This window comes from Streptomyces sp. NPDC057010 (genome assembly GCF_042673805.1).
Taxonomy (GTDB): domain Bacteria; phylum Actinomycetota; class Actinomycetes; order Streptomycetales; family Streptomycetaceae; genus Streptomyces.
Genome location: NZ_JBHUSC010000017.1, coordinates 62222 through 118603, shown reverse-complemented (window position 1 = coordinate 118603; position 56382 = coordinate 62222). Strand labels below are relative to the sequence as shown.

Below are 56382 nucleotides of genomic sequence, written 5' to 3'. Positions count from 1 at the left end.
CGCGCCGGGGGGTGCGGCGCGTGCATCCTCGGCGTTGTTGCCTCGCGGGGGGCCCGCCGGGGGGGGGGGGCGCCGGTGTAAGTGGTGGGGGGGCCCCCCCCCCCCCCACCACCCTGGAACCGGGCCGGACGGATCAGGCGATCGAGAAGGTCACGACCGACTGGTAGGTGTCGGCGAACATGAACGGCGGGAGCTGGATCATCCCCGCGCCGCCGACGGCGAACTCACCACCGGTCAGGTCCTCCCCGCCGGCCGCCTGGGAGGCGACCTTCATCGGGGTGGCCGTGATCGCACCGGGCGCACCGGCGGTGCAGGTGCTCGGGCTGTCCGGGTTGGTCACGGTGCAGGACGGCTGGATGCCGAGCTGCGCCTTGGCCATCTGGTGGCCGGTGGCCTGGTTCAGGAACGGCGTACGGGTCGCCGTCACGTCCCAGCCCAGCGTGCCGCCGCGGAAGTCCTGGACGGTGGCCGCGTTGAACACGCCGAACACCGACTGGGCCTTGCCGTTGATGGTGACCGCGCCGAAGCTGACGGCCGGCTGGCCGTCCTTCGGGCCGAGGGCCAGCGGGCCGGGCAGCACCTCGACGTCGACCGGGTTCGCGACGCCGGGCTGGTCCTCGATGAAGACGAAGCCCTTGCCGGCCCCGGTCGATCCGTTGATCTTGATCTCGTCGGCCTTCTTGTTGACCGTGATGTTGCAGGTGGCCACGCCCGCGGCGTCCGCGGAGCCGGTGCCGGTTTCACCGGTCGCCGCACCCGCGAGCAGGGCGGAACAGGTGACCGGACCGGCCGGGAAGTTGGTGCCGGTGGCGACGACGGGGGTGCCCGCCTTGCCGCTGTTGGGCGTCAGCTTCGTGGTGACCGGGTCCTTGGGCAGGGCCTCGACGGCGACCGAGCCGACGGAGCCGCTGGGGCGCGGGTCCGGCGTACAGGTCGTGGTGTAGATCGTGCCGCCCAGGTCGGCGTCCGTGATGACCTGGTCGATCGTGATCTGGACCGTGGTCCCCTCGGTGCCGTCGGGGATGGTGATGGTCCCGCTGAACGCCGGCGGATCCGACTTCTTGTTCGCTTCCTGGTGGCTCGGCACGGCCGGGCTGGTCACGGTCTGCGCGACGCCGCCGACGAACAGCTTGGCCTTGATCGTGTTGACGGTGTCGATCGTGAACATCGGGATGACCGGGGTCTCGCCCGGGTCGATCGTGATCGGCACGCTCTGGCCGGCCTTGGCGCCGTCCGGGAGGGTGATCGTGTAGTCCTGATTGCCGTTGGCGCCCGGCTGCGGCGCCGGGGCGACGCACTTCATGAAGACCGGGGTGGTCTTGGTCGCGGCCTGCGCCGTCCCCGCCAGACCCACGACGCCACCGGTCAGGGCCAGGGACAACGCGCCCGCCCCGGCCAGAACTCTTCGTCGGAACGTTGTACTCACTGGGTCGCGACTCCTTCGTCAGACGAACCCCTCCCCCCACCCGCTGTGTGGGGAGGTCGAGCCGGTGCGGTGGCCGACATTGACGCGTCGCCGTGATGAGAAGTCAATGACTTGTTTTCGCCCGAAGCACACAGAAATTGATGGGCCATCAGGGGGAGTCTGATGACTGCCTGACGGCCCATCGGATACCGACTGGTCGGTGGCCGGGTTCAGTCGCCGGCGGGCAGGTTCAGCAGGAGGTTGGGCGTGCCGGCCGGGAGCGCGGTGATGCGGCCGGTCACGGAGCCCCGCACCAGCGCCTCGGCCACCTGGGCCGGGGTCTTCACCGTGCCGCCCGCCAGGAGCAGCGCGGCGGCGCCCGCCACGTGCGGGGAGGCCATGGAGGTGCCGGAGGACCGGGCGAGGGCGGTACGGGAGCCCCTCCACGCCGAGACGACGCCGACGCCCGGAGCCGAAAGGTCCACACAGCGGCCGTGGTTGGAGAACTTCGCCAGGCGGTCCGCGGCGTCGGTCGCGCCGACCGTGACGGCCTGGGGGACGACGGCCGGGGACACCGTGCAGGCGTCCTTGCCGTCGTTGCCGGCGGCCACGGTGACGGTGATCCCGGCGGCGACGGCCCGGGCCACCGCCGCTTCGAGGGCGCGGCTGCGGCTGCCGCCCATGCTCATGTTCGCCACGGCGGGGGTGCCGGGGGCCTTGGCGGCGTCCTTCACCATCCAGTCGAGACCGCCGACCATGTCCGACAGGCTGCCGTCGCCGGCGCAGTCGGCCACCTTCACGGCGACGAGGGAGACCCCCTTCGCGACGCCGTACGTCTCCCCGCCGACGGTCGCCGCGACGTGCGTGCCGTGGCCGTTGCAGTCGCCGGAGGTCTCCAGCCACACGGCGTTGTAGCCGGTGCGGGCGCGGCCGCCGAACTCCCGGTGGCGGAGGTTGATCCCGGTGTCCAGGACGTAGACGGTGACCCCCTGGGCCTTGGTGGCGTACGTGTACGAGCCGTCGAGCGGGAGCTCGCGCTGGTCGATCCGGTCCAGCGGCCAGGGCGCCTGCGGCTGCGTGTCGGAGATGCGGAACGGAGCGTCCGGCTCCACGGAGGCCACCCGGGGATCGGCGGCGAGGACGGCGGCGCGGGCGGCGGTGGTACGGACGGCGAACCCGTTCAGGGCGGCGTCGTAGACGGCCCGGACCTCGTCCCCGGCATCCGCCGCCTCGGAGGCCAGGGCGCGGGTCGGGGCTCGGGAGCCGGTGTCCTTGAGCACGACGACGTAGGGGGCGGTGGGGGATTCGGCGTCGGGGAGCGGAGGCAGGGCGACGGCCGTGGCGAGGAGGGCGGCGGCGGGGAGCAGCGCGGTCAATGCGGTCATGCGCCCGATGCTCGGCGACCGCCGCCACCCCCGCGCGGAGGGTGCGCCGACTGGCCCCACGACACGCCGCCGCAGGGGGCCACCTCCGGCGGCTACGGGGCGATCGGCCAGCCCCGCATGGCGAAGAGGCCCTCGTCCCGCGCGCCGGCGGAAGCGTACGTGGCCAGCGCCGCCTCGTTGTCGGCGTCGACCCCGACCCACATGCCGTAGCAGCCCCGCGCCTCCGCCTCGCCGGCCAGCGCCAGGGCCAGCGCGCGGCCGATCCCGCGCCGGCGGTACCCCTCGTCCACCGAGAGCTCGTACAGGCACATCTCGGTGCCCTTGTCGGGGTGGCTCATCTCGACGCCGGTGGCCATCCCGGCCGGCACGCCGTCGACGTAGGCGATGAGCATCAAGTGGCCCGGGGCGGCCAGGAAACGGGCGGACCAGTCCTCGCGGACGGGCCCGTCGAAGAGGCTCTCGGCGGCTGCGATCTCGGCCGCGGTACGGGCCCGGCGGATGTCCATGGCGGCCACGATAATGCCGGGATGACGGATCGTGAGGCGGATTTCGGCGTGGCGTGGCGGGCGGCACCCGAGGCGGTGCGCCGCTCCCTGAACCTCGCCTACCGGGCACTGGCCGCGGGCGGCCTGGCCGTCGGGGCGGTGCTCACGGACGCGGCGGGCACGGTGCTGTGCGAGGGGCGCAACGAGGCGTACGAGGAGGGCCCGGCGGCACCCGGCGGCGGCCCCCTGCGCGGTACACCGCTGGCCCACGCCGAGATGAACGCCCTCGGCGCGGCCCGGACCGGCTGGGACCTCGGCTCCGCGGTGCTGTGGAGCACGCAGGAGCCGTGCGACATGTGCGCGGCCGCGGCGCGGTTCACGCGGGTGGGGGAGGTGCGGTACCTGGCGCCGGACCCCTGGGCGCTCGCGGAGGGCTCCGCCGGCGCGTCGGGGGCACGGCCGGCCGGCGGGGCGGTGTGGCTGCTGGCGGCCAACGCGATGTTCCTGCGCAGCGTTGCGGTGGCCACGCCCGGCCCCGGCGAGCCGGCGATCCTGACGCACCACCGTGCCGTCGAACCGGAGACGGCCGCCCTGCACGACTCCCTCCCGCCGGGCCTCCCGGCGGCCGCGTCGGCCACCGAGTGGCTGTCCGCCCTCTGGCCGGCCCTGATCCCCCTGGCCGAGGCCCGCGCCCGCCGCCTGCCGACGCCGCGGACGGGCTGAGCGGCGGGCCCGGGGTCCCGATCAGGACCGCAGGGCGAGGGCCGCCGCGTAGCCGGCGGGGGCGGGGAGGTCCGTCAGGGTCCAGCCCGGGACGGGGGGCGGGGTGGGGGCGGAGCCGACGTACGGTTCGGCCAGGCCGTTGGCGAGGCCCGTGCCGGCGGCCTTGAGGCAGGCCTCCTTGCGGGCCCAGACGCGGGCGAGGGCGGTCCGGCGGTCCGGCGCGGGCAGGGCGCCGAGTTCGGCCGTCTCCGCCGGGTGCAGGAGCGGCAGCACGTCGGCCACCGCCGTCGCGCCCGGCAGCTCCTCCACGTCGACGCCCACGGGCACTGCGGCGAAGGCCAGGTAGGCCAGGGTCCCGCTGTGCGAGAGGGAGAAGTGGACGCCGCCGCCCGCCACGGCCGGGCGGCCGTGCGGGCCGCCGCAGCACGGGCAGTCCTCCCGGACCAGGTCGACCTCCCGCGGGGCCAGACCCAGGTAGCCGCCGAGCAGCACGCGCAGCCCGAGGTGCGAGGCGAGGTACCGCTGCCGGTCGGCGGGCCGCAACAGGTTCCCGGCCCGCTCGCGTTCGGCCCCGTCCAGCACGGCCCCGGCCGCCCCCACGGGGAGGCCGCCGACCACCTCCAGCGTGGTGTCCAGGGACCACACCGCCACGGCCCCCGGCCCGGGGATCGCGCCGGTCCGCGGTGCGCCGCCGCCGAGCTCGTTCACGTACTCGATCACCTGATCGAGAGTAGCCGCAGCGGTACTGGCTATCCTCGTGCCCTCGACGACGAGGGGGAGCGAACGTGCGAAGTGCCGCCGTCACCGCGGAAGGTGACCGGATCCGATGGGTGGAACTGCCGGGCGAGGAGCCGGCCCGCGTGTACGTGCACGGGCTCGGGGCCACCGCCCCCGCGTACTTCGCGGCGAGCGCGGTCCATCCGCTGCTGGCGGGCCGGCGTTCGCTGCTGGTCGACCTGCTGGGCCACGGACACAGCGACCGGCCCGAGGCGTTCGGCTACACCCTTGAGGAGCACGCCGACACGCTGGCCGCCGCCCTCACCGCGGCCGGCGTCGAGGGCGCCGAGCTGATCGCGCACAGCATGGGCGGCGCGGTGGCCATCGTGCTCGCCGACCGGCACCCCGACCTGGTGTCCCGGCTGGTGCTCGTCGACGCCAATCTGGATCCGCAGCCCCGCTCCCCCGGCACGGCCGGAAGCAGCGGCATCGCCTCCTACACGGAGGAGGAGTTCCTGGCCGGCGGCTGGGCGGAGGTACGCGACCGGGTCGGCGCGCACTGGTGGGCCACGATGCGGCTGGCGGACCGGACCGCCCTGTACCGCAGCGCCGTTCACCTCGCGGCGGGGACCACGCCCACGATGCGGGAGCTGCTGCTGGAGCTGAAGATCCCGCGCAGCTTCCTGCTGCCCGAGGCGGACGGCCCGCTCCCCGAAGCCGGGGCCCTGGAGGCGGCCGGCGTGGCCGTGGTGGCCATCCCCGACTGCGGACACAACATCATGCTCGACAACCCGGACGCCTTCGCCCGGGCCACCGCGACCGCCCTGACCCACGAATGACCGCCGCCGCCCCCGCGGTTGACCGCCCCGCCCGCCGTCAGCCGTGCGCGACCGGGGTGCCGTTCTGCGGCTTCGAGCCGGGGGACGGGGTGCCGTCCGTCCAGGCGTAGACCTGCTTGCCGCGCACCACGACCTGGTACTGGTGGAAGTCCCGGCACTCGGCCCGCTCTTCGGCACGCAGGTCGCGGTGCGGCCACCACTTGGCCCCCAGGTCGGGGCCGACGACCTGCTTCGGCGTGCCCGCAGTGCACTGCGGGCCGTCGAGCGGGGTCGCCCCCAGCGTGAACCGGATCAGCTTGGACTCGCCGGTGGTGCGCACCCGTATTCGGACATCGGTGGCGTCCTTCGGTATCCAGGACGGCAGGACGAAGGCCCGGTGGGCCCGGTCCGCGCGCGTGGGCGCATCGGCGGCGGTCGCGAAGCGCTGCCCCTTCTCCTTGAACACCTGGTCGTTGACCAGGTCGGTCACCGGGTTGGGCGGAAGGTTGGGAAGGGCGAAGGCCGCGGTGGCGAGGACACCCACGCTGGCGGCGACGATGACGAACGGGCGGCGGCGATTCATGCCCCCAAGTCTCGGCTGCGGCACCCTCATCGCGCGTCCCTCCCCAGTACGAATCCGAACTCTGCCGCAGGTAGCATCCGGCCTCATACCTGAGGGCCAGCTGTGCCCGGGTCGAACGAGCCGCAGTCCGTCAGGGCCCAGTGACCCGGCGGCGCCCGGGGGAGTTGGTGAGGGGGGATCCGCCCGCGCGGATCCCCCCTCACCCGTCCCGCCTCCCGGTCCCGAGGAACGCCATGCACCGCCGTGCCGCCCGTCGCGCCACCCGCCGTGACGACCGCAGTGACACCCGCCGCGCCACCCGCCGTCTCGTACCCGCCCTCGCCTCGGCGGCCGCGGCCGCGGTGCTCGCCCTCGCTCCGGCCGCCGCCGCCTCCGCGGCCCCCGCGGTGCCGGCCGACAAACCCCAGGTCCTGAGCCGCTGGACGCAGGGCGACGCCGTCAGCTACCAGGCCTGGGCCGCCGCGCGGGACCACCGGGACGCCTGGGCGGCGTACGGCTTCGACTGGTCGACGGACTACTGCACTTCCTCCCCGGACAACCCCTTCGGCTTCCCCTTCCGGATGGCCTGCGCACGCCACGACTTCGGCTACCGCAACCACCGCGCGGCCGGGCTCTTCGCGGCCGCGAAACCCCGCCTGGACGAGGCCTTCCACGCCGACCTGCGCAGGGTCTGCGCCCGGTACTCGGGCGCGCGGAAGTCCTCCTGCGACAGCACGGCGTGGACGTACTACCAGGCCGCCCGCCTCTTCGGGATCTCCTAGCGCCGACCGGCGCATGCCGGACTACGGCGACGACAGGTGGCGGGCGAACCAGTCGCGGGCGAGGGCGGAGACCTCGTCCAGCGTCCCCGGCTCCTCGAAGAGGTGGGTGGCGCCCGGGACGACCTGAAGCCGGTTCTCGCAGTGGCGCAGCTCCAGCTGCGCCTGCCGGTTGAGGTCGAGCACCATGGTGTCGCGGCCCCCCACGATGAGCAGGGTGGGCGCCCGTACGCCGACGAGCCGCGGGGCGGCGAGGTCGGGCCGGCCGCCCCGGGAGACGATCGCACCGATGTGGGAGTCCGTGTCCGCGGCCGCCCACAGCGCGGCCGCGGCCCCGGTGCTGGCCCCGAAGTAGCCGATCGGGAGGGACTCGCGGCTCCGCAGCCAGCGCGTGGCGTCCGCCAGCCGCCGCGCGAGGACCTCGATGGCGAACACGTTCTCCCGGTGGCCCTCCTCGGCCGGGGTGAGCAGGTCGAAGAGCAGGGTGCCCAGGCCCGCCCGGTTCAGGTCGGCCGCCACCGCGCGGTTGCGCGGACTGTGCCGGCTGCTGCCGGAGCCGTGCGCGAACATCACCACCGCCCGGGCGCCCTCGGGCAGGGCGAGGTCCCCGGCGAGCGCGACCCCGTCCGCATCGATCTCGACCTCCACCTCGGCCTCCGTCGCGGAGTCGGAGGCGGCCACGGATCCGGCGGCGGCCCGCGCCAGCAGATCGACGACCTCCTCGTCCGGGGTCTGGGAAAAGTCCTGGTACCACTCGCCGACGGCCGAGAAGGCGCGCGGCGTGGACAGGCAGACCACCTCGTCGGCCTCGGTGCGCAGCCAGGCCACCGCGTCCGGCGGCGCCACGGGCACGGCCAGCACCACCCGGGCCGCGCCCATCGCCCGGACCACCTCGCACGCGGCGGCGGCGGTGGCCCCCGTCGCGATCCCGTCGTCGACCACGATCACCGTCCGCCCGGCCGGATCCACCCGGGGGCGCCCCTCGCGGAACGTGCGGGCCTGCCGGGCGAGCACCGCCTCCTCGGCGCGCTCGACCGCCGCCAGAGCCTCCTCCCCGACCCCGCTGCGGCGGGCGATGTCCTCGCTGATCACCCGTACGCCGCCCTCGCCGATGGCGCCGAACCCCAGCTCACGGTGGTAGGGCACGCCCAGCTTGCGTACGACGATCACATCGAGCGGAGCCGCGAGCGCCTGCGCCACCTCGAAGGCCACCGGGATCCCCCCGCGCGGCAGCCCCAGGACGACGGGGTTCTCCCCCTTCAGACGGCGCAGCGCCTCGGCGAGACGCCGGCCCGCGTCAGCGCGATGGGTGAACTGCACGAGGGTTCACCCCCAGACGAATGGGGATACGAAAAGACCACACACGCACCTACTTCCACGCAACTCCATCAGTGGTCCCCCCGCAACCCGGGACCCCTGGCTCCGCGGCCCCTGCCCGCCGGCCGGGCGCTGTGCGAAGGTGGACGGGTGACGACGCTGGAGGACCTCGCCCGGCTGCGCCGGGCCCGTGACCGGATGGACCGCGAGTACGCGCAGCCGCTCGACGTGCCGGCGCTGGCGCGTACGGCCCTCATGTCGGCGGGGCACTTCTCCCGCAGCTTCCGCGCCGCCTACGGCGAGACCCCGTACAGCTACCTCATGACGCGCCGGATCGAGCGGGCCAAGGCGCTGCTGCGGCGCGGCGACCTCACGGTGACGGAGGTCTGCTTCGAGGTCGGCTGTACCTCGCTGGGCTCGTTCAGCTCGCGGTTCACCGAGCTCGTCGGCGAGAGCCCGAGCGCCTACCGGGCCCGCAACCACGACGCGAGCGCCGCGATCCCGCCCTGCGTCGCCAAGATCCACACGCGACCGGTCAGGAACGGAGAAGCGAAGGCCGAACCCCGCGCCTAGCGTGGAGCGCATGGACATCAAGCTCTCCCAGTGCTTCATCGCCGTCGACGACCACGACAAGGCGCTCACCTTCTACCGGGACGCACTCGGTCTGGAGGTGCGCAACGACGTCGGCTACGAGGGGATGCGGTGGGTCACCGTCGGCGCGCCCTCGCAGCCGGACGTGAACATCGTCCTCGAACCGCCCCTCGCGGACCCGAACGCCTCGGCCGCCGACAGGGAGGCCATGGCCGAACTCCTGGCGAAGGGCCTCCTGCGCGCCGTCATCTTCGGCACCGACGACTGCGACGCCACCTTCGAGCGCATCCGCGCCGCGGGCGGCGAGGTCCTCCAGGAGCCGGTCGACCAGACCTACGGCGTCCGCGACTGCGCCTTCCGCGACCCCGCCGGCAACATGATCCGCTTCACCCAGCCCCGCAAGTAGCCGGGCGCCGGACGGCACCTGCTCCTGCTCCTACTCCTGGCGGATGACGGCGAGTACGGCGGCGAGCTCGTCGGCCTTCAGCAGGACGTCGCGGGCCTTCGAGCCCTCGCTGGGCCCCACGATCCCCCGTGACTCCATGAGGTCCATGAGCCGGCCGGCCTTGTCGAAGCTCACGCGCAGTTTGCGCTGGAGCATCGAGGTGGAGCCGAACTGGGTGGCGACCACGAGTTCCACCGCCTGACACAGCAGGTCCCGCTCGTCGCGGGTGTCCTCGTCGATCCACCTCTTCCGCTCCGGGCCGACGACGTCGTCCCGGAAGACGGGGGCCATCTGGTCCTTGCAGTGCTGGACGATCCCGGCGATCTCGTCCTCGGTGACGAAGGCGCCCTGGAGGCGGACGGGCTTGTTCGCGCCCATCGGCAGGAACAGCCCGTCGCCCTTGCCGATGAGCTTCTCGGCGCCCGGCTGGTCGAGGATGACCCGGCTGTCGGCGAGCGAGGAGGTGGCGAATGCGAGCCGCGAGGGCACGTTCGCCTTGATCAGGCCGGTGACCACGTCCACCGAGGGCCGCTGGGTGGCGAGCACGAGGTGGATGCCGGCCGCGCGGGCCAGCTGGGTGATGCGGACGATGGAGTCCTCGACGTCGCGCGGGGCCACCATCATCAGGTCGGCCAGCTCGTCGACGATCACCAGCAGGTACGGGTACGGGCTGAGCTCGCGCTCGCTGCCCGGCGGCAGTTTGATCCTGCCGTCGCGGATCGCCTGGTTGAAGTCGTCGATGTGCCGGTAGCCGAAGGCGGCCAGGTCGTCGTAGCGCAGGTCCATCTCGCGCACGACCCAGTGGAGGGCCTCGGCGGCCCGCTTGGGGTTGGTGATGATCGGCGTGATCAGGTGCGGGATGCCCTCGTACGCCGTCAGCTCCACCCGCTTGGGGTCCACCAGGACCATCCGCACGTCCTCCGGAGTGGCCCGGACCATGATCGAGGTGATCAGGCAGTTGATGCAGGAGGACTTGCCGGAACCGGTGGCCCCTGCGACCAGCACGTGCGGCATCTTGGCGAGGTTGGCCATGACGTAGCCGCCCTCGACGTCCTTGCCGAGCGCGACCAGCATCGGATGGTCGTCCTCGGCCGCGTCCGCCAGCCGGAGGACGTCGCCGAGGTTGACCATCTCGCGGTCGGTGTTCGGGATCTCGATGTCGACCGCCGACTTGCCCGGGATCGGACTGATGATCCGCACGTCGGGCGAGGCCACGGCGTAGGCGATGTTCTTGGTCAGCGCGGTGATCCGCTCGACCTTGACCGCGGCGCCCAGGGTGACCTCGTAGCGGGTGACCGTCGGACCCCGGGTGAAACCGGTGACGTCCGCGTCGACCTTGAACTCGGTGAACACGTTGCGCAGCGAGGCCACGACCGCGTCGTTCGCGGCGCTGCGCGTCTTGCCCGGCCCGCCCTTCTCCAGCAGGTCCAGCGAAGGCAGGGAGTACGTGATGTCCCCGCGCAGCTGAAGCTGCGGTACGGGCAGCCTCGGAGGCCGTTCCGGGCGAGGCGGGGCGGTGGCCGGCAGGGGATGGGTCGCCACCGCCGTCGGGAGACCCGGAGGGTTCGCCGGCGGCCGGAACGGATCGGCAGAAGGAGGCTGAGCCACGGGCGCGGCCGACCACTTGTCCCGCAGGCGTCGGACGAGCCTGCGCGTGGCAGGGCCGCCGAAAAGGCCCGGACGCGCCTGGTTGACGGAACGCAAGAGGTCGCGGACCTCATCGGCGCTCTGCGGGCGAGCCCCTTGCTCCTTCTCCAGGAGAGCCAGCACCAGGTCGTCCCAACCGGCAGGCAACTGCGGGTCGAGGTGACTCGGGGGTACCGGCCGTTCGGTGACGTGCTTGACGAGCATCGAGATCCGGCCGGCAGCGCTGAAGGGCGGCCGACCCGTGATCAGGGCGTAGAGGACGCAGCCCAGCGAGTACAGGTCACTGCGGTGGTCGAGAGCCGAGGCCTGGGCCTGTTCGGGCGACATGTAGGCGGGCGTGCCGAGCACCGTGCCCGTCTCGGTCAGTGTCGTGTGGGGGGCTGCGCCGTCCAGGAAGGAGGCGATCCCGAAGTCGAGGACCTTGACGAAGCCGTTCTGGGTGATCATGACGTTCGCCGGCTTGATGTCGCGGTGCACGACGGCCGCGGCATGCGCTGCGGCCAGGGCGGCGCAGATCTGGTCGGCCCAGTCTCTGATGACGTCCAGCGGGGGCCTGCCCTGCTGGATGACGCGGTCCAGTGGCTGACCGCGCAGGAGTTCCATGACGATGTACGGAACCCGCGCCCCGTCGATCTCGACATCGCCGATGTCGTGGATCGTCACGATGTGACGGCTGTCGAGGCGGGCCACGACCTTCGCCTCGCGCTCGAACCGGGCTCTGGCCATGGGATCCAGGCCGCCCCCGGCGGCAGTCAACGTCTTGACCGCGACTTCTCGGCCCAGCCGGTCGTCATGGGCGCGCCAGACCTCGCCCATGCCACCCGCACCCACGACTTCGAGCAGGCGGTAGCGTCCACCGACGTGGCTCCCCTGCCTCATGCCCTTCCCCCCTGCAGCCGCTGGACTGCATGCGCCCCGCTGTGCGCATCACATGTGGGGGCACTGCTCAGAGGGATCCTACGGTCGCACCCGCCGGCGCAAGTCCAAAGGCCGCGGCCCGGTTTACCGGGCTTACGCCACCGCTACGGCGACCGCGCTAGTGTGCCGCTGACCTGTACGAAAGCCCTCCGCGGAGGGAGGGCTCGGGGTGGTGGAGAAAGAGTGCCCCCGGCAGGACTCGAACCTGCGGCCAAGTGCTTAGAAGGCACCTGCTCTATCCACTGAGCTACGGGGGCCGGAAGGTGGCCGTGGTGGCCTGGAGCCCCTTGGTGGGGGTGGGACTGCGGTCCGTGCCGGGTCAAGGATAGGGCTCCGGTTGCCTTGTCCCGGTTGCTTCACTCGCGTGCCACGATGTGGAGGTTCGGTGAAGCGGTCCCGATAATCGCAGGCAGGTGCGATTCTCGCATCGCTTTTGCGCCGCGGCGCCCTGGGTGTTGTGCACTCGTTATGCCTGCGCCCCACTAGTCCGCTCTGTCCACGATGTTCCTCCGGAGTCGCGGTCGGCGCGCAGAGGGCGTATAAGCTTCAAAAATGGTCCTAAATTGGGCATTCTTCGCATGTGGTGACCTTGGATGTTCGGCCTCAGCTGCTCGATGCCCTGTCCGCCCTGCGCGACCGGGTCGCGTCCGTGCGTCTGCCGCTGCCCCTGCCCGGCGCTCCGCGCGCCCGCCAGACCAGAGCCGAGCTGCTCGCGCAGCTCGACGACTACCTCGTACCCCGGCTGAAGGCGCCCGAGGCGCCGATGCTCGCCGTCGTCGGCGGGTCCACCGGAGCCGGCAAGTCCACCCTCGTCAACTCACTCGTGGGGCGGCAGGTCAGCGAAGCCGGGGTGCTGCGTCCCACGACGCGCACCCCCGTGCTTGTCTGCCATCCGGATGATCATCACTGGTTCGCCGGAATGCGGGTGCTGCCCGACCTGATGCGGGTCTGGGTGCCGCCCGGGGAGGAAGAGGACGTTTCCGAGGCCGCGTCCTCCCGGTCCCGCTCCGGGCCCGGGGCCGCGACCCGCGGCCGCTCCCGGACCGGAGACCGGAGCCCCGGGAAGAGCCCCGTGACCCGCGAGATGCGGATCGAGACCGTCTCCACCCTGCCCCGCGGACTCGCCATCCTCGACGCCCCCGACATCGACTCCCTCGTGGTCGAGAACCGCACCCTCGCCGCCCAGCTCATCTGCGCCGCCGACGTCTGGGTCATGGTCACCACCGCCTCGCGGTACGCCGACGCCGTCCCCTGGCACCTCCTGCGCACCGCCAAGCAGTACAAGGCCACCCTCGTCACCGTCCTCGACCGCGTCCCGCACCAGGTGCTCGCCGAGGTCTCGCGCCAGTACGGGGCCCTGCTCACCCGGGCCGGGCTGGGCGACGTACCGCGCTTCACCGTCCCGGAACTCCCCGAATCGGCGGGCGGCGGCGGGCTGCTCCCGGCCAGCGCCGTCGCGCCGCTCTCCGCCTGGCTCGCCCACCACGCCCAGGACCCCGCCGCCCGCCAGTACGCCGTCGGGCGGACCGCGCTCGGCGCGCTGGACTCCCTCGGGCGCCGGATGCCCGAACTCGCCTCCGCCGTCGCCGCCCAGCACGCCGCCGCCGTACGGCTGACCTCGGCCGTCGAGGACGCGTACAAGAGGGAGGGCAGGCGGGTCCGCAACCGCCTCGACCAAGGCGCCGTCCTGGCCGGCGACGCCCTGACCCGGTGGCGCGGCTACCCCCTCGACACGACCGCCGACGAACTCCTCGACTCCCTCGCCGAGTCGCTCGCCGCGCTCCTCCAGTGCGCCGTCGCCGCCGCCGACGAGCGGATCGCCGCGTCCTGGCGCCGCGAGCCCGCCGCCGGAGCCGTTCCCCTGCCCGCGCCCGACCGGGAGGCGGGCGAGCGCATCGGCATGGCCGTACGGCGCTGGCGGCGCGTACTGGAGGAACTCGCCGAGGAGGAGGTCGCCCGGTCCGACCGCCAGCCCGCACCCGACCCCGACGGGGTCGCGGCCCTGCTGGTGGCCGCCCTCCTCGGCGGCAAGCGGGCCCGGCTCGCAGGCGAGAAGCTCGCCGAACGGATCGGCGCCCAGGCCGCCCTGCGCCTGCGCGACCGGGGCGCGGAGCTGGTCGGCGACCACCTGGACCAGGTGCTGCGCGCCGAACGCGACCGCAGGCTCGCCCCGCTGGAAGCCCTCGAAGTGACCCCGGAACCACAGGCCGAGCTGATTGCCGCGCTGTCCGTACTGCAGAAGGAGAGGTGACGCGATGAACGCCCTGACCGACCGCGCCGACGACCGCTGGGACGACGGGCTCATCGCGCGCTCACGCCCCTCGCTGGACGACAAGGACGAAGAGGAGGGCGACGAGGGCGACGAGGCGCTCGTACGGGCCGTCTCCGGCGCGGGCGACGACGGCGGCAAGGCGACCGCACCCCCGCTCAGCCCCGAAGGACAGGCCCTGAGACTGCGCCTCGACGCACTGCGCCAGCTGGTCGGGCTGTCCCGGACCCGCCTCGACGGCAAGACCCTCGCCGAAGCGGGCCGGGTCCTGGACGAGGCGGCGGCGCGGCGCGGACTGTCACCGCAGCACACGGTCGTCGCGATCGCCGGAGCCACCGGAAGCGGCAAGTCCACGCTCTTCAATTCACTCGCGGGAGTGCAGATTTCAGAGACGGGCCTGCGCCGCCCGACCACCGCCGCGCCCATCGCGTGCAGCTGGTCGGACGGGGCGGCCGGACTGCTCGACCGCCTGGAGATCCCGGGGCGGCTGCGCCGCCGGCCCCGCGAGACCTCCGAGGCGGAGGCGCTGCGCGGGATGGTCCTCGTCGACCTGCCCGACCTGGACTCGGCGGTCGGCGCGCACCGCGACCACGTGGACCGCGTACTGGCGCTGGTCGACGCGGTGGTGTGGGTGGTGGACCCGGAGAAGTACGCCGACGCCGTCCTGCACGAGCGGTACCTGCGGCCGCTGGCCGGACACGCGGAGGTGACCTTCGTCGTGCTGAACCAGGTGGACCGGCTGCCCGGGGAGTCCGCCGACCTCGTACTGGACGACCTGCGGCGGCTGCTGGACGACGACGGCATCGCGCTCGGCGAGCACGGCGAGCCGGGGGCCACCGTGCTCGGGCTGTCCGCGCTCACCGGGGAGGGCGTCGGGGAACTGCGCGAGCTGCTCGCACAGTTCACCCAGGAGAAGGGCGCCGCGACCCGGCGGATCTCCGCCGATGTCGACCGGGCCGCCGTGCGCCTGCGGCCGCTGTACGTGGCGGACGGGCACGCCGGGCCGGAGATCGGGGAGGCGGCGCGCGCCGAGTTCGAGGACCGGCTCGCCGAGGCCGTCGGCGCGTATGCGGCCGGACTCGCCGCCGAGCGGGCGTGGCGGCGCAACGCCGGAAAGGCCTGCGGGACGCCGTGGCTGCGGCTGTGGCGGTGGTACGAGAGCCGCCGCGCCCCGCGCACCCTGGCGGGACTGGCCGCGCTGGCGGTGATCGGCGGCCGGGGCACGGCGCTCGCCGAGCCGCCGGCCGAGGAGGAGGTGACCGCGCGCCAGCGGGTGGAGCAGGCCGTACGGGCCGTCGCCGACGAGGCGGTCACCGGCCTGCCCGAACCCTGGGCGCAGGCGGTACGGGAGACCGCGGTGCGCGGGGCCGAACAGCTCCCGGAGGCGCTGGACGAGCTGGCGGTGACCCTCGGGGCGGCGGTCGCGGTGCCCAGCGTCAAACCGCCGCGGCCCGCGTGGTGGCCGGCGGCGGTGCTGGGGCAGGCGGCCATGACGCTGCTCCAGATCTTCGGAGGGCTGTGGCTGGTCGGGCAGATCGTCGGGGTCCTGGAGCCCAAGCTGCTGCCGCCGGTGCTGCTGATGGTCGCGGGCATCGTCGGCGGGCCGCTGGTGGAGTGGGCCTGCTCGATCGCGGCCCGGGGCCCGGCGCGCAGGTACGGGCAGGACGCGGAGCGCAAACTGCGGCAGGCGGCGGCCGGCTGCGGGCGGGCCCGCGTGCTGGAGCCGGTGGCGGCGGAGCTGCTGCGCTACCGGGAGGTGCGCGAACAGTACGCGGCGGTGGCCGCGGCGGGGTCCGCGGTGGGGTCCGCAGGGGGGAGCAAGTTGTCCACAACCCGTCGGTAATCCACAGGCCGGAGCGGGATCAGGGCGGCCGGACCCAGCATGGTGCGTACCTCGTGCGGATGGTCCGTACGGGTGCGATCGGTGGGGGAGGCGACCGGGATGAACGACACCCTGGTGACGCTGGTGGGGTACGTGGCGACGCAGATCGACTACAAGGAGACGGTGAACGGGCCGTCGGCGAGGTTCCGGTTCGCCGTGACACCGCGGTACTTCGATCGGCGCAAGGAGCTCTGGACCGACGGGGCCACCAGCTTCTACACGGTGTGGGCGCGGCGCACCCTCGCGGTGAACCTCGCCGGCTCCGTATCGGTGGGCGAACCCCTCGTGGTGCACGGGCGGTTGCGGGTGCGGGAGGACCCGCCCGATGGGGAGGGCAACCGGTGGTTCTCGGCGGACATCGAAGCGATCGCCGTCGGACACGACCTGAATCGGGGGACGGCGGCGTTCCGGCGGGTCGTCAAGACGGATACGCCGCTGATGGTCACTCAGAAGGCGGCGGTGGTCTGAGTGTTCGAGGCGGTTAGGATTCCCCGGTACTCACGGGCACCTGGGTCTTTGGCCCGAAGGGGAAGACTGTGTCGATTGCCGTTCCCGCATCCTCCGCTCCTGATCCCGCTCCTGCCGCTCCTGGTTCCGCTCCTGGTTCCGCTTCTCGCTCCGCCGTGCGCCGCCCGCTGGCGGTGGCGGCCCTGCTGGCCGCGGCCCTCGCCGCCGCGCCCGGCGCACGGGCCGCCACCGGCTCCGATCCTGCGGTGCCCCGGCCCCCGGAGGGCGCGAGCGCCGTCCTGGACGGGCTGAAGACCTACGGGCAGGCGGTCCTCCACTCCGGGGACGGTTCGGTCCGGCAGATCCCGGCCGGGCTCTACGAGATGCGGGTCGACGGCGGTGGCATGCTCCAGACGTACGGGGTCGGCATCGCGGGCAACGCGCAGCCCCAGGCCCGCTACACGGAGAGCGGGTGGAACGGCAGCCCGCTCGCCGGCAACGGGCAGGCCGGCCGGATCCGCTGGATCCTGGAGCACTCCTACCCGCAGCTCAACGATCTGGCCGGGCTCGCCAAGGTGGCCGGGGCCGGGGCGCTCACCGCGGAGAGCGCGGCGGCCGGGACCCAGGTGGCGATCTGGCGGCTGGCGGACGGGGTGCGGGTCGAGGCCGCGGACCCGGCCGCCGAGAAGCTGGCCGACTACCTCCAGCGGGAGGCCGGGCAGCTGCCGGAGCCGCCGGCCTCCCTGGGGCTGGACCCGGGCGGCGTGACGGGGGCCGTGGGTACCCGGCTCGGCCCCGTCACCGTGCGGACCGGGGCGCCGAGCGTCTCGGTGATCCCGGACGCGGCGGCCGTCGCCATGGGGGTGCGGGTGGTGGACGCCGAGGGGCGGCCGCTGGAGACCGCCGTGAACGGCAGCCGGCTGTACTTCGAGGTGCCCGCGGGCACCCCCGACGGGACGGCCTCGGTCACCGTGCAGGGCGCGACCAAGGTGCCGGTCGGGCGGGTCTTCACCAGCGGGGTGCCGGCCCAGGCCCAGATCGTGGCCGGCTCCAGCGAGTCCGCGGCCGCCGCCACGGCGACGGCCGTCTGGCCGCAGCCGCCGCAGGTCCCGGCGGGCACGGTCGCGGAGACCGCCCCGGGTGCGGGGGCCGTCCCCCTGGGCGCCCAGGCCGCCTCCCTGTCCGAGGCCTCCCCGGACGAGGAGCGGCTGGCTACCAGCGGCAGCTCGGCCGCCACCCCCGTCATCGCCTCGCTGGCGGTGGGCCTGGTGGTCCTGGGCGGCCTGGTGGTCCTCCTCCTGCGCAAGCGCCCGCTGGACGAGGAGGACCAGGGCCCGGGGCGAACCTGATCCGCCATTCCCCCCTGCTGCGACCCGGTGAACCTTTCGGGTCACGGCGCTAGGACCGCCGCTGCGGGGGTAGGGGCAGGCAATGGCTGATCAGGAACATCAGGAACTGACCTGGCGGGGCGCGGTCGTCCGGTGGGACCGCGCATTGTTCGACCTGGTGGCACGGCGGCACTGGCCCGGGGCCGACCGGGTGCTGCCCCGGCTCGGGCGCGCCGCGAACCACGGGGTGCTGTGGGGCGGGACAGCCGCGGCGCTCGCCGTCTTCGGGTCGGCGCGGGCCCGCAAGGCCGCCGTGCGCGGGGTCGCCTCGTTGGCGCTGGCCTCCGCGACCATCAACACCGTCGGGAAGTGGTCCGTACGCCGCCCGCGGCCCCTGCTGGACGGGGTGCCCGCGGTGCGGCAGCTGGCGATGCAGCCGCAGACCACCTCCTTCCCCTCCGGGCACTCGGCGTCGGCCTTCGCCTTCACCGCCGGGCTGGCGCTGGAGTCCCCGGCCTGGGGCGCCGTCGTGGCCCCGGTGGCCGCGTCCGTCGCCTTCTCCCGCGTGTACACCGGGGTGCACTACCCCTCCGACGTGGTCGCGGGCGCGGCGCTGGGCGTGGCCGCCGGTCTCGTCGTACGGCGGCTCGCGCGGGACGCGCAGGAGGCCCGGGTCGTGCCCGGCGACGAGCGGGCCGCCGCCGGGGCGCCCGCGCTGCCCGACGGGGCCGGGCTCACCGTGGTGGTCAACACGGGCTCCGGGACGGCAGCTGCCGTGGGGCTCGACGTACTGCGCACCCGGCTCCCCAAGGCCGAGGTGATCGAGTGCGAGGGGCCGCAGCTGGCCGCCGCCCTGGAAGAGGCCGCCTCCCGGGCCACCGTCCTCGGGGTCTGCGGCGGCGACGGCACGGTGAACGCCGCCGCCGCCACCGCCCTGCGCGCCGGGCTGCCGCTGGCGGTGTTCCCCGGCGGCACCTTCAACCACTTCGCCATGGACCTCGGCCTGACCGGAGCCGAGGACACCTGCCGGGCCCTGGCCGCCGGACACGCCGTCCACATCGGCGTCGGCCGCTTCGCCCCCGGCCCGCAGGACCAGCCCGGCGGATCCGGCCGGCCCGGCTACTTCCTGAACAACTTCAGCATCGGCGCCTACCCGGAGCTGTTGGGCCACCGGCTGCGCTGGGCCCCGCGCATCGGCTCCGGCCCCGCCGCGCTGCTGGCGGCCTGGCGGGTGCTGCGCGCCCAGCGGCCCGTGAGGCTGCGGCTGGCCGGCCGCCCCCGCAGCGTGTGGCTCCTCTTCGCGGGCAACGGGACCTACCACGGCACCGGCCCCGCCCCCCGCCGCCGCGACAGCCTGGGCGAGGGCCTGCTCGACCTCCGGCTCGTCCACGGCGGCGGCCGCCCCGGGCCCCGCCTGCTCGCCGCCGCCTTCGCGGGCCCGCTGAGCCGCTCCCCGGTCCACGTGGCCACCCGGCTGCGCAGCCTGCGCATCGGCGACATCCCGCCGGGCACCCCGCTCGCCTACGACGGCGAGTACGCCGAGGCCCCGCCGGCCCTGGTCCTGGACGAGCTGCCCGACGCCCTGACCGTCTACCGCCCCCGGCCGTGACCGCTCCGCCGACCGGCTACGGACGTGCGTCCGGGCTAGAGGTGGGGGGCTGGCTGGCCGGACCTCGTACGGCATCGACCAGCGCCTGTCCGCGATCGTCGACCAGCTTCGTGAACAGCTGCTGGGAGTACCCGAAGACGATGGCCCAGGCGATGATCTGGGCCGTGGAGTCGAGGGCGCTCAGACCCGGGACGAAGCCGCCGCGCATCAGAAGGAGTCCGAGCGGCGCCGTCAGCGCCCCCGTGGGCAGCTTCAGCAGCGCGAGGACGACCGGCACGTTGTAGGGCAGCGCCGTACCCCTGATCCGTCTCAGGGCGGCGGCCGAGGCGATGGCGGCGGACACGGCACCGACGGCCTCGACGACGAGGTAGTCCCAGCGTTGCGTGGTGCCCGTGATCTGGGTGATGGTCGGGACGTTCTTGACGTCGATGCTGTTCGTCGGGCAGACCACCTTGTACATGCCGGCGTTCTCGGGGGTGAAGCAGAGCGGCACCAGTTCCTTCCAGGTGAGCGTGGCGGCAGCGACACCGGCCGCGGCGAGGAACAGCCCCACCGTCACCAGTGCGACGATCCGCACGAAGCTGCGGACCCGCAGGGTCTCCTTGCGCAGAAGGCGCCGGGCGAGGCTGACCGTCTCGGCGAGGAAGGCGCGCTCGCTGGGATCGATCGCACGGGCGTCCGGCTGCTGGAGGCCGTGAGCGATCTTCGCGACCCGGATGCGCCGCGGATCGCTGACGTCGAAGTGCTCGTCGACGAGGGCCACCATCTGGGGCATGAACGCCTTGATGTCATCGGGCGGAGCCATCCAGACCAGCAGGTTCAAGGCGGCATCGACATGCGACTGGGCGACCCCAAGATGCGCCGCACGGCGCATGACGGGGTGCCACGTGTGCGCGAGGGTCCTCTTGGCCTCGTTCAGTTCCGAGCGGGCCTTGCTCGCGTAGGCCTGCGCCACCTCGCTCTGCCCGGGATCGCTCAACGCGCGCATCTCCGCCGCCTCCAGGGTCGGCTCGAGTTCGGCGATCCTCGCCAGGAGGCTTTCCTTCTGCTCCCAGGGGCCCATTTCTCCGCGAGATGCCCAGAACGGCAGCTTCTTGCGCAGCCCGCCGGATTTCCGGGTCGGCCCGTGCCGTTGAACCGGTTCCTCTTCGTGCGCCATGTGCCCCCGCTCCGTCCTCGATCACGTGTCGGGGTGGGATGCATCGGCCCGGGCGCGGCGGAACCTTACGGCGACTCCCCCAGTCGGCTCATGACGTTCACCGCAGAAACGATCGGCCACCCCCGCCCCGCCACCCCCGCCCCGCCTCCCCCGACCGGCGGTCACCGACGCTGACCGGAGCGTGAGGCCCGGCTCCGGCCGCACCCCAGCTCAGGGGGCCCTGACCTACCCATTCGCCCGCGGGGATGGACGTACGGCAAGATGGGGTGTATCTGCCCACCATCGATCTGCCGGACGGTTTCTCTTGGCTGAGTTCATCTACACCATGCGCAAGACGCGCAAGGCGCACGGCGACAAGGTGATTCTCGATGACGTCTTCCTGAACTTCCTGCCCGGCGCGAAGATCGGTGTGGTCGGCCCCAACGGCGCCGGTAAGTCCACCGTTCTGAAGATCATGGCGGGTCTGGAGCAGCCGTCCAACGGCGACGCCTTCCTGACGCCCGGCTACACCGTCGGCATCCTCATGCAGGAGCCCAAGCTCGACGAGTCCAAGACCGTCCTGGAGAACGTCGAGGACGGCGTCGGCCCGATCAAGCAGAAGCTCAACCGGTTCAACGCGATCGCCGAGGAAATGGCGACGAACTACACCGACGAGCTGATGGAGGAGATGGGCAAGCTCCAGGACGACCTGGACCATGCCAACGCGTGGGACCTCGACGCCCAGCTGGAGCAGGCCATGGACGCCCTGGGCTGCCCGCCCGGCGACTGGCCCGTCACCAACCTCTCCGGTGGTGAGAAGCGCCGCGTGGCCCTCTGCAAGCTGCTGCTGGAGGCCCCCGACCTGCTGCTCCTCGACGAGCCCACCAACCACCTCGACGCCGAGTCCGTGAACTGGCTGGAGCAGCACCTGGCCCAGTACAAGGGCGCCGTCGTGGCCGTCACCCACGACCGCTACTTCCTCGACAACGTCGCCGAGTGGATCCTCGAGCTCGACCGCGGCCGCGCGCACCCGTACGAGGGCAACTACTCCACCTACCTGGAGAAGAAGGCCGAGCGCCTCAAGGTCGAGGGCAAGAAGGACGAGAAGCGCGCCAAGCGCCTCAAGGAAGAGCTGGAGTGGGTCCGCTCCAACGCCAAGGGCCGCCAGGCCAAGTCCAAGGCCCGCCTCGCCCGCTACGAGGAGATGGCGGCCGAGGCCGACAAGATGCGCAAGCTCGACTTCGAGGAGATCCAGATCCCGCCGGGCCCGCGTCTGGGCTCGATCGTGGTCGAGGTCAACAACCTCTCGAAGGCGTTCGGCGACAAGGTCCTCATCGACGACCTGTCCTTCACGCTGCCGCGCAACGGCATCGTCGGCATCATCGGCCCGAACGGTGCCGGCAAGACCACGCTCTTCAAGATGATCCAGGGCCTGGAGGCCCCGGACTCCGGCGAGATCAAGGTCGGCGAGACCGTCAAGATCTCGTACGTGGACCAGGGCCGCGCCAACATCGACCCCAAGAAGACCCTCTGGGCGGTCGTGTCGGACGAGCTGGACTACATCAACGTCGGCCAGGTCGAGATGCCGTCCCGCGCGTACGTCAGCGCCTTCGGCTTCAAGGGCCCGGACCAGCAGAAGCCGGCCGGGGTGCTCTCCGGCGGTGAGCGCAACCGCCTGAACCTCGCGCTCACCCTCAAGCAGGGCGGCAACCTGCTGCTCCTCGACGAGCCCACCAACGACCTCGACGTCGAGACCCTGGGTTCGCTCGAGAACGCGCTGCTGGAGTTCCCGGGTGCGGCCGTGGTCGTCTCCCACGACCGCTGGTTCCTGGACCGGGTCGCCACGCACATCCTCGCCTACGAGGGCGAGTCGAAGTGGTTCTGGTTCGAGGGCAACTTCGAGTCCTACGAGAAGAACAAGATCGAGCGGCTCGGCCCGGACGCGACCCGTCCGCACCGCGCCACCTACAAGAAGCTCACCCGAGGCTGAGGTCGCGGTCATGGCCAGACACCACTACCGGTGCCCCCTGCGCTGGTCGGACATGGACTCCTTCGGTCACGTGAACAACGTGGTCTTCCTCCGTTACCTGGAGGAGGCGAGGATCGACTTCATGTTCCGGCTGGCGCCGGGGGAGGGCAGCGAGTCCTTCACGGGCGGGTCCGTCGTGGCCCGCCACGAGATCGACTACAAGCTGCCCCTCGTGCACCGTCACGAGCCGGTGCTCATCGAGTCCTGGGTGACCCGGATAGGCGCCGCGTCCCTGACCATCGGCTACGAGGTCAAGGACGAGGCGACCGGGGACGCGCCCGAGAAGGTCTACGTGCGCGCCTCGACCGTGGTCGTGCCCTACAACCTCGCCGAGGGGCGGCCCCGCCGCATCACGGCCGAGGAGAAGCACTTCCTCGAGAAGTACCTCGACGAGCCCGAGGTGTCCGAAAGGCGCCTCGCGGCATGAACGAGCAGCTGCACTTCGCCGACTCCGGGGAGGCGGCCGACCTCGCCGCCTTCCTGGGCCGGCTGGTGCACTACGACCGCGCCGCCGCGGTCCGCCTCCAGGCGGGCGGCGGCGCGCTCGCCGTCTTCGGACGGCCGCCCTCCTTCGAGGTGCTGGCCATCCGCACGGTGCGGCTCGCCGCACCCGTCGCGGCCCCGCTGGACCTGACGGTCTCCGCCGGCGAACTGCTGGAATCGGTGGACGAGGCCGCGGCCTCGGCCGCCGTGCCCGGCGCGGTCACCGGCCCGCCGTGGACCGGAGTGCTCCCGCCCCGCGGCGGCTGGCAGCAGCTGTCCGGGCTGCCCGGCCCCGAGGCGATCCGCGCGGCCGTCGCCGGAGCCGTCGCCGAGTTCCGGGCCCGCGACGAGGCCCTGCCGCCGCAGCACCGGACCCGCTCCGAGCGCGACCGCATCGGCCGCGAGATCTGGTCCCGGACGCTGGGCGAAACCGAGCTCCCGCTGCGCGCGGTGCACGCCGCGCAGTCCCTGGGCTTCCTGCGTCCCGTACGGTCCACCGTGCCGGCCGCCGCCACCGCCGCGCCCGCGGGCCCCGAGCAGGTGGCCCTGCTGGCCTCCGGGAGCTGGCTGCGCCTGCGCACCCCGTACGGCTCCGTCGCCACCCGCCGCCCCGGCCGGAACGGCGGCCTGGGCGCCCTCCAGGTCCGTCCGGTCTGACCGCTCCGGCCGCTCGTACTGTCGCACTGTCGTACCCGTGGGGCAGTCTGTGCCCATGGGGAGAAGACCACGGGTCCGTACCGGTACGGCCGGCGGCTGCCTGTTCAACGGGTGCGTGACCGTGGCCATCGCCGCCTTCGTACTCATCGCGGGCGTCATGGTCTACCTGGGCACCCAGCCGGGGCGGGACGAGGACGAGGCCCGCGCGAACCTGCGCGGGAACGTCGAGGCGAAGCGGGAGGGGCTGGCCCGCGCGGCCGCCGACGGCGATCTCCCGGACTCCGAGATCGCCCGCGTCTTCCCGGCCGCCAAACCGGCCCGCGGCCTGATCGCCGTCGACCGGCGGGAGCGGGGCGTCACCGTCGTCGCGAGCCTGCTCGGGCTGGGGCCGACGCGCAGCTTCATCAACGTCCACCAGCGGAGCGTGGCGGGCTGCTACGCCTTCGACGTGCCCCCGCCCGGCCCCGGAACCCCGCGGATCACCGCGCGAGAACTCCCCGACGCGGACTGCGCCCGCGCCCCCCTCACCCCGTGACGGCGCTCAGCCCGCGGTGTTGATCATCGAGGCGGCCGCGTAGGTCAGGTACTTCCAGAGCTGCGCCTCGTGCTCCGGCGCCAGGCCCAGCTCGTCCAGGGCCACCCGCATGTGCTTCAGCCAGGCGTCGTGGGCCGCCGCGTCCACCTGGAAGGGGGCGTGCCGCATCCGCAGGCGCGGATGGCCGCGGTGCTGGCTGTAGGTGGTCGGGCCGCCCCAGTACTGCATCAGGAACAGCGTGAACCGCTCCTCCGCCGGGCCCAGGTCCTCCTCCGGGTACATCGGGCGCAGCAGCGGGTCCTCCGCGACCCCCTGGTAGAAGCGCCGGACGAGGCGGCGGAAGGTCTCCTCGCCGCCCACCTGCTCGTAAAAGGTCTGCTCCTGAAGCGTGCCCCGCGGAATCTCATTCACCCGACCATCGTCTCAGACGCCCGGGCGGAGGACCGGGGTCCTAGGACCATCCGACAGGCCGCCGAGAGGGCTGCGCGAGGTGTGCGCGAGGCCCGTGCCAGGCCGTGCGGGAGACCGTGCCGGACCAACCGCGGTCGCATGCGCGGGCCGCCCGCAGGACAGTGGAGGCATGGGCGCACACACGGCACGCAGCGTGCACACGGCACGCACCGGCGCGCGGGACCTGCGGGGGACCGCGCACGCCGCCCAGGTGCGGGAGCTGACGGCGGCCGGGGTGCTGGAGGACCCGGCCTGGCGGGCGGCGTTCACCGCCGTGCCCCGGCACGTCTTCGTCCCCTACTTCTGGACCGGCCGCGGCGCCGGCCACGAACGGCTCTGGGACGAGGACCCCGACCCCGAACGGCGCGCCCGCTGGCTGCGCGGGGTCTACGCCGACACCCCCCTCGCGACCCGGCTGCGCGACGGCCGGCTGGTCTCCTCCAGCAGCCAGCCCTCCCTGATGGCGAAGATGCTGGTGGCGCTCGACGTGCGCGACGGCGACAACGTGCTGGAGATCGGCGCGGGCACCGGCTACAACGCCGCCCTGCTCTGCCACCGGCTCGGCGACGGCCTCGTCACCACCGTCGACCTCGACGAGGAGATCACCGAGTCCGCGCGCACGCACCTGGCCCGGCTGGGCTACCACCCCGAGGTGGTCACGGGCGACGGGGCGCGGGGCTGCCCCGCCCGCGCGCCCTTCGACCGGATCATGGTGACCTGCACGCTGCCGCTGGTCCCGCACGCCTGGCTCGGCCAGTGCCGGCCGGGCGCGCGGATCCTGGCCCCGCTGTCGACCGGGCTGATCGCGCTGACGGTCCGGGACCCCGACTTCGCGGAGGGCCGCTTCCTGCACACCCCGGCCTACTTCGTCCCGCTGCGCGGAGCCACGGCGGCGCCGCCGCAGGAACCGGCCGGCCTGCCGCCCGGGCTCCCGTACGAGCTGGTGGAGAACGAGCGCTTCCAGTTCATGCTCGTACTGACCGAGGGCGCGCTGCACCCCCGCGAGGCGCTGGACCTGTGGCGGCGCGAGGACCGGCCGGCCCGCGAGCGCTTCGGGGTCACCGTCAGCGGCGAGGGCCAGTGGTCGTGGCTGGACGACCCCCAGGGCCCCTACGTATGGCCCCTGGGGGAGGCGGACCGGCCGCGGTTCAGCCGCGGCGGATGGTGATGGTGGTCCAGGCGCCGACGTGGACCCGGTCGCCGTCGCCCAGCGGCACGGGCACGTAGGGCTGGATCGGCTCCTCGCCGCCGTTGATGGTCGTGCCGTTGGTGGAGTTCTGGTCCACCACCGCCCAGCTGAGGTCGGGCTGCTGGACGAGGACCGCGTGCTGGTGGGAGACGCCCGGGTCCTCCGGGGGCACCGACAGGTCGATGTCGGGGGACTCGCCGGTGGAGGCGCGGCGCCGGCCGATGGTGATCTGCCCGCCCGAGAGCGGAAGATGCTGCTCCGGGGAATACGCGGGCAGGTTGAGCCCGGCCGCCTCGGGGCCGCTGCGCTGCATCATCGCCATGAAGTACGAGCGGTCGGGGCCGATCGTCGCGGTCCAGGTCGCGGTGCCGGTCGCGGCGGGCTGGGGCGCGAAGGTCTGCTGCTGCTGGTACTGCTGTTGCTGCGGCTGGTTCTGCTGCGGGTACTCCTGCTGGTACTCCTGCCGCTGCGGCGGCGGGGGCTGCTGCTGGTACCGCGGCTGCGGGGGCTGCTGCCGGTACCCCTGCTGGGGCTCGTGCGCCGGAGGCGGCAGCAGCCAGTCGTCCTCGAGCTGCAGCGGCTCGGCGGACCGGTTGACCCGGGAGGGCCGCGAGCCCTGGTACTCGAAGTGGTCCTGCTGGTACGCCGGAGGCGTCTGCAACGGCGGCGGAGGCGGCGGCATGGTACCGGTCGCCTGCGGGGCCGGGCCCGCGTCCGGAGCGAGCGGGGGCGCATAGGAAGTCGCCGTACGCGTCAGGAAGTTGTACCGGCACTCCTCGCAGAACGGGGCCATGGCCTCGCGGGGGGTGCGGCACTGCGGGCAGAGCTCGGCCGCGGCGGTCGGCTCACCGCCGGTCGGGGGGTAGCCGTAGCCGTAGGAGGGCGCCGCGGGGGCGCCTTCCGGGGCCATGCGGTGGCCGCAGACCTCGCACCAGTCGGCGGCGGCGGACTGGTGCCCGTTCGGGCAGGTCGGCATGGCGGCGCTTCCCCCTTCATCTCCCTGCGTCATCACGTCAGGTCTTCTCAGGTCTTCTTCACTCGGACGGTCTGTGTCGAACGCGTTTCGAGAGTCATCTCGTCGGCATCGGCGACCTTCGCTTTCAGCCGCACAGTACCCGCCACCGCGTCCACCACATCCACCACCTTCGCCAGCAGTCTGGCAGTGTCGGCGTTCCCCGAGGCACTCGCCAGTTGTACGGCGCGTCCGAGTTTGGCCGTGGCGCCGCCGACATCGCCCAGTTTGCGCGCTTCCAGGCCCTGCTGGATAGCCTGCGCCAGCTCCGCCTGTCCCGTGTAGTGGGCGACCTGCGGGTTGATGGCGGTGGACGCGGCCAGGTCGTCCGTCCACACCGCGCGCACCAGGCCCTGCGCGAGGACGGCGGCCGGCTCGCCCGCCGCGCCCGGCAGGACGAGCGAGGCGCGGGCGGCGAGCATCTCCTGGCCGAGCGCCGCGCCCGGCACGCGGACGCACACGTGGTACTCGCGGGACTCATCGCCCCAGGAACCGGTCGGGTAGTCCCCGGCGCGCGGGCCCGCCTCGGTACGGCGGTCGGTCAGGTCCTGAACGGTGGGCGCGACCTGCTTGACGTACTGGATCTCCACGTCCACCGGGGTCCACAGGCGCAGCGCGACGTCCGCGACCTCCTTGCCCATGACGTTCTCCATCATGCGCGTGAAGTCCTCGGTGAGGTGCGCCGGGTCGGCCACGATGTCGGCGGAGCCGAGCAGCGCGCTCGCGATGCCGGTGACCTCCTTGACCTCCCAGTCCGTGCCCACCCCGCGGGCGTCGCACGTGAAGCGGCCGGCGCAGGCGTCGAGGGTGGCGCGCAGCACGGCCGGCTCCTCGTGCTCGTTGCGGCCGTCGGTGAGCAGGATGCCGTGCCGGATGGCGGCGGAGGACTGGCGCAGCAGCCCGTCGGTCAGGCGCAGCCAGGTGCCGATGGCGGTGCCGCCGCCCGAGCTGAGGCCGCGCAGGGCCTCCTTGGCCTGGGCGCGGGTGACCGGGTCGGCGACGGCGAGCCGGCCCTGGCCCGGGTAGACCTCCCTGGCCACGTGCGTACCGGCGACCACAGCGAAGGCGGTGCCGTCGCGCAGGGTGTCGATCGCCGCGGCCGTGGCCTCGCGGGCGCCTCGCATCTTGTCCGGCGGGTACTCCATCGAACCGGAGCAGTCGACCATGATCACGACGGCCGCCGAGCCCTGGACGGCCGTGGCCCGGGTGGCGGTGGCGCCACCGCTGGAGGTGACCGTGACGATGGCGTGGACGTCCCGCCCGCCCTGGGGGAGGAACTCGTTCTGGTACACCTCCACGCTGAAGCGCGGGGCGCTCGGCTTGGCGAAGTTCGCCATCGGTGGGACTCCTCGGGTCCTAGAGGGCTTGGTCGCGGCGGGCGGGTCAGGCCCGGTGCGGGGCGTCCGCCTACGCCTCCGTTTCCGGTTCCGGCGGGGCTTCGGCATCCGGGTGCGCGGTGAACGGCACCACGGCCACCGTGACGTTGTCGTGCCCGCCGCCGTCGAGGGCGTGGCCCACCAGGACCTGGGCGCTGTGCAGGGGGCGGGCGGCGGCGTCGGCGGGCAGCACCTGGGCCATCTCCCGGGCGGACTCCGCGTAGTTCCACAGGCCGTCGGTGCAGACCACGACCACCCCGGGGTGGTCCGGCTTGAAGACGGCGGTGTGCGGTTCGAGGTCGTAGGCGTCGGCCCCGAGCCAGCCGGTGATGGCGTGGGCGCGGACGTCGGCGTAGGCCTCGGCCTCGCCCATCAGGCCGGCCGCGACCATCTGGGCGGCCCAGGAGTCGTCCTCCGTGAGGCGGCGCGGCAGGGCGGCGCGGTCGTCCGGGACCCAGTAGGCGCGGCTGTCGCCCACCCAGCCGATGGTCAGCAGGCCGCCGCTGACGACGGCGCCGACCAGGGTGCAGGCGGGGGCGTTCTGGGCGCCCGGGACCTCCGGGGCCAGCGCGTTGACCGCGGCGGCCGCCGCCAGGATCGCCTCGTGCATGGCCTCCTGGGGGTGGGCGCCGCGGGGCAGCGCGTCGAGCAGGGCCTCGTTGGCGGCGCCGGCCGCGGCGGCCGAGGCCTCGTCGGGGCGGCTCGCGGAGGAGACGCCGTCGCAGACGATGGCGACGGTGGCGGCGGAACCGTCGGGGAGCGCGGTGGCCGCGACCGCGAACGAGTCCTCGTTGCGGTGGTGGCGCAGCCCGCGGTCGCTGACCGCGGCGACGCTGCCGAGCTCCTCTTCGAGGTGGTCCCGCTCCCGGGGCTGGGCGTGCCCGCAGTGCTCGCAGTACCCGTCGGTGTCGACGTGCCCGGCCCGGCAGGCCACGCAGGTCTTCCCGCCGCCGCTCCCCTGCGGGGCCTCGGCGGGGGCCTCGGGGGCCTCCTCGGGCGGGGTGCCGCCGTCGGCCGCGCCCCACGGGGTCCCTTCGGGGGGAGTCGCCGTACCGCCGGGGAGGTCGTACCGGGCCGACGGGCCGGCCGCCGCGCCGTACGGGGCGCTGTCCGGCAGGTCGTAGCGGGCCGCCGGGCCCGACGCCGGGTCCTGGGGGGCGGTGCCGTACGGGGAGCCGCCCTGGCCCCACGGGGTGCCCTCGGGGGGCGTGCCGGTGCTGCCGGCCAGGTCGTGGCGGGCCTCGGGCTCCTCCGCGGCGGCCTGCGGGGCGCTCCCGTAGGGGCTCTCGTACGGGGGTTCGTGCCCGGGGCCGGGTGCCGCCGGGGGCGCGGCCCAGCCGGCCGGGTCGTCGACGAGGGTCGGCGCGGCCGCGGCCACGCTGCCCCACCCGGGGGCGGGCTCGGGTGCGGGCTCCGGCGCGCCGTAGGGCCCGCGGCGGGCGGGGGTCCCGTAGCCGCCGGCGGGGGCTTCCGCATCGGCCTCCGCTTCCTGCCCGGCGGCCGCGCCGCGCGGCGGGGCCGTGGGGAGCGGGATCGTCGGGTTGTCCACGGCCGCAGCCGGGGGCGGGGCGGTGACGGCGTAGCCGCAGACGCCGCAGAAACGGTCACCCTCCTCCAGCGGTTCCGCGCAGCTGGGGCAGCCCGACAGCCGATGCATCGACATCACTCACACCCACGTCCGGGGACGGAAACGGTTTGCCCGCTCCACCAGTTCGATCCTCTCCTCGCCCCGCTGCGCCAGCCGTGCGAGCACGCGGTACGAGCGCTCCAGTCCGAAGCGCAGGCCCCGCTCGTCCAGTTGACTGCCGAGCAGCGAGGTCCGGCCGGGGTCGGAACCCCGGCTACCCGACAGTACCCAGTCGAGGGCCGAGCCCAGAACTTCCGTGGCGAGCCGCTCGTGGCGCTCCGGATCCAGGCCCGACCGCCGCAGCGCCTCCACCTGGTCGGCGGCGGCCGCCAGATCGGCCAGCAGCGGCTCCTGCGGGGACCGGTCGCGCAGACGTGCCCGTACGGCTGCCACCCGCGCGGCGGTGTAGTGGATCGACGCTTCCGGTACGGACTCCAGCGTGCGTACGGCGTCGCCCCGTTCGCCCGCGGCCAGCTGGACCCGGGCCAGCCCGAACGCGGCGCTCACGAAGCCGGGGTCGGTGGCCCAGACGAGACGGTAGTACTCGGCGGCGTTGTCCAGCTGGCCCAGGACCTCCGCGCACAGCCCGAGGGCCAGCTTGGGCGCGGGTTCGCCCGGGAAGGCGTCGTAGATCGCGTCGAAGGACAGGGCCGCTATCTCGTTGTCGCCGGTGGCCAGCGAGGCGATCCCGCGGGCCCACACCACCCGCCAGTCGTCCGGATGCCGTTCCTCCAGTTCCGTCAGGGTGCGGCCGGCCGCGGGCAGTTCGCCCAGCTCCAGCCGGGCCCGCAGCTCGCGCAGCCGCAGCTCGGCGGATTCGGCCGGCGCCGAGCCGAGGGCGCCCAGGAGGTCGCCGGGTGCGGTGGCCAGCAGGCCGGCCAGGAACCCGGCATTGGGGTCCGCCGGGTCCACCAGCGGTACGGGCAGGGCCAGGGCGGTGTCCCGCGCGTCGAGCGTGGCCGCTGCCGCGGGGGCCGGCGCGGATGCGGGGGCGGGGCCCGCCGCCCGGGCGGGAGCCGCGACCGAGGCCTGCCGCTGCGCGGGCACCGGAGCCCCCGCCACATGCGTGGCGGTGGTCCCGATTCCCGGCAGGGCCGCCCCGCCAACGGGCGTCCCGCCCGGCGGGGTTCCGGGCGCGCCGGCGCGCCCGCCCGGCCACGCGGCGGAGCCGGACGCGGGACCGCCCACGGGCACGGGCGTACCGCCGGCGGGAGTCCCCGGCGCCCCCGTGGACCCGCCGGGCCACGACGTCGAGCCGGACGCGGGACCGGCCACGGGGGTGCCGCCCGGCGGCGTGGCGCCCGCCGGTGCCGCGAGCACGGCCGGCGGGGGACCGCCGGGCCGGACTGCAGGGCCGCCGGCGGGGGCGCCCCGGCCGCGCCGGGCGAACCGTCCCCCCAGCAGGGAGGCGACCGGGCCCCGCCCGGAGGCGACGTCCCGTTCGCCCAGGCGCGATACCGCCGTCCCCGCCGGGTCGGCGAACAGCCGGTTGTCCGGGACGCGCAGTTCCGGGCCGAAGAGGGTGGACAGCTGCGGCCGAGGCCGGCCCGTCTGGAGGGCGACCACCTCGCGCAGCACGCCCGTCAGCTGGTCGGCCATCTCCTGCGCGGACGCGAACCGCCGCCCCGGATCGGGATCCGTCGCCCGTACGAGCAGCCGGTAGAAGGACTCGTACCGCCCGAACACCTCGATGTGCTCGGGGTCCGGCAGAGAGTCCACGAACACGTTCGTGTAGCCCTGGAAGTCGAAGGTGAGTACCGCCAGCGTGCGCGCCACCGTGTACAGGTCGGAGGCCACCGAAGGCCCCAGCTCCGCGACCTCCGGCGCCTGGTAGCCGACCGTGCCGTAGATGGCCGACTCCTCGTCGTCCATCCGGCGCACCGCGCCCATGTCGATCAGCTTCAGCTGGTCCTGCTGCTGGATCGCGTTGTCGACCTTGAAGTCGCAGTACAGGAGGTTCCTGCTGTGCAGGTGGCCGAGCGCCTCCAGCGCCTCGATCCCGTACGCGCACGCCTGCTCCACCGGCAGCGGATCACGCCGGCCGTCCGGCCGCCGCCGCTCGTTGGCGATCTCCTTCAGCGACTTGCCGCCCACGTACTCCATGACGATGTACCCGTCCAGCGAACCGGTCCGCTGGTCCAGGTGCTCCACGAAGTTGTAGATCCGCACGATGTTGGAGTGCTCGATCTCCGCGAGGAACCGCCGCTCCGAGATCGCGGCCTCCATGGCGTCCTGGTCCCCGGTGTCCAGCAGGCCCTTGAGGACCACCCACCGGTTCGAGACCGCGCGGTCCACCGCCAGGTACACCCAGCCGAGCCCGCCGTGCGCGAGGCAGCCCGCCACCTCGTACTGGCCGTGCACCACATCGCCCGGGTTCAGCTTGGGCACGAAGGAGTACGGGTGCCCGCACTTGGTGCAGAACCCTTCCGTCCGGCCGGGGCGCTCGCCCCGGGCCCGGCCCACCGGGGCGCCGCAGTCCGAGCGCGAGCAGAACCGCTTGCGCTCCGGCACCTCCGGGTTCTCCAGGACCGCCGCCGAAGGATCCGGACGAGGCACCTCCGGTACGGTGACCAGCCCTGCCCCGAGCCGCCCGCGCCCGGAACCCGAGGCCGCCGAGCCCGAACTGCGCACCGACACCGACCGGGTGGACGCCGTACCCGACAGCGAGCGCGAAAGCCGGCCCGACACGGAGCGCCGGGACGAGGAGGAGCGCGAGGAGCGCGCCGAGGCCGAGGACCGGGCCGAACCGTGCGAACCCTGCGAGCCCGTGGACCCCCTGGATCCGCCGGAGCCCAGCGAGCCGCCGCGCGCCGCGCTGGTCATCCCCGTCGGCGGCGACACCAGCTCCTCGGCACCCGCCGAGACCGCGCCGACCGGCGCCAGCCCGCAGGTGTCGCAGTACAGCTCGCCGCCGCCCATGTCCTCGTAGGTCCCCGGGCAGCCGGGGCGAACGCACGCGGTTCCGATCAGGCTCATGCGTCCTCCTTCCCAGGCGTTCCCGCGCCCGTGTCCGTGCTGCTTCCCGTGCCCTGCACCGCCTCCGCCGCCGCCTGCTGGTAGCGCAGCACGGCCTGCTCCGCGGCCCGCAGGTCGCAGGGGGCGCTCCACAGCATCCGCCGGGCCGCGTCGTACCGCTCGATCAGCAGCGGGTCCTCCGCCAGCCCGTGCCTGGCCACCTTCGCCTTGTACGCGTCCAGCCGCCCCCGCAGCTCTGCCCTGACCGCCAGCGGGGCCGTCACCGCGGTCAACGATTCGCGGGCCCTGCGCAGTTCCTCCTCGGCCCGCTCCTCCAGCGACTCCAGCAGCGGGGAGAGCCGGTGCCAGCGGGACTGGCGCCGGTGCTCGGCCGCCGCCGCCAGCTGCTCCTGCAGGACCGTCGGCGGGCCGCTCACCGCGGGCACCTCCGACGCGGCGATCTTCGCCAGCACCTCGCCGCGCGCCGTCCGCGCCTCCGCCAAGGTCCGGTCGGCCCGCGACAGGACGTCCCGCAGGGCGATCAGCCGCTGCTCGGCATCCTGCCGCACGTCCAGTACGGCCTCCACCTCCCGCCGTACGTCCTCCAGCGCGAGCGCGGCCCGGTCGTAGCGCCCGGTGTCCGGACGGCCCCCGCCCGGCGCCGAACTCCCGGCCGCCGCCAGCCAGAACGCCAGCGGGTCGGAGATCACCTGCGCCCGCAGCTCCGCCAGCTCGGCGGTGATGGCCTCCAGGTCGTCGCCCGAGGGGTGCTCACCCGGCCGCACCCCCACCGAACGGGCCAGCGAGCGGGTTCGGTGCAGCTCGGCGGCGAGCAGGTCGATCCGGGCCGGCAGCGCCGACCACACCGCGTCGGCGGCGACCACCACGTCCAGCGAGCTCGCGTACAGCGCGTTCATCCGGGCCACCAGCTCGGCCAGCGAGAGCCGTTCGGCCAGCGCCGCGCCCTCCACGGCCGCCCCGGCGATCAGCACACCGGGCCCCCGCAGCCGCTCGGTCAGCTCGACCAGGTCCTCGCGGCTGGGCCAGCGGCGCCGCTCCCGGACCTCCCGGGCGGCTGCCAGGGCACCGCTGTAGGCGTCGAAGTACCGCCACAGCCGGGTGATGTCGGCATCGGCCGCCGCCCACCGCTCCTTGGTGACACCGGTCAGCCCGGCGCCCTCCAGCAGCCGGCGCCCGGCGTGGTCCTGGAGGGCCAGCAGCGAGGTCTCCACGGCCTCGTGCTCCGCGCCCAGCCGGGCCAGGGCGCGGTCGACACCGTCCCGGTCCATCACTGCCGCATGCGCCCCCGGCGAACCTGGCTCCACCGACTGTGCCTCCGCTTCCGATTCTGTCTCCGCACCGGAACCCACCGGCCTCAGCCGTCCCGGTACTTGGGCGGGGGCGGCGCGGTCACGCCGGGCAGCACGGGCTGGAGGTGCTTGAGGTACGACCTCATCCACGGGCTGTCGTTGCCGCCCGCACGGTAGTTCTCCAGCACCTTGTTGACCCGGCGGACCAGGTCGGCGGCGTCCTTGTTCATCGCCACGCCGTAGAACTCGCGGGTGAAGGGCGAGCCGACCAGCTGCACCGACGGGTCCTGCGCGGCCTGCCCGGCGGCGAGGGCGTTGTCCGTGATGATGCCGTCCACCTCGCCCAGCTGGAGGCGGACCAGACAGTCCAGCTGATTGGGCACCGCGACCGGCACCGAGTTGTACGACTGCGCCTTCAGCGTGGCCTCCGCCGTGGAACCGGCGGCGAAGCAGATCCGCTTGTCCTTCAGCGAGGTGTCGTAGCCGGTGATCGGCGAGCCCTTCGGCGCCAGCACCTGCTGCCCGGCCTCGAAGTAGGCCGTCGAGAAGGCGACGTCCTCCAGCCGCTTGCAGTTGATGGTCATGGTCCGCACGACGATGTCGACACGGCCCTCCTGGAGCGCCGGGATGCGCTGGCTGGTGGGGATGGCCCGGTAGATGACCGCGTTCGGATCGCCCAGGATGTCCTGCGCTATCGCCTTCACCAGGTCGATGTCGAAGCCGTCGAGCCGGCCTCCGTCGGACTGGTTGCGGTACCCCCAGCGGAAGCTGTTCTGGTCCACGCCCGCGACGAGCTTGCCCGCCGCCTTGATCCGCGCGATGGCCGCGCCGTCCAGCCCGGACGGGCGCAGGCTGGCCTCCGGGTCCTGGCAGGTGTCGGCCGGAGCCGCCGGGGCCGCCACCATCGAGGCCGGCTCGCGGACCGACACCGCGTGGCCGGCCTCCGGCGTCGCATGGGCGAGCGGCAGCAGCACCGCCGCGGCCGTCACCGCGCAGGCGGCGGCCATCGCGCTCACCCCGCCCCAGCCGCGCAGCCGCCGCGTCAGGCGCCGCACTCCGGACACTCCGCTCTTCCCGTCACCGTGGCCTTCGGAGGCACGCATCGCCCGTATCCGCATCGCTCTCACCTGTACTCCGAAAGCCTGCGCCCGATGCCCAGCAGTGCCGCCGCCGCGCCGACGACCACGAGGGCCGCCGCACCGGTCACCAGACCGCCCAGAGCCCCGAGCCCGTCCCGGGCGGCCCGGGTGAACTGCTGCTGCTCGTGGGTCACGGCCTGCTCCAGCGAGGCGTCCACCGTGTCGAAGGCCGCACCGCTGCTGTCCTTGTGGTTCTTGTCGCCGACGACCTGGGGCAGCGCGGCCTCGTAGTCCCCCTTCAAGTCCGCCTCCCGGGCCGCCGTGTGGCGCTGCTTCCACTGCTTCACACCGTCCGAGGCGCGGGTCACGGGCGCCCGGCCGGCCTCGTCGTCGGCCAGCCGCAGCGCGGTCGCCAGCCCGGCGTCGAGCTCCTTCATGTTGTTCGTGAAGTCCACGTCGTACTTGTCGGACTTCTTGTCCTCGGCCAGGACGGCGCCCCGCGCGACCAGCGTCAGGTTCTCGCCGGCCCGCGCCTGGAGCGAGGCGATCCGCGCGTCGTTGAGCACCTTCAAGGACTCCTGCCCGTCCGCGCGGGCCTCACTCAGCGAGGACCGCGCCACCGTGTGCCCCACGGCCAGCCACAGCAGTACCACGACGGACGCGGCCGTCGCGGCCAGCAGACCGTGGTTCAAGACCCGGTTCGTACGACGGTAGTTGCGCCGCTGCGCCCACACCAGTGCGGCCAGGGCGACCAGACCGGTGGCGACCGAGGCCAGCGGCCAGGACCGGGCGTCGTCGTAGTCCGTGTAGAGCCGGCCGGTCTCCGCCTCGTACAGCCGCTGAGCGGCGGGCAGCAGCTGGGTGGTCATCTGCTCGTTGGCGTACCGGAGATAGGCGCCGCCCAGCGGCAGGCCCTGCCGGTTGGCGGCCCGGGCCTGCTCTATCAGCCCGGTGTAGCGCGGCAGCTGCTCGCTGAGCAGGGCGATCTGCTCGCGGGCCTCCTTGCTGCCGCCGGTGTTGGCGGCCGCGCTCACCAGCAGCTTGGAGGCGTTGGCGATGTCCTTCTCGTACCGCTGGCGCACCTCCCGCGGCTCCTGGGCGCCCAGCAGGAACCCGCTGGAGGAGGTGGTGTCGGCGTCCGCGAGGGAGCGGTAGATGCTGGCCGCGTCCGCGCTCAGCGGCTGGCTGCGGCCCACGACGTCCTCGGCGGCGGTGGACCGGCCGGAGATCTCCCACACGCTCACCGTTCCGAACAGCACGATCAGGGCGGCCAGCGCGGCCCCGATGATCCGCAGCCGGCCGGGCTCGGTGGTCGCCGCCTCGCGCAGCCGCTCCACGCCCTCGGCCCAGGCGGTACCCCGCCGTGGCGGCGCGGCAGGCGGCGCCGGGGGCGGTACGGAGACACCGCCCTCCGGCGCGGGCGCGCGTGATGTGATGGCCACCGTGACCTCCCCCTCGGTCTCATGCTCCGCAGCAGTATGGCCGTAGCGACGGTCGACCACACCACCCGGTGCCCGATCTGAGGCGATCCACCCCCCGTGGCCGCCCCCGTGTCCCCTTCACCGTCAATACGTCCGCACGGCCCCCACGGTTCCAGACGGTCCCCGCCCCGGGGCAGGTTCACTCGAAATGGGCACGGAGTTTCGCGCCGGCTGACGGCGGGGAGCCGACGGTGTCCAGGCCCAGGAGGGCGGCGCCCAGGACCGGCGGGGCCGTGACCACCGATACGCGGGCGTGCGGGGCGCGTTCGGACAGGAGTTCCTCGACGCGGTCGTTGAGCTGCGGGTGGCGGGCGGCCAGGACGCTGCCGCCCAGGACCACCGGGACCTCCTCGGACAGCAGGTCCAGGCGGCGCAGCGCCACCGTGGCCATGGTCGCGACCTCCTCCGCCTGCCGGTGCACCAGGGCCAGCGCCACCGGGTCCCCGGCGGCCGCCACCGCGAACAGCACGGGGGTCAGCTCGTGCCGCCGCCCGCCCGGGATGCGGCCGAGGTGCAGGCCCTCGATCAGCGCGTACATCGAGTCGAGGCCGAAGTGCGCGGGCAGGGCGCGGGCCAGCTCCGTCGGGCCGCCCCGCCCGTCCTCGGCGCGGGCCGCGAACCACAGGGCCTCCTCGGCCAGTCCGCCACCGCCACCCCAGTCGCCGGAGATCCGGCCGATCGAGGGGAAGCGGGCGGTCCGCCCGTCCGCCGTCATCCCGACGCAGTTGATGCCCGCCCCGCACACCACGGCCACGCCGCGCGCCTCGGCGCCTGCGGGCAGCCCGGCCCGCAGCAGGGCGAAGGTGTCGTTGTGCACCGTCGCCGTGCGGCCCCAGCCCCGGCGCTTGATCTCGCGCGCCAGCTTCCACTCCTCCACCGGGAAGTCGGCGTTCGCCAGACAGGCCGACACGTGGTCGGCGCAGGGCCCCACCTCCCCCTTCACGTAGAGGCCGACCGAGGCCATCGCCTCCGCGATCACGTCGACGGCCGCGGCCACGCCCGTACGGAAGGGCTGGAACCCCCCGGCCCGCCCGGTGCACATCACCGAGCCGTCCGGGGCGACGAGGGACACGTCCGTCTTGCTGTTGCCCGCGTCGACGGCCAGGACGTAACGGAGCTTCACGCCCACGGCAGGTGCTCCTTGTTGTGCGCGATCAGCCGGTCCGTCAGCCCCTCGGCGAGGTCGAACTGGCCGACCAGCGGGTGCGCCAGCAGCGCCCGGAAGACCCGCTCCCGGCCGCCGCGCAGCGCCGCGTCCAGCGCGAGGTCCTCGTAGGCCGTCACGTTCGCGATCAGCCCGGCGTACAGCGGGTCCAGCCGGGGCACGGTCAGCGGCGCCACCCCCGAGCCGTCGACGCGCGCCTGGACCTCGACGACCGCGTCGTCCGGGAGGAACGGCAGGGTCCCGTTGTTGTACGTGTTCACCACCTGCACGGGGCTGCCGGCGCCACCGCCGTCGCCCAGCAGCGCGGCCGCCAGGTCCACGGCCGCCTCCGAGTAGAAGGCCCCGCCCCGCTTGGCCAGCAGCGCCGGCTTCTCGTCCAGTGCCGGGTCCGCGTACAGGTCGAGCAGCTCCCGCTCCATCGCCGCGACCTCGGCGGCCCGCGAGGGCTTGGTCGCGAGCTCCCGGACGACCTCGTCGTGGGCGTAGAAGTAGCGCAGGTAGTACGAGGGGACGACGCCGAGCCGGTCCAGCACCGCGCGCGGCAGCCGCAGGTCCCCGGCGATGGCCTCCCCGTGCGCGGCGAGCAGACCGGGCAGCAGGTCCTCGCCCCCCGGGCCGCCCCTGCGCACGCCGAGCTCCCAGGTGAGGTGGTTGAGGCCCACGTGGTCCAGGTGGATGTCGGCCGGCGCCAGGCCGAGCAGGGACGCGAACTTCCGCTGGAGGCCGATGGCGACGTTGCACAGCCCGACCGCCTTGTGCCCGGCCCGGAGCAGGGCGCGGGTGACGATGCCGACCGGGTTGGTGAAGTCGATGATCCACGCGTCCGGGTTGGCCCGCCGGACCCGCTCGGCGATGTCGAGGACCACGGGGACCGTGCGCAGCGCCTTGGCGAGGCCGCCCGCGCCCGTGGTCTCCTGCCCGACGCAGCCGCACTCCAGGGGCCAGGTCTCGTCCCGGAGCCGGGCTGCCTGGCCGCCGATGCGCAGCTGGAGGAGGACGGCGTCGGCGCCGTCGACGCCCGCGTCGAGGTCGGAGGTCGTGGTGACCAGCCCCGGGTGCCCCTGCCGGGCGAAGATCCGCCGGGCCAGGGAGCCGATCAGCTCCAGGCGCTCGGCGGCCGGGTCGATCAGCACCAGCTCGCTGACGGGCAGCGTGTCGCGCAGCCGGGCGAAGCCGTCGATCAGCTCCGGGGTGTAGGTGGAACCGCCGCCCACCACAGCCAGTTTCATCGTGGTCATCAGCCTTTCACGCCGGTCAGGGTGACGCCTTCGACGAACGCCTTCTGGGCGAAGAAGAAGAGGACGATCACCGGTGCCATGACCAGTACGGTCGCGGCCATGGTCAGGTTCCAGTTGGTGTGGTGCGCGCCCTTGAAGGACTCCAGTCCGTAGCTGAGGGTCCAGGCGGCGGGGTTGTCGGAGGCGTAGATCTGCGGGCCGAAGTAGTCGTTCCACGCGCAGAAGAACTGGAACAGCGCGGCGGCGGCGATGCCCGGCTTCGCCATCGGCAGGACGACGCGCAGCAGGGTGCGCAGCTCGCCGCAGCCGTCGACGCGCGCCGCGTCCAGGTACTCGCCGGGGATGGTCAGCAGGAACTGGCGGAGCAGGAAGATGGTGAAGGCGTCGCCGAAGGCCATCGGGATGATCAGCGGCCACAGGGTGCCGGACAGGTCGAGCTGCTTGGCCCAGAAGAGGTACATGGGGATGACCACCACCTGCGGCGGCAGCATCATCATGGCGATCACCAGCAGCAGGGACAGCCGCCGGCCGCGGAAGCGGAACCTGGCGAGGGCGTAGGCGACGGGCACCGAGGAGACCACGGCCAACAGGGTGCCCAGCCCGGCGTACAGCAGGGTGTTGCGCCACCAGGTCGGGAAGCCGGGCGTGTTCCACACCTGGGTGTAGTTGCCCCACTCCCAGGTGTCGGGCCACAGGTCGCGGGTCAGTGCCTGCCGGTCGCCCATCAGGGAGGTGAGGAGGAGGAAGACGAAGGGCAGGACGAAGAACAGGGCGGCGGCCGTGCCCAGGGAGTGCACTGCGATCCAGTGCAGGACGGCCCTGCGGTTGCGCGTACTCATTCACCCGCTCCGATCAGTCCGCCACGGCGGCGCAAGAGGAGCGCGGTGAATGCCATGGAGAGGCCGAACAGGACCAGCGCCACCACACACGCGGTGCCGTAGTCGAAGCGCTGGAACCCGAGGTTGTAGACGAGCTGGGGCAGGGTCAGCGTGGACTTGTCGGGGTAGCCGGGCTCGAACTGCTGGCCCGAGCCGCCGATCACCCCGGCCGCCACCTTCCCGGCCACGAGCGGCTGGGTGTAGAACTGCATGGCCTGGATGACCCCGGTGACCACGGCGAACATGATGATCGGCGAGATGTTCGGCAGGGTGATGTGCCGGAACCGGGCCCAGGCGCCCGCCCCGTCCAGCTCGGCGGCCTCGTACTGCTCCTTCGGTACGTCGAGCAGCGCGGCCATGAAGATGACCATCAGGTCGCCCACTCCCCACACGGCGAGCGCGGTCAGCGCGGGCTTGGACCAGGCGGGGTCGGTGAACCAGCCGGGTGCGGGGAGCCCCGCCGAGCCCAGCAGGCTGTTGACGGGGCCGGTGCCGGGGTTGAGCAGGAAGACGAAGGCGAGGGTCGCGGCGACCGGCGGGGCCAGGTAGGGCAGGTAGAACAGGGTCCGGAAGATCCCGGCCCCCGTCTTGATCTTCGTGATGAGCAGGCCGGTGCCGAGACCGAAGAGGATCCGGCAGGTCACCATGACGAGGACCAGCCACAGGGTGTTGCGCATCGCCGGCCAGAACAGCGGATAGTCGGTGAGGACGTAACTCCAGTTGTCGAGGCCGTTGAAGACGGGCTGTCGGAAGCCGTCGTACTTCGTGAGGGAGAAGTACAGCGTGGACAGCATGGGGTAGGCGAAGAAGACCGCGAACCCGATCAGCCAGGGGGACATGAAGGCCGCGGTCCGCAGGGCGGACCGGCGGCGCTTCGCCCGCAGTGTGGGGGTGGCCATCCGGGGCTACTTCGCCTTCGCGATGTCCGTGTCGATCTGCCGGTCGGTCTTGGCGAGGCCGGCCGGGATGTCGGCGACGTCGCCCTTCTCGACCGCGTACGCGAAGTCCGTGAAGGTCAGCTGGTAGGTGCCGCCGTCGGCCTGGGCCGGGGTGGTGCCGGACTTCGGGTGCCTGGCGATGTCGAGGAAGGTCTTGAACTGCGGGGTCACCCGGAGGTTCGGGGACTCCAGCGCGGCCAGGGTGGAGGGCACGTTGTGGATGGCGTTGGCGAAGGCCACGACCGCCTCGGTGTCGGTGGTCATGTACTTCACCAGTTCCCAGGCGGCGTTCTGCTTCTTGCTGCCCGAGGCGATGCCCATGATCGTGCCGGAGAGGTAGCCCTTGCCGTAGTCGGCCTCCTGGTCGTCCGGAACGGGCAGTGGCGCGGTGCCGATCTCGAACGTCACCCCCGCCTCCTCGGCCATCGAGGCCCGCCACTCGCCGTCGATCTGCATGGCCACCTTGCCGGTGTGGAAGGGGTGTTCGGCGCTCCACTCGTCGCCGAAGCCGGCGCGGAACCTCTCCAGCTTCTCGTAGCCGCCGAGCCGGGCGACCAGGTCCTTCTGTGCGGTCAGCATCTTCGCGAAGGCCGGGTCCTTGGCGAGGTTGGAGGTGCCGTCGGCGCCGAACCAGGCGGGGCTCCACTGCGCGGCGAGCCGCATGGGGGTGGTCTCGTAGCCGTGGAAGGTGGGCATCAGGCCGAGCTGCTCGTACGAGTCCCCGCTGGTCTTGGTCAGCTTCTGCGCAACCTCGGTGAACCGGCTCCAGGTCTTGGGGGGTTCGGTGATGCCGGCGGCCGCGAAGGCGGTCTTGTTGTAGACGAGGCCGTACGCGTCGTTCAGCAGCGGCAGGGTGCACTGGTTGCCGTTGAACCGGGTGTATTCCAGCAGGGTCTTGGGGAAGACCTTCGTCTTGTCGATGCCGGACTTCCGGAGGAAGGGGTTCAGGTCGGCGAAGGCCTTGGAGTTGCAGAACTTGCCGACGCTGTCGGTGGTGAAGGAGGAGACCACGTCGGGGGCCTTGTCGCCGCCCGCGCGCAGTGCCTGGTTGACCTTGTCGTCGGTCATGTTGCCGGTGACCTTGACCTTGATGTTGGGGTGCGCCTGCTCGAACCGGGCGATGTTCTCCTCGATCGCCTTGGTCTCGCTCGGTGCGGACCAGCCGTGCCAGAAGGTGAGGGTGACCTCGGCCTTGGGATCGTCGGAGGCCGTGTCGGTGCTCTGGCCCATACAGGCGCCGGCGAGTACGGATATGGCGGCCAGGGCGGCGGCGGCCGTGGCGGTCCGGCGTGCGGTTCTGGGCATGGCGGGGCTCGCTCTCTGCGTGAGGAACTTCCGTGGGGGTGCCAGTGAGGGGTGTGCCGGTGCGGGTGGGGCCGCCCGGTGGGGCGGGCGGTTCAGCGGGAGGTGTCGAAGACCTCGTCCCGGGTGGCGGCCAGCGCGCTCTCCAGCGCGCCGTGCAGTACCGGCCGTTCCCGTACCTCGCCGGAGACCAGGCGGGGCCGGGACGGGGCCAGTTCGGCGAGCTCGGCCTCCAGCATGCGGCGCAGCGGGTCTCCGCCCGCGGCGATCACGGCCCCGGACAGCACCACGATCTCCGGGTCCAGCACGGCGACCAGCGAGGCGAGACCGGTGGCGAGCAGGGTGGCGTACGACTGGAGGAAGCGCAGGTGCGCGCCCTCGGGCGCGGCCGCGGCCCGCGCGAGCAGTGCGACGGCGGCGGCGACCTCCCGGCCGTACGGGTCCCCGGAGTCCGGGGCCGGCGCGGCCTCGACCCCGAGGTCCGCGGCGAGGCCGGGCACCACCTGTACGCCGGCCAGTTCCTGGTAGCCGCCGGTGTTGGCCCGGGTGACCTGCCGGACCAGGGGGTGGCCCGGCACGGGCAGGAAGCCGACCTCGCCGGCGCCGCCGGTCCAGCCGCGGTGGAGCCGGCCGCCGAGCACGAGGGCGGCGCCGAGGCCCTCCTCGTTCCACAGCAGGACGAAGTCCTCGTGGCCGCGCGCCGCGCCGAGGCGCTGCTCGGCGACGGCGGCGAGGTTGACGTCGTTCTCGTACTCGACCGGCATCGGCAGGGCCGCCGCCAGCTCGTCGAGGAGGGTGGGGGAGTGCCAGCCGGGGAGGTGGCTGGCGTAGCGCAGCCGGCCGGTCTGCGGGTCGAAGGCGCCGGGGGTGGCGATGACCACCCGGTGCAGGTCGGACTGGTGCAGTCCGGCCGCCTTGACGGCGCCGCCGAGGGCCTCGGTGACCTGCCGGACGGCGTCGGTGCCCTCGGTGTACGGGACCTCGTGGGTGCCGGCCACCGTGCCGGTGAGGTCGGCGACGGCCGCCAGGACCCGCCCGGGGGCGACGTCGAGTCCGCCGACGTAGGCCGCCCGGGGGTTGATCGCGTACAGCTGGGCGCTGGGGCCGGGCCGGCCGCCGTCGGTGCCGGTGGCCACGACCAGTCCGGCGGCCTCCAGGCGGGCCAGCAGCTGCGAGGCGGTGGGCTTGGAGAGCCCGGTCAGGCTTCCGATCCGGGTCCGGGACAGGGGGCCGTGCGTCAGCAGCAGGTCGAGCGCGGCCCGATCGTTCATGGCGCGCAGCAGGCTGGGCGTTCCGGGGGTGGCGGCGGGCATGGCGCGGTCTCTCCCTCACCGAGGTGAACTGTTAGGTAAGTTTCCTATCGCCGTTCGGGCCGTGTCAATGGCGCTGCCCCGCAGGATGTGACCTGCGGGGCAGCGGCGGCGTGCGGTGCGGTGCCGGAAGCTATTTGGTGATCCGCGGGGCGGCGGCCGGGGACGGGATCGGGGTGGCGGCCAGCGACTGCGGGGAGGCCGGGTTCGACAGCGCGGACGGCGCGGCGACCGCGGCCGCCGGGTCCGCGGGGGCCTCTTCCTCCTCGCCGGCGGGGGCCGGCGCGCCGCCGATGATCCGGATGCCCGCCGCGTCGAAGGCCTCCTTGATCCGCCAGCGCAGCTCCCGCTCCACCGCGAACTGCTGGCCCGGCATCGTCTTCGCCGACACCTTCACCGTCATGGAGGCGAGCAGCACCTCGTCCAGGCCCAGCACCTCGACCGGCCCCCACAGGCGCTCGTCCCACGGGGACTCCTTCGCCAGCGTGTCGGCGACGTCCTGGACCACCTCGCGGATCCGGGACAGGTTCTCGGAGGGCTTGACCTGGACGGCCACGCCGGCGGTCGCCCAGCCCTGGCTGAGGTTGCCGATCCGCTTGATCTCGCCGTTGCGGACGTACCAGATCTCGCCGTTGTCCCCGCGGAGCTTGGTCACGCGCAGGCCGACCTCGATGACCTCGCCCGAGGCCACGCCCGCGTCGATCTTGTCGCCGACGCCGTACTGGTCCTCCATGATCATGAACACGCCGGACAGGAAGTCCGTCACCAGGTTCCGGGCGCCGAAACCGATCGCCACACCCGCCACACCGGCACTCGCCAGCAGCGGGGCCAGATCGATCTTCAGGGCGGCCAGCACCATCAGCGCGGCCGTGCCGAGGATCACGAACGAGGCGACCGAACGCAGGACCGAACCGATCGCCTCCGAACGCTGGCGGCGCCGCTCGGCGTTGACGAGCAGCCCGCCGAGCGCGGTGCCCTCGACGGCCTCGGCGCTGGTGTTCATCCGGTTTATCAGCTTGGTCAGCGCCTTGCGGACCACCGAGCGGAGCGCGGCCGCGATCACCACGATCAGCAGGATCTTGAGGCCGATGCTCAGCCAGGTGGCCCAGTTCTCCTCTATGAGGCTCGCGGCCTCGTTGACGCTCTCCTGTGCCTCTTTCACCGAGGTGGGGGCGTCCGGTACCTGGGCTGCCAGGGGCAGCAGAGCGGCGGGCCAGGGCACGACAGGAACCTCCCGGTTTAGCGGTCTGCCCGCGGAACCGGTGTGCGGGCAGGCCAACCACACTAACGGGGCATTCCCTTCACTCCGGCGCCCTGTTCGAGGGAGAGACCAGGCTCACCCGGGGATGTAGTGGGTGTGGTTGAAAACACCCCGGGGCCGTTACGGGCTCGTGGTGGCGCTTCGACCAGCCGTAAGGAGAGACTGGAGAGCAGATCGTCCCGGCGCGAGCCACGCGCCGCCGGCGTACAAGGAGGCAGTCCGTGCCGCACGTCCTGGTCCTCAACGCGTCGTACGAGCCCCTCGGCGTCGTACCGCTCCGCCGCGCGCTCGTCCTCGTCCTGGAGAACAAAGCGGTCTCTCTGGAGGAATCCGGCGCCTATCTGCACAGCGCGACGAGAGCCGTCCCCGCGCCCAGCGTGGTCCGGCTCAAGCGATTCGTGCGGGTCCCCTACCGGGGGCCCGTTCCACTCACCCGGCGCGCCCTGTTCGCGCGGGACGGCGGCCGCTGCATGTACTGCGGCGCGGTCGCCACCAGCGTCGACCACGTCATCCCGCGCAGCCGGGGCGGGCAGCACGCGTGGGACAACGTGGTGGCGGCCTGCCGCCGCTGCAACCACGTCAAGGCCGACCGCCACCTGGTCGACCTGGGCTGGCGGCTCCGGCACCAGCCGGCGCCCCCCTCGGGCCTGGCCTGGCGGATCATCGGCACGGGTCACAGGGACCCGCGCTGGATGCCGTACCTCCAGCCGTACGGGGCCGAGGACGCGCTGGACCGGATCGGAGTCGCGGCCTCCTGACCCTCGGCTCCCGCCGGGGGCCCGTCCGAGTCCGGGTGCGGCGCCGCCTCCTGGGGCTCCGCCCCAGACCCCGCGCCCCAAACGCCGGCGATCGGGGCTACGGCGTGACCGCGTACGCCTCCGCCGACCAGAGGCTGCAGCCGTAGCGGGTCGCGCGGGACTCGCAGGTGATGCGCACGAAGCGGGTGCCGGGGGCGTCGACACGGAGGGACTCGTGGCCCCCGGCCGAGCCGGTGACCGTCGCGGCGCGCTGCCAGGTCTCGCCGTCCGCGGAGGTCTCCACCCGGTAGGCGGAGGGGTGGGCGTCCTGCCAGTACAGCTCCAGGCGGCCGAGCCGGACCGGGGCCGGGAGCTCCGCCTGCCACCAGGCGCCGTCCACCGGCGGCGAGGACCAGCGGGTGGCGGGGGAGCCGTCCACGGCGGCCCGGGCCGGGAAGTCGGGGGTCTCGTCCGCCGAGGAGCTCGCCCGCGCCGTGCGCAGCAGGTCCGGGCCGCCGGTGCGCGGCACCGCCCGTACCGTCAGCGTGCGGGACTCCCCGTTGAACGTCACCGGGACCGCGTAGGTGCCCGGCGCCGTCGTCGGCGCGACCAGCACCTCGAACGGGACCGACACCCGGCCGCCGCGCGGGGCGACGGCCTGGGCCGGCAGGCGGACCTCGATGCCCGGCGGCGGCTGCGCCGAGAGCGGGCCGCGGACCTCGCCGGACCCCAGCGCGGACAGCTCCGCCGAGACCCTGCGCGCGGCCCCGCCGATCTCCGCGTCCGTGCGGCCCCCGTCCGCCAGCTCGAAGCGGGCCTGCGGGCCGTCCCCCAGCCAGGGGACCACCTGGTGCACCGCGGGCGCGGCCCCCGCCCCCGCCCAGGACAGCCGCACCGCGTCGGCCCGCAGCCCCGCCGTGTCCACCTGGGTCCAGCCCGACGGCGCGGCCTCGCCCACCTTGCGCCAGCCCTCGCCCGGCACGTGGGCCTCGACCGCCGCTCCCCGCGTGCCCGCCGGGAGCGGGTCCGTCATCACCGTCACCGCCGAGATTGGCCGCTCCGCGTCCAGCCGTACCGTGAAGGCGCCCGCGTCCTTCTCCACCGTGCCCGTCGTGCGCGCGGCCCCGGTCCAGGCGTCCGCCTCGGCCGCCGCCTTCTTCAGGAAGGGGTCCAGGACGGCCTGGTCCACCCGGGCGTTCCCCGGCTCCGCCAGTGCCTGCCGGGCGCGCGCCAGCTGCTGGGCGGCCTGCCAGGCGGCGGCCCCGTCCCCGCGGGCCTGGGCCTGGAGCACGTCCACCGCCAGCTCGCCCGCCGTCCCGTAGCGCGACAGCCGCTCCAGCCACGGCCCCGCCTCGCCCGCCAGGGCCGGCAGCCGGGCGGGGGCCTCGCGCAGCACCGTGAACGCCCGCCGCAGTTCGGCGCCGGCCGCCGGGTCACCCGCCGCCCGGGCCTTCCAGAACCGTTCGACCAGCGGCCCCAGGTACGCGGACTCCTGCTGCTTGAGCCCCGACGCGGCCGTGTTCCCGGCCAGCGCCGCCACCGCCTCCCTGGCCCGCGGGTCACCGCCCGCCAGCTCGCGCACCGCCGCCGCCCAGGACTCCGCGGGCCGGTAGTCGCCCGGATTCCACGCGAAGTCCGCCGCCGTGAACAGCGGGACGCGCGACAGGGTGCCCTGCGGCATCGCGTTGGCCAGCAGCGCCGCCGAGCCGCCCGCCACCGCCGGCTCGCGGCCCACGTACGGGCCGAGGAAGATCCGGCCCGGGTCCCAGTCGTTCACCGGGTAGTTGTCCATGGTGACCAGCGGGTGGTCCAGGGCGGAGCGGGCGCCGGCCAGCTCCTTGCCGGTGATGGTGCGCGGCACCACGCCCACGCCCGTCCAGGCCACTTCCACCCGCCGGTCCAGCGCGCCCGCCAGGGCCGTCCGGTAGGCGGTGGCGCCCTCCTGGTAGAACTCCGTCGGCAGCAGCGACAGCGCGGGCGCCCCCGGATACCGGGCGGCCAGGTGCGCCGCCAGCTCGTTCGCGACCTGCGCGTGCGCCTTCGCGGCCGCCGCCGGACCCTTCCCGAACCGCTGCCGGTCCGCACGGCAGCCCCACTCGGTGTAGCTGACGTCCTGGAACTGCACCTGGAAGGCGCGGAAGCCGAGGTCCCACATCGCGTCGAGCTTGCGCGCGAGTGCCGCGCGGTCGGCCGCCGAGGACAGGCACATCGACTGGCCGGGGGTCACCGCCCAGCCCAGCACCACCCGGTTGGCGCGGGCCCGTTCGGCCAGCGCCCGGAACTCCTCCTGCCGCTCCGAGGGGTAGTCCTGGCGCCAGCGCGTCGTGCGGTACGGGTCGTCGCCGGGCGCGATCAGCAGCCGGTTCTGCTTGGTACGGCCCATGAAGTCCAGCTGCGCGAGGCGCTGTTCCCCGCTCCACGGCTGCCCGTAGAAGCCCTCGACGATCCCGCGTACGGGTGCGGCGGGCCAGTCCCGCACGTGCACCCCGGGCACCTTCCCCCCGCCGGCTTCGAGGAGTTGGCGCAGGGTCTGCGCCGCGTGGAACAGCCCGTCCTCCCCCGTGCCCGCCAGCGCGACGGTGTCCCGGCCGCCGGGCCGCCCCACGGCCAGCCGGTAGCCCCCGGCCGGCAGGTCCCCGACCTCGGCCGCGCCCAGCGCCCGCAGGGCCTCCTGTGCGTCCGGGCCCTGGAGCCGTACGACGGTGCCCCGGTCCGGCAGCGGCTGCCCGGGGGCCGGTTCGTGCAGGGTCCGTACGCCCGCTGCGCGCAGGGCGTCCCGTACCACCTGGACGGCGTGCGGGTCGGCGTCGGACGGGGCCACCAGTACGGCCTCGGCCCCCAGCGGGACCTCGCGCGCCGGATCGGCCGCCATCGACCGCGGCCGTGGCCATACGGCAGGGCCCTCGGCCGGGGTACGGGGGAAATCGGCCCCGGGGTCGGGCACCGGGCCGGACGAGCCGAGGGCGGCCGTGGCGGCGGAACCGGCGGCCGGGGTCCGGGCGGAGCCGCCGGGACTGCCGGAGCCCGCGGTACCGCCCGGGCCGTCCGGAGCGGACAACGCGGCGAACACCCCGGGGTTCAGGGCCGCGACGCCGCCGCCGAGCAGCGTCCCGATCACCGCGATGGCGGCGGCCGTCGCCCGCTTCCTGCCCCTGAGCTGCACAGAGCCTCCTCGTCCCGAGACGTCCCCCGCTCGTACGAATGAGCCCGAGCCCACCACCAGTGCGGGCGGAGTGTCAATGCGGGTGGGTGATCTGACCGGGATAGGCCAGGAATGCGATGCCTCCGAGTGGGTATGGCTGGGGTGTTTCCCGGCGGCGTCCCACCCTTCTGCACCACCCTTCTGATCCACCCTCACGCACGAAGGAGTGCCCGTAGATGGACGACCTCGCCAGGCTCGCGGCCCTGCACGGCATCGCCACCGCCTACCATCCCGCCGCGGACGTCACGGTCCAGGTGCCGCGGAGCACGGTCGTCGCCGTGCTCGGGCTGCTCGGGGTGGCCGCGCAGACGCCGGATGACGTCGCGGTGAGCCTGGCCGCGGCCGAACGGGCCGCGGGGGCGCGGGTGCTGCCGCCCGTGCTGGTGCGGTGGGCGGGGGAGCCGGAGCCGGCGGAGCTGGCGGGGCTGCCGGCCGGGACGCGGATCCGGCTGTCGCCGGACCCGGACGGGTGGGGTGCCGGGCCGGGCGCGGCCTCCTGCGAGCCGGCCGGTGTCGTCGAGTGGTGCGTCGGGGACGGGGGTGTGCTGCCCGGCGGGTTGGCGCTCGGGGTTCATCGGATCACCGCCGCCCTGCCCGACGGGCGTGCCGCCGAGACGACCCTGATCCATGCTCCGGACCGGGCGCCCGCCGCCCCGGAGCGGGCGCACGGGCTGCTCGTGCAGTTGTACTCGCTGCTCTCCGAACGGTCCTGGGGCATGGGGGACCTCGGAGACCTGGCCGCGCTCGCCCGGTGGGCGGGGCGTACCCACGGTGCCGGGTTCGTCCAGGTGAATCCGCTGCACTCGGCCGTGCCCGGCCATCCGACCGATCCGTCTCCCTACCGGCCCTCGTCGCGCCGGTTCCCGGACCCCGTCCACCTGCGCGTCGAGGACGTCCCGGAGTACGGGCTCTGCGCCGAGCGGGAGGTGCTCGCCGAACTCGCCGGCCTGGGTGGTGAGCTGCGGCGCGAGGTGCTGGAGAAGGGTGCGCTGATCGACCGGGACGCCGTCTGGGAGCTCAAGCGGCGGGCGCTGGAGTTGTTGTACGCCGTTCCCCGTACGCGCGAACGCGAGGACGACTACCGGCGGTTCTGCGGCGAGCAGGGGGCGGCGCTGGACCGACATGCCGCCTGGTGTGCCGTCGCGGCCGGGGAGGACCCCGAGGAGCGCGCCGACTTCCACCGGTGGCTGGTCTGGCTGACCGACGGTCAGCTCGCCGCCGCGCAGCGGGCCGCGCGGGAGGCCGGCATGGCCGTGGGCATCGTGCACGACCTCGCCGTCGGCGTGCACCCCGAGGGCTCGGACGCCCGGACCGGCCCCTTCCACGCCGGGCACACCTCGGTCGGCGCCCCGCCGGACGCCTTCAACGCGCGCGGCCAGGACTGGGGGCTGCCGCCCTGGCGCCCGGACCGGCTGGCCGCCACCGGGTACGCGCCCTTCCGGGCCCTGCTGCGCGGGGTGTTCCGGTACGCGGGCGCGCTGCGCATCGACCACGTGATGGGCCTGTTCCGGCTGTGGTGGATCCCGGAGGGCGCCCCGCCCGCCGAGGGCACGTACGTCTCGTACGACGGCGAGGCCATGCTGGCGATCCTCGTGCTGGAGGCCCACCTGGCCGGGGCCCTGGTCATCGGCGAGGACCTCGGGACGGTCGAGCCGCGGGTCCGCCGCGCGCTGGCCCGGCGCGGGGTGCTCGGCACCTCGGTGCTCTGGTTCGAGCGGGACTGGGACGGCGCCGGGAGCCCGCTCGCGCCGCAGGCCTGGCGGGCCGACTGCCTGGCCACGGCCACCACCCACGACCTGCCGCCGACGGCCGCCAAGCTGGCCGGCGGCCATGTGGAACTGCGCGACCGGCTCGGCCTGCTGACCCGCCCGGCCGAGGAGGAACGCGCCGAGGACGCCGCCGACACCGCCGAATGGCTGGAGCTGCTGGACCGGCTCGGCCTGGACACCAAGGGCGAGGAGGCCGCCGTACGGGCCCTGTACGGGTTCCTGCTGCGCACCCCGGCCCGGCTGGTCGGCGTATGGCTGCCGGACGCGGTGGGGGACCGGCGGCCGCAGAACCTGCCGGGGACCTGGGACCAGTACCCCAATTGGCGGCTCCCGGTCGCCGATGCCGGGGGGCGGCCGCTGACCCTGGAGGAACTGGCCGCCTCGCCGCGGGCGAACGCCCTGCTGAGCGCGGTGCGGGCGGGGGCCGCCGGGGGCGGGTGACCCCGTACGGCACCCCCGGGCGCGCGGGTCGTTTGGGTGTTCGCTACGTTTGCACCGTGGACAAGAAGAACGCTCTGCGCGCCGGCGCCGTCACGGCCGGAACGACGCTGATGATGCTGCTGATGACGTCTCCCGCCCTCGCGCTGACCCGCGACGACGGTGACGACCCGGGTAAGGGCCTGAGCATTGGCGAGACGCTGGGCCTGTTCGTGGCCGCGCCGATCGTGCTGTTCCTGGTCATCGCGGGCCTGGTGATGGTCGGCGACAAGTCGCGCAAGCCGCAGAACCAGGGCTGATCCAACACTTCCCGGGGCGCCGGGGGTCCGTGGCGATACCGTCACGACCCCCGGCGCCTCGGCATGTCCGGGCGCATGCCGCCCGGCCGGGGCCGCGGCTCCCCGGTGCCGCCCGCCGGAGGCCTACGGCATGTCGGCGAGGAGCCTGCGGAGCAGGCCGTTGAGCACGTCGATCTCCTCCTTGCCCAGCCCGGTCAGCGCCGCGCGCTGGACCTCCAGCCCGGCGGTGACGGCCTCGTCGATGAGCGCGAGGCCGCGGTCGGTGATCGTCACCTGGAGCCCGCGGCGGTCGTGCGGATCCGGCTTGCGAGTGAGCAGCCCGGCCTTCTCCAGCTTGTCCAGACGCCCGGTCATGCCGCCCGTGGTGAGCATGAGCGTGGCCGACAGCTGACGGGGCGAGAGGGTGTACGGGCTTCCGGACCGGCGCAGGGTGGCGACGACGTCGAACTCCCCGCGGGAGATCCCGTAGCGGTTGTAGGTCCGCTCCATTTCGTCGCCCATGGCCTTGGTGATCCGGTAGATCCGGCCGAAAACGGCCATGGGGGCGGTGTCCAGGTCCGGTCGTACCGCGTACCACTGGGCGGTGATCGCGTCGACGGCGTCCTTGTTGGCCTCGGTCATGGGCGAAGTATCCAGTTCCGCTTGTTCGTTCGCAAGAAAGTTGCTTGACGGAAAGTAGCTTAGCGGTAAGCTACTCTTTAGTGACCTACTTCGGGCGGCCCACTTCGGGGGAGACGTGATGAGCGCAGCCAAGGCAAGTGCCGAGACGCGAGTGGCGGGGGAGCGCTCGTTCCTCGTCGGCGTCGGGATCAGCGCGGTCGGGATCGGCATGTACATCCCCTTCTCGCTCGTCTTCTTCCACCACGTCACCGGCCTCTCCTTCACCGTCGTCGGCCTGGTCATGACCGTCACCGGGGTCGCCGGACTGGCCTTCATGCCGCTGGCCGGCACGGCCGTCGACCGGTTCGGAGCCAAGAAGGTCAACCTCGTCCTCTACGGGATCCGGGCGTTCGGCTTCGCCCTCTACCCCTTCGCGAGCAGCCTGCCCGCCTTCGCCGCGGTCGCCCTCGTCACCGCGCTCGCCGACCGCTCCTTCTCCGTCGTCCAGCAGTCCCTGATCGGAGAGGTGGCGCGCGGCACCGCCCGCGACCGGCTCCAGGCCTCCATCCGGGCCCTGCAGAACGCCGGGATGGGCGCGGGCGCCCTCCTCGTCTCCGGAGTGCTGGCGGTGTGGGGGACCGGCGGGTTCACGTACACCGCCTGGGGCAACGCGCTCGCCTTCGCCCTCGCCGGACTGCTCGTCAGCCGGGTCCGCCCCCTCCGCGACGCCGGGGCCGCGGGCGCCGCCGAGCGCACCCCCGCCGGCTACCGGATGGTGCTGCGCGACCGCCCCTTCCTCGGGCTCACCGCCGCCAACTTCCTCACCGCGCTGGGCTACTCCGCCCTCTCGGTCCTCTTCCCGCTCTACCTCTCCACCTGGCTGATGGCGCCCGACTCCCTCACCGGAGCCGCCTTCACCCTCAACACCGCCCTGTGCGCCGGGGTCGGCGTACTGATCGCGAGCCGGGTCCGCCGCTCCGGCGCCCGCCGCACCCGCTCCGCCGCCCTCGGCTCGCTGCTCTTCGGCGCCGCCTTCGTCGGCCAGATCGTGCTCGGCACCGTCCGGCCCGGGCAGACCGCCACCCTGGTCGCCCTGATGGTCATCGTGGTCGTCTACACCCTCGGCGAGCTGGTGCACAGCCCCTCCGGCGGCGCCCTGTCGGTCTCCGCCGCCCCCGAAGCCGTCCGCGGCCGCTACCTCGCCACCTACCAGCTGTCCTACTCGCTGGCCAGCGCCCTCGCCCCCTCCCTCTTCACCGCGCTGCTCGCCGTCGACGGCCGCCTGCCCTGGGCCGTCCTCACCGTCACCGCGCTCGGCGCCGCCCTGGCCCTGGTCCGGCTGGAGCGCCACCTGCCCGCCGAGGCCGTCTACGCCGAGCCGCCGGCCCCCGTCGGGGCCTGCGCCCCGGCGCCCCGCTCCTCGGCGCCCGCCGCCGCCTGACCCGCCCGCCCCGTAACCCGTTCCTCACCTGCCGAGGAGTTCCCCGCCGTGAAGCGCATCGCCACCGTCGCCCTGACCGCCCTCGCCCCCATCTCCTGGGGTTCCACCTACGCCGTCGCCACCGAACTGCTGCCGCCCGACCGGCCCCTGTTCACCGGCGTGATGCGGGCCCTGCCCGCCGGACTGCTCCTGACCGCCCTCGCCCGCACCCTCCCCAAGGGCGAGTGGTGGTGGAAGTCCGCCGTCCTCGGCACGCTCAACATCGGCGCCTTCTTCCCGCTGCTGTTCCTCTCCGCCTACCGCCTGCCCGGCGGGGTCGCGGCCGTACTCGGCTCCGCCGGCCCGCTGTTCGTCGTGGGCCTCGCCGCCCTCGTCCTCGGGGAGCGGGCCAGCCTGCGCACCGTGCTCGCCGCCGTCGTCGCGGCGTTCGGCGTGAGCATGGTCGTCCTCACCGCCGAGGCCAAGCTCGACCTCGTCGGCATCATCGCCGGTGTGGTCTCCTCCGCCTCCATGGGCGCCGGAACCGTCATGACCAAGCGATGGGGCCGCCCCGAGGGCGTCGGACCGCTGGCCATGACCGGCTGGCAGCTCACCGCGGGCGGGCTCGTCATCATCCCGATCGCCGCCCTCGTCGAAGGGGCGCCGCCCGCGCTCGACGGCAAGGCCTTCCTCGGCTACGGCTACATGATGCTGATCAACACCGGGATCGCGTACTGGCTCTGGTTCCGCGGCATCGGAAAGCTCACCGCCACCTCGGTTACCCTGCTCGGTCCGCTCTCCCCGCTCACCGCCGCCGTCATCGGCTGGGCCGCCCTCGGACAGTCGCTGACCCCCGTACAGCTGGTGGGCATGGCGATCGCCTTCGGAGCCACCGTCGCCGGCCAGCTCGCGGCCGCCCGCACCGCCTCGCAACCGTTCACTTCTACTGAACAGATCGATCAAAACATTTCGATAGACCTGAGCGATGGGCAGGTGCGACGGTAGTCCCACGACAACCGACCGACCCCGAGGGGGAGACACACAGTGGCCGTCATGGACCGCGTCCGCACCGTTTCGCAGGCACAGCCCGCCACCGCGGGGAAGAAGGGGGCCGCCGGACTCGGCGTCCTCCTCGCCCTGCTCGCGACGGTCGTCTGGTCCGGCAGCTTCGTCGCCACCCGGGGAATGGCCGAGACCGTCCCGCCCGTCCAGGCCGTCTTCTGGCGGTGGATCATCGCCACCCTCGCCGTCGCCCCCTTCGCCGCCCGCCAGGCCTGGCAGCAGCGGGCCCTGATCCGCAAGCACTTCGGCTTCATCGCCCTGGCCACGCTGTTCGGCGTCACCCTCTACAACACGCTCGTGCACCAGGCCGGACTGACCACCTCCGCCTCCAACATGGGCATGATCATGGCCGCCTCGCCCGTCATCATGGCGCTCTACGCCCGCCTCGGCGGCGAACGGCTCGGCGCCCGGCGCACCTTCGGACTCCTGCTCGCCGCCTTCGGTGTGCTGCTGCTCGTCGGGGACGGCTCCATCGGCTTCGACTTCGGCGCCGGCGACCTGTGGATGTTCGCCGCGGCCCTCTCCTTCGGCACCTACAGCGCCCTGCTCAAGCGCAAGCCCGCCGAAATCGGCGGACTGGCCTTCCTGCTCACCACCTTCGTGCTCGGCGCGCTGATGCTGGCCCCCGCCTACGCCGTCTCCCTCTCCGTCCAGGGCGGCTTCGCGATCGGCGCCGCAACGGTCGGACCGCTCCTGTACGTCGGCGTGTTCTCCTCGGCGGTCGCCTTCTTCGCCTGGAACAAGGCCATCTCGATCATCGGGGCGGCGCGTGCCGGAGTCGTCTACTACCTCCAGCCGGTCTGCGTCGCGATCCTCGGCTTCCTGCTCCTCGGCGAGCAGACCGGACCGGCGCAGCTGCTGTGCATGGCGCTGATCCTCGGCGGTGTCGGGCTCGGTGCCCGGCGGTAGGTTCGGCACCGTGACCGAGTGGGACATCAAGAAACTGCGGATCCTGCGGACCCTCGCCGAACAGGGGACCGTGACCGCGACGGCCGAGGCGCTGCACATGACGCCCTCGGCCGTTTCGCAACAGCTGACCAACCTCGCACGGCAGTTGGGGGTGGTGCTGCTGGAGGCGCAGGGCAGGAGGGTGCGCCTGACCGACGCCGCGCATCTCGTACTGCGGCACGCGGAGGCGGTGTTCGCGCAGCTTGAGCGGGCCGACGCGGAGCTGGCGGGATATCTGGCCGGAGACGCGGGGGAAGTGCGGGTCGGGGCCTTCTCCACGGCCGTGCCGGCGCTCGTGGTGCCGGCGGTGGCGGCGCTGCGCGGGACCCACCCGGGGGTCGAGGTCCGAGTACGGGAGACGGAGGCCGCCGAGTCCTACGAGCTGCTGTCCGCCGGGGGTGTGGACCTGGCGCTGTCCCTGGCCGCCCATGCGCCGACCGCGCGCGATCCGCGGTTCACCCGGGTCACGCTGATGGAGGACCCGCTGGACGTGGCGCTGCCGCCGGACCATCCGCTGGCCGCGGCGGCGGACCTGCGGCTGGCCGATCTGTCCGGGGACCCGTGGATCTACGGGGGCAGCGGCCCGTGGTCGGAGATCGCGGTGGGGGCGTGCGAGGCGGCGGGGTTCGTGCCGGAGCAGGCGCACTCGGCGTCCGGGTGGACCGCGATCCTGGCGATGGTCGAGGCGGGGATGGGGGTGGCGCTGGTGCCGCGGATGGTCTCCAGCCGGGCCCCCTCCGGGGTGGCGGTGCGGGTGCTGGCCCATGACCGGCCGACGCGGCACGTGATCGCGGCGGTCCGCCGCGGCGCCGAGGCCGCGCCCGCCGTGGCCCACGTCCTGTCGGCCCTCCACACCGCCGCCGGGGGCTAGCCGCCTCGACTGCTGCCGGTGCCGTCCCGCTGCTGCCGGTGCACGTGCCGGTGCCGCTGCGCGGGGCCGTCCCCTACCCGCCCTTCCACCGTTCCCCGGGGCTCCGCCCCGGACCCCGCGCCTCAAACGCCGGCGGGGCCGGATATGCCTCCGGCGGGGCCGCAGAGGCGGAGCCCCGGGCGTGGAGCCGCGGCCGCCGGGCGCGGGGGGGGGCCCCCGGGGGGGGGGCGGGGGGGGCCCCGCCCCCCCCGCCGGGGCGGGCGCCGGGGGCGGGAGCCCCCCGGGGACGCCCCCCC

Annotated in this window: 47 protein-coding genes and 1 tRNA gene; 22 read left to right on the top strand and 26 right to left on the bottom strand. The window is 73.8% G+C overall.

All coding sequences use genetic code 11. From position 1 onward, the window contains the following. Positions 1-133 precede the first annotated feature (133 nt). From ACFTXQ_RS17440 to ACFTXQ_RS17430, 3 genes are all read right to left on the bottom strand, one after another. Complete coding sequence (locus ACFTXQ_RS17440; RefSeq protein WP_382641594.1) at positions 134-1426, bottom strand: hypothetical protein; 1293 nt, start codon at positions 1424-1426, stop codon at positions 134-136. 209 nt (positions 1427-1635) lie between these two features. Then, positions 1636-2790 (bottom strand): S8 family peptidase, encoded by a 1155-nt coding sequence (locus tag ACFTXQ_RS17435; protein WP_382641592.1) that lies wholly within the window; start codon positions 2788-2790, stop codon positions 1636-1638. Between the two features lie 92 nt (positions 2791-2882). Continuing rightward, positions 2883-3296 carry a GNAT family N-acetyltransferase gene (locus ACFTXQ_RS17430; RefSeq protein WP_382641590.1) on the bottom strand — a complete coding sequence of 138 codons (414 nt, stop codon included), beginning with the start codon at positions 3294-3296 and terminating at the stop codon, positions 2883-2885. Positions 3297-3317: 21 nt separating this feature from the next. Here ACFTXQ_RS17430 and ACFTXQ_RS17425 point away from each other — a divergent pair, with 21 nt between their 5' ends. Next, positions 3318-3998: a nucleoside deaminase gene (locus ACFTXQ_RS17425; RefSeq protein WP_382641588.1), complete on the top strand. Its 681-nt coding sequence runs from the start codon at positions 3318-3320 to the stop codon at positions 3996-3998. Positions 3999-4019: 21 nt separating this feature from the next. On the opposite strand, the gene ACFTXQ_RS17420 is transcribed toward ACFTXQ_RS17425, so the two are convergent. Further along, on the bottom strand, positions 4020-4718 hold the full coding sequence (locus ACFTXQ_RS17420; protein WP_382641586.1) for a 4'-phosphopantetheinyl transferase family protein: 699 nt from the start codon (positions 4716-4718) through the stop codon (positions 4020-4022). Between the two features lie 65 nt (positions 4719-4783). On the opposite strand from ACFTXQ_RS17420, the gene ACFTXQ_RS17415 reads away from it, so the two are divergent. After that, positions 4784-5554, top strand: a complete 771-nt coding sequence (locus ACFTXQ_RS17415) for an alpha/beta fold hydrolase (protein ID WP_382641584.1) — start codon at positions 4784-4786, stop codon at positions 5552-5554. Between the two features lie 37 nt (positions 5555-5591). Here ACFTXQ_RS17415 and ACFTXQ_RS17410 read toward each other — a convergent pair whose 3' ends face one another. Next, positions 5592-6116: a hypothetical protein gene (locus ACFTXQ_RS17410; RefSeq protein ID WP_382641582.1), complete on the bottom strand. Its 525-nt coding sequence runs from the start codon at positions 6114-6116 to the stop codon at positions 5592-5594. Between the two features lie 341 nt (positions 6117-6457). Between ACFTXQ_RS17410 and ACFTXQ_RS17405 the strand changes: the two genes are divergently transcribed. Continuing rightward, positions 6458-6877, top strand: a complete 420-nt coding sequence (locus ACFTXQ_RS17405) for a phospholipase (RefSeq protein WP_382641612.1) — start codon at positions 6458-6460, stop codon at positions 6875-6877. A gap of 21 nt (positions 6878-6898) precedes the next feature. Here ACFTXQ_RS17405 and ACFTXQ_RS17400 read toward each other — a convergent pair whose 3' ends face one another. After that, positions 6899-8194, bottom strand: a complete 1296-nt coding sequence (locus ACFTXQ_RS17400) for a phosphoribosyltransferase family protein (RefSeq protein WP_382641580.1) — start codon at positions 8192-8194, stop codon at positions 6899-6901. A 195-nt stretch (positions 8195-8389) separates the two neighbouring features. Between ACFTXQ_RS17400 and ACFTXQ_RS17395 the strand changes: the two genes are divergently transcribed. Both ACFTXQ_RS17395 and ACFTXQ_RS17390 read left to right on the top strand, forming a co-directional pair. Further along, positions 8390-8764 (top strand): helix-turn-helix transcriptional regulator, encoded by a 375-nt coding sequence (locus ACFTXQ_RS17395; protein ID WP_382641610.1) that lies wholly within the window; start codon positions 8390-8392, stop codon positions 8762-8764. A gap of 10 nt (positions 8765-8774) precedes the next feature. After that, positions 8775-9188: a VOC family protein gene (locus tag ACFTXQ_RS17390; RefSeq protein WP_382641578.1), complete on the top strand. Its 414-nt coding sequence runs from the start codon at positions 8775-8777 to the stop codon at positions 9186-9188. Positions 9189-9218: 30 nt separating this feature from the next. Here ACFTXQ_RS17390 and ACFTXQ_RS17385 read toward each other — a convergent pair whose 3' ends face one another. Next, a complete protein-coding gene (locus ACFTXQ_RS17385; RefSeq protein WP_382641576.1) occupies positions 9219-11753 on the bottom strand; it encodes a DNA translocase FtsK in 2535 nt (844 codons plus the stop codon). A gap of 223 nt (positions 11754-11976) precedes the next feature. After that, positions 11977-12049: transfer RNA gene (locus tag ACFTXQ_RS17380), tRNA-Arg, on the bottom strand. Positions 12050-12381: 332 nt separating this feature from the next. Here ACFTXQ_RS17380 and ACFTXQ_RS17375 point away from each other — a divergent pair. The 5 genes from ACFTXQ_RS17375 (at position 12382) to ACFTXQ_RS17355 (ending at position 19327) form a co-directional block, all read left to right on the top strand. Beyond that, on the top strand, positions 12382-14043 hold the full coding sequence (locus tag ACFTXQ_RS17375) for a dynamin family protein (protein ID WP_382641574.1): 1662 nt from the start codon (positions 12382-12384) through the stop codon (positions 14041-14043). Positions 14044-14047: 4 nt separating this feature from the next. Next, on the top strand, positions 14048-15904 hold the full coding sequence (locus ACFTXQ_RS17370) for a GTPase (protein ID WP_382641572.1): 1857 nt from the start codon (positions 14048-14050) through the stop codon (positions 15902-15904). Positions 15905-16003: 99 nt separating this feature from the next. After that, a complete protein-coding gene (locus tag ACFTXQ_RS17365; protein ID WP_382641570.1) occupies positions 16004-16411 on the top strand; it encodes a single-stranded DNA-binding protein in 408 nt (135 codons plus the stop codon). A 155-nt stretch (positions 16412-16566) separates the two neighbouring features. Beyond that, positions 16567-17739 (top strand): thioester domain-containing protein, encoded by a 1173-nt coding sequence (locus tag ACFTXQ_RS17360; protein WP_382641569.1) that lies wholly within the window; start codon positions 16567-16569, stop codon positions 17737-17739. Positions 17740-17821: 82 nt separating this feature from the next. Then, positions 17822-19327 carry a bifunctional phosphatase PAP2/diacylglycerol kinase family protein gene (locus ACFTXQ_RS17355; RefSeq protein WP_382641567.1) on the top strand — a complete coding sequence of 502 codons (1506 nt, stop codon included), beginning with the start codon at positions 17822-17824 and terminating at the stop codon, positions 19325-19327. Positions 19328-19343: 16 nt separating this feature from the next. On the opposite strand, the gene ACFTXQ_RS17350 is transcribed toward ACFTXQ_RS17355, so the two are convergent. After that, positions 19344-20486 carry a hypothetical protein gene (locus ACFTXQ_RS17350; protein ID WP_382641565.1) on the bottom strand — a complete coding sequence of 381 codons (1143 nt, stop codon included), beginning with the start codon at positions 20484-20486 and terminating at the stop codon, positions 19344-19346. A gap of 304 nt (positions 20487-20790) precedes the next feature. On the opposite strand from ACFTXQ_RS17350, the gene ettA reads away from it, so the two are divergent. From ettA to ACFTXQ_RS17330, 4 genes are read left to right on the top strand one after another with little or no spacing between them, the layout of a single operon-like run. Then, positions 20791-22455, top strand: a complete 1665-nt coding sequence (gene ettA, locus ACFTXQ_RS17345) for an energy-dependent translational throttle protein EttA (RefSeq protein WP_382641563.1) — start codon at positions 20791-20793, stop codon at positions 22453-22455. 10 nt (positions 22456-22465) lie between these two features. Further along, positions 22466-22921: an acyl-CoA thioesterase gene (locus tag ACFTXQ_RS17340; protein WP_382641561.1), complete on the top strand. Its 456-nt coding sequence runs from the start codon at positions 22466-22468 to the stop codon at positions 22919-22921. After that, entirely contained in the window at positions 22918-23634 is a 717-nt protein-coding gene (locus ACFTXQ_RS17335; protein WP_382641559.1) for a hypothetical protein, read from the top strand. The genes ACFTXQ_RS17340 and ACFTXQ_RS17335 overlap by 4 nt, the downstream gene beginning before the upstream one ends. A 55-nt stretch (positions 23635-23689) precedes the next feature. After that, on the top strand, positions 23690-24169 hold the full coding sequence (locus ACFTXQ_RS17330; RefSeq protein WP_382641557.1) for a hypothetical protein: 480 nt from the start codon (positions 23690-23692) through the stop codon (positions 24167-24169). Between the two features lie 6 nt (positions 24170-24175). Here ACFTXQ_RS17330 and ACFTXQ_RS17325 read toward each other — a convergent pair whose 3' ends face one another. Then, positions 24176-24580, bottom strand: coding sequence for a globin (locus ACFTXQ_RS17325; protein ID WP_267841188.1), 405 nt, complete (start codon positions 24578-24580; stop codon positions 24176-24178). 169 nt (positions 24581-24749) lie between these two features. Between ACFTXQ_RS17325 and ACFTXQ_RS17320 the strand changes: the two genes are divergently transcribed. After that, positions 24750-25787 (top strand): methyltransferase domain-containing protein, encoded by a 1038-nt coding sequence (locus ACFTXQ_RS17320; protein WP_382641555.1) that lies wholly within the window; start codon positions 24750-24752, stop codon positions 25785-25787. Here the strand turns inward: ACFTXQ_RS17320 and ACFTXQ_RS17315 are convergent. The 14 genes from ACFTXQ_RS17315 to ACFTXQ_RS17250 all read right to left on the bottom strand — a co-directional run bounded on the left by ACFTXQ_RS17315 (position 25768) and on the right by ACFTXQ_RS17250 (position 44701). After that, on the bottom strand, positions 25768-26817 hold the full coding sequence (locus ACFTXQ_RS17315) for an FHA domain-containing protein (RefSeq protein WP_382641553.1): 1050 nt from the start codon (positions 26815-26817) through the stop codon (positions 25768-25770). The genes ACFTXQ_RS17320 and ACFTXQ_RS17315 overlap by 20 nt on opposite strands. Positions 26818-26831: 14 nt before the next feature. Beyond that, entirely contained in the window at positions 26832-28157 is a 1326-nt protein-coding gene (locus ACFTXQ_RS17310; RefSeq protein ID WP_382641551.1) for a VWA domain-containing protein, read from the bottom strand. A gap of 70 nt (positions 28158-28227) precedes the next feature. Beyond that, positions 28228-29859 (bottom strand): protein phosphatase 2C domain-containing protein, encoded by a 1632-nt coding sequence (locus ACFTXQ_RS17305; protein WP_382641549.1) that lies wholly within the window; start codon positions 29857-29859, stop codon positions 28228-28230. Positions 29860-29862: 3 nt separating this feature from the next. Next, entirely contained in the window at positions 29863-32799 is a 2937-nt protein-coding gene (locus ACFTXQ_RS17300; RefSeq protein WP_382641546.1) for a tetratricopeptide repeat protein, read from the bottom strand. Continuing rightward, the gene (locus ACFTXQ_RS17295) at positions 32796-34067 is read right to left on the bottom strand and encodes a hypothetical protein (protein WP_382641544.1); all 1272 of its coding nucleotides are present in this window, start codon (positions 34065-34067) and stop codon (positions 32796-32798) included. Before ACFTXQ_RS17295 ends, ACFTXQ_RS17300 begins: the two co-directional genes overlap by 4 nt. A gap of 86 nt (positions 34068-34153) precedes the next feature. Beyond that, entirely contained in the window at positions 34154-35191 is a 1038-nt protein-coding gene (locus tag ACFTXQ_RS17290) for a glutamate ABC transporter substrate-binding protein (RefSeq protein ID WP_382641542.1), read from the bottom strand. A gap of 20 nt (positions 35192-35211) precedes the next feature. Then, complete coding sequence (locus ACFTXQ_RS17285; protein WP_382641540.1) at positions 35212-36609, bottom strand: hypothetical protein; 1398 nt, start codon at positions 36607-36609, stop codon at positions 35212-35214. A gap of 178 nt (positions 36610-36787) precedes the next feature. Continuing rightward, complete coding sequence (locus ACFTXQ_RS17280) at positions 36788-37777, bottom strand: N-acetylglucosamine kinase (RefSeq protein WP_382641538.1); 990 nt, start codon at positions 37775-37777, stop codon at positions 36788-36790. After that, positions 37768-39042, bottom strand: a complete 1275-nt coding sequence (locus ACFTXQ_RS17275) for a 6-phospho-beta-glucosidase (protein ID WP_382641608.1) — start codon at positions 39040-39042, stop codon at positions 37768-37770. Before ACFTXQ_RS17275 ends, ACFTXQ_RS17280 begins: the two co-directional genes overlap by 10 nt. 8 nt (positions 39043-39050) lie before the next feature. Then, positions 39051-39890: a carbohydrate ABC transporter permease gene (locus ACFTXQ_RS17270; RefSeq protein WP_382641536.1), complete on the bottom strand. Its 840-nt coding sequence runs from the start codon at positions 39888-39890 to the stop codon at positions 39051-39053. Beyond that, positions 39887-40828 carry a carbohydrate ABC transporter permease gene (locus tag ACFTXQ_RS17265; protein ID WP_382641534.1) on the bottom strand — a complete coding sequence of 314 codons (942 nt, stop codon included), beginning with the start codon at positions 40826-40828 and terminating at the stop codon, positions 39887-39889. The genes ACFTXQ_RS17270 and ACFTXQ_RS17265 overlap by 4 nt, the downstream gene beginning before the upstream one ends. Positions 40829-40834: 6 nt before the next feature. Then, positions 40835-42172: an ABC transporter substrate-binding protein gene (locus ACFTXQ_RS17260; RefSeq protein ID WP_382641532.1), complete on the bottom strand. Its 1338-nt coding sequence runs from the start codon at positions 42170-42172 to the stop codon at positions 40835-40837. Positions 42173-42264: 92 nt separating this feature from the next. Beyond that, positions 42265-43482, bottom strand: a complete 1218-nt coding sequence (locus ACFTXQ_RS17255) for an ROK family transcriptional regulator (protein WP_382641530.1) — start codon at positions 43480-43482, stop codon at positions 42265-42267. Between the two features lie 130 nt (positions 43483-43612). Then, positions 43613-44701 (bottom strand): mechanosensitive ion channel family protein, encoded by a 1089-nt coding sequence (locus tag ACFTXQ_RS17250; RefSeq protein WP_382641528.1) that lies wholly within the window; start codon positions 44699-44701, stop codon positions 43613-43615. 260 nt (positions 44702-44961) lie between these two features. Between ACFTXQ_RS17250 and ACFTXQ_RS17245 the strand changes: the two genes are divergently transcribed. Next, the gene (locus ACFTXQ_RS17245) at positions 44962-45498 is read left to right on the top strand and encodes an HNH endonuclease (RefSeq protein ID WP_382641526.1); all 537 of its coding nucleotides are present in this window, start codon (positions 44962-44964) and stop codon (positions 45496-45498) included. 97 nt (positions 45499-45595) lie between these two features. Here the strand turns inward: ACFTXQ_RS17245 and ACFTXQ_RS17240 are convergent, their stop codons facing one another. Beyond that, complete coding sequence (locus ACFTXQ_RS17240) at positions 45596-48640, bottom strand: beta-N-acetylglucosaminidase domain-containing protein (protein ID WP_382641524.1); 3045 nt, start codon at positions 48638-48640, stop codon at positions 45596-45598. Positions 48641-48855: 215 nt separating this feature from the next. Between ACFTXQ_RS17240 and ACFTXQ_RS17235 the strand changes: the two genes are divergently transcribed. Together ACFTXQ_RS17235 and ACFTXQ_RS17230 are read left to right on the top strand one after the other, a co-directional pair. Then, positions 48856-50889 carry a 4-alpha-glucanotransferase gene (locus tag ACFTXQ_RS17235; protein WP_382641522.1) on the top strand — a complete coding sequence of 678 codons (2034 nt, stop codon included), beginning with the start codon at positions 48856-48858 and terminating at the stop codon, positions 50887-50889. Positions 50890-50945: 56 nt separating this feature from the next. Further along, the gene (locus tag ACFTXQ_RS17230; RefSeq protein ID WP_382641520.1) at positions 50946-51185 is read left to right on the top strand and encodes a hypothetical protein; all 240 of its coding nucleotides are present in this window, start codon (positions 50946-50948) and stop codon (positions 51183-51185) included. 123 nt (positions 51186-51308) lie between these two features. On the opposite strand, the gene ACFTXQ_RS17225 is transcribed toward ACFTXQ_RS17230, so the two are convergent. Beyond that, the gene (locus tag ACFTXQ_RS17225) at positions 51309-51806 is read right to left on the bottom strand and encodes a MarR family winged helix-turn-helix transcriptional regulator (protein ID WP_382641518.1); all 498 of its coding nucleotides are present in this window, start codon (positions 51804-51806) and stop codon (positions 51309-51311) included. Positions 51807-51924: 118 nt separating this feature from the next. Here ACFTXQ_RS17225 and ACFTXQ_RS17220 point away from each other — a divergent pair, with 118 nt between their 5' ends. The 4 genes from ACFTXQ_RS17220 to ACFTXQ_RS17205 are packed head-to-tail and all read left to right on the top strand — an operon-like array spanning position 51925 to position 56086. Continuing rightward, complete coding sequence (locus ACFTXQ_RS17220) at positions 51925-53226, top strand: MFS transporter (protein ID WP_382641516.1); 1302 nt, start codon at positions 51925-51927, stop codon at positions 53224-53226. 48 nt (positions 53227-53274) lie between these two features. Beyond that, complete coding sequence (locus tag ACFTXQ_RS17215) at positions 53275-54210, top strand: EamA family transporter (RefSeq protein WP_382641514.1); 936 nt, start codon at positions 53275-53277, stop codon at positions 54208-54210. A gap of 39 nt (positions 54211-54249) precedes the next feature. After that, positions 54250-55176 carry a DMT family transporter gene (locus ACFTXQ_RS17210; RefSeq protein ID WP_382641512.1) on the top strand — a complete coding sequence of 309 codons (927 nt, stop codon included), beginning with the start codon at positions 54250-54252 and terminating at the stop codon, positions 55174-55176. Between the two features lie 10 nt (positions 55177-55186). After that, positions 55187-56086, top strand: coding sequence for a LysR family transcriptional regulator (locus ACFTXQ_RS17205; RefSeq protein WP_382641510.1), 900 nt, complete (start codon positions 55187-55189; stop codon positions 56084-56086). Positions 56087-56382: the final 296 nt, after the last annotated feature.

Bases quoted from the DNA above. Each gene is read 5' to 3' on its own strand.
- ACFTXQ_RS17435 (WP_382641592.1), bottom strand. From the start codon at position 2,790: ATGACCGCATTGACCGCGCTGCTCCCCGCCGCCGCCCTCCTCGCCACG.
- ACFTXQ_RS17430 (WP_382641590.1), bottom strand. From the start codon at position 3,296: ATGGACATCCGCCGGGCCCGTACCGCGGCCGAGATCGCAGCCGCCGAG.
- ACFTXQ_RS17425 (WP_382641588.1), top strand. From the start codon at position 3,318: ATGACGGATCGTGAGGCGGATTTCGGCGTGGCGTGGCGGGCGGCACCC.
- ACFTXQ_RS17410 (WP_382641582.1), bottom strand. From the start codon at position 6,116: ATGAATCGCCGCCGCCCGTTCGTCATCGTCGCCGCCAGCGTGGGTGTC.
- ACFTXQ_RS17395 (WP_382641610.1), top strand. From the start codon at position 8,390: ATGGACCGCGAGTACGCGCAGCCGCTCGACGTGCCGGCGCTGGCGCGT.
- ACFTXQ_RS17390 (WP_382641578.1), top strand. From the start codon at position 8,775: ATGGACATCAAGCTCTCCCAGTGCTTCATCGCCGTCGACGACCACGAC.
- ACFTXQ_RS17385 (WP_382641576.1), bottom strand. From the start codon at position 11,753: ATGAGGCAGGGGAGCCACGTCGGTGGACGCTACCGCCTGCTCGAAGTC.
- ACFTXQ_RS17370 (WP_382641572.1), top strand. From the start codon at position 14,048: ATGAACGCCCTGACCGACCGCGCCGACGACCGCTGGGACGACGGGCTC.
- ACFTXQ_RS17365 (WP_382641570.1), top strand. From the start codon at position 16,004: ATGAACGACACCCTGGTGACGCTGGTGGGGTACGTGGCGACGCAGATC.
- ACFTXQ_RS17355 (WP_382641567.1), top strand. From the start codon at position 17,822: ATGGCTGATCAGGAACATCAGGAACTGACCTGGCGGGGCGCGGTCGTC.
- ACFTXQ_RS17350 (WP_382641565.1), bottom strand. From the start codon at position 20,486: ATGGCGCACGAAGAGGAACCGGTTCAACGGCACGGGCCGACCCGGAAA.
- ACFTXQ_RS17340 (WP_382641561.1), top strand. From the start codon at position 22,466: ATGGCCAGACACCACTACCGGTGCCCCCTGCGCTGGTCGGACATGGAC.
- ACFTXQ_RS17335 (WP_382641559.1), top strand. From the start codon at position 22,918: ATGAACGAGCAGCTGCACTTCGCCGACTCCGGGGAGGCGGCCGACCTC.
- ACFTXQ_RS17330 (WP_382641557.1), top strand. From the start codon at position 23,690: ATGGGGAGAAGACCACGGGTCCGTACCGGTACGGCCGGCGGCTGCCTG.
- ACFTXQ_RS17320 (WP_382641555.1), top strand. From the start codon at position 24,750: ATGGGCGCACACACGGCACGCAGCGTGCACACGGCACGCACCGGCGCG.
- ACFTXQ_RS17315 (WP_382641553.1), bottom strand. From the start codon at position 26,817: ATGACGCAGGGAGATGAAGGGGGAAGCGCCGCCATGCCGACCTGCCCG.
- ACFTXQ_RS17310 (WP_382641551.1), bottom strand. From the start codon at position 28,157: ATGGCGAACTTCGCCAAGCCGAGCGCCCCGCGCTTCAGCGTGGAGGTG.
- ACFTXQ_RS17305 (WP_382641549.1), bottom strand. From the start codon at position 29,859: ATGTCGATGCATCGGCTGTCGGGCTGCCCCAGCTGCGCGGAACCGCTG.
- ACFTXQ_RS17300 (WP_382641546.1), bottom strand. From the start codon at position 32,799: ATGAGCCTGATCGGAACCGCGTGCGTTCGCCCCGGCTGCCCGGGGACC.
- ACFTXQ_RS17295 (WP_382641544.1), bottom strand. From the start codon at position 34,067: ATGGACCGGGACGGTGTCGACCGCGCCCTGGCCCGGCTGGGCGCGGAG.
- ACFTXQ_RS17290 (WP_382641542.1), bottom strand. From the start codon at position 35,191: ATGCGTGCCTCCGAAGGCCACGGTGACGGGAAGAGCGGAGTGTCCGGA.
- ACFTXQ_RS17275 (WP_382641608.1), bottom strand. From the start codon at position 39,042: ATGAAACTGGCTGTGGTGGGCGGCGGTTCCACCTACACCCCGGAGCTG.
- ACFTXQ_RS17270 (WP_382641536.1), bottom strand. From the start codon at position 39,890: ATGAGTACGCGCAACCGCAGGGCCGTCCTGCACTGGATCGCAGTGCAC.
- ACFTXQ_RS17265 (WP_382641534.1), bottom strand. From the start codon at position 40,828: ATGGCCACCCCCACACTGCGGGCGAAGCGCCGCCGGTCCGCCCTGCGG.
- ACFTXQ_RS17260 (WP_382641532.1), bottom strand. From the start codon at position 42,172: ATGCCCAGAACCGCACGCCGGACCGCCACGGCCGCCGCCGCCCTGGCC.
- ACFTXQ_RS17255 (WP_382641530.1), bottom strand. From the start codon at position 43,482: ATGCCCGCCGCCACCCCCGGAACGCCCAGCCTGCTGCGCGCCATGAAC.
- ACFTXQ_RS17235 (WP_382641522.1), top strand. From the start codon at position 48,856: ATGGACGACCTCGCCAGGCTCGCGGCCCTGCACGGCATCGCCACCGCC.
- ACFTXQ_RS17225 (WP_382641518.1), bottom strand. From the start codon at position 51,806: ATGACCGAGGCCAACAAGGACGCCGTCGACGCGATCACCGCCCAGTGG.
- ACFTXQ_RS17220 (WP_382641516.1), top strand. From the start codon at position 51,925: ATGAGCGCAGCCAAGGCAAGTGCCGAGACGCGAGTGGCGGGGGAGCGC.